This window comes from Streptomyces sp. NPDC052910, from assembly GCF_055585605.1.
In genome coordinates this window covers 339,806-383,588 of the sequence record NZ_JBVJJR010000007.1, presented here as the reverse complement: position 1 = coordinate 383,588, position 43,783 = coordinate 339,806, and the positions used below count along the sequence as shown (strand labels likewise).

The following is a 43,783-nucleotide window of genomic DNA, read 5'->3' as shown; positions in this document are numbered from 1 at the left end:
TTGTACTCACCCGAGAGACTCTCTCAGGCTTTCCTCCGGGCGCTTCCCTTCGGTGTTTCCAACCTTACCAGATCCGTTTTCCGTTCCGTTTCCGGCCCGGATTCGAAATCCGATCCCCGTTGGAGGGGGGTTCCCGCCGTGGTGCGACTATTTGTTACTGCCGCGCCTTCCGGCGTGATCACTACTTTACCGGATTTCCCCCGCGGCTCCTAATCGGAGCCCCGGGCTCGAATGAAACCGAATTCCGGCATGCCGAAATCGATCCCGTTCAAGGGCCGTGCAGTAGAGGATCCCGCCGAGTGGCGTGAAGCGCCGCCCCGGCCTCCTCGCGGACGCCGTGGCAACTCGAAGAACTCTACACGAGGTTCGGCAGTGCTCGCGCCCACCCCCCGGCCCTCACTTCGCGCCCCCTACTTCCTGCCCCTCGCGGCCCGCTTCGTCGTGGCGCGCCGCACCCGCTCCTCGTACTCCCGCCGGCGCAGCTTCTCCCCGGGAGCCTCCTGGAGCGCACGGAGGGACCAGGCCAGGAAGACGCCAACGAAGCCGATCAGCATCAGGGTCTGCCCTGACGAAGCCGATGAGAGAGACGAGGGGGACGCGGAAGAGGAAGAGGAGGAAGAGGAAGGGGAAGAGGAACCCCCGGCCCGTCCGTCTCCCCCTTCCCCACGTGACCCCTGCGGCCCCCGCGCCCCTTGCGACCCCTGCGGCGCCCGCCCGGTGAACCCCTCCCACGTGCGCCGGAAGGCCAGGGCCGTACAGACCGCCACCCCCACGATGACGATCACGTTCACCAGGCCGCCCACCTTGGCGATGGCGAGCCCCTGGTAGCCGAGGCGGAGCAGCAGAGCACCCGCCACGGCCGCGGCCAAGCCGCCGACGGCGACGGCGGCGCGGCGCCACGCGTACCCACCGTCGTGCTCGAGCCAGGTCGTGCCGAAGAACCGGATCGGCTCGGGCTCGACAAGGCCGGCGGGCGTGGTTGTCCGGTTCTGTGGGCTCATGCGCCGATTATTGCCCCGAGGCGTCGTCTCTCCGTGCCGGATGCCCGGGAGAGAGGTGTGAGGGAACGTCGCCGTCCGTCCCGCCCCCACCCGTTAGAGACGATCAATATCGATCGCTACGCGCACCGAACCGTCACGAAGTCGCTGCTTCCGGTTTTCACATAGGCGTCGGATACATACTGACCGGGCGCGATGTTGTCCCAGATGTTTGTCGTTCCGCAGGGGCCCGAGACGGTTTCGCCGCGGGTCTGGCAGCGGATGGCGACGCGGGTGTCCGGCGAGAGGATCTTGACCAGCCGGCTGCTGGTGCTGGGGCCGCTGCGCACGTTCACCTGGTAACCAGGGGCCAGCGGGTAGAAGACGGCGTCGGTCACGGCCTGGACGGATGCCACGGACGGCGCGGGCGGTACGTCGGTGACGGCGGTTCCGCCTTCGGTCGTGCTTCGGATCTGATCCTCGACGATCTCGTCGCTGGCCATGTTGCGCCCTCCCCTGTTTCGAAATGACCGTCAAGAAACTGTTGTTGACGGGCCGATGGCATGCGCAGGCTAGCAAGGTCGGGCACGTCCTCCCGGGCATCAGGTGCCCCATCGATTAGGCTCCGCAAGCCGCCTATGCGGCCGACATGACACGGGGGTGGGGAATGCCGCCGCTGCGCGATACCGGGAACGGCCCGGAAGCGGAGGATCCGGAGTATGCGGGCCGCTACCGCCTGGAGGGTCGGCTCGGCGCGGGCGGCATGGGGGTCGTCCACCTGGCGCACTCACCCTCGGGGCTGCGGCTCGCCGTGAAGGTCGTGCACGCCGAGTACGCGGCGGACCCCGAGTTCAGAGCGCGGTTCCGGCAGGAGGTGGCGGCGGCCCGCCGGGTCAGCGGCGCGTTCACCGCCCCGGTCGTGGACGCGGACCCGGACTGCGAGCGGCCGTGGATGGCGACGCTGTGCATCGCCGGGCCGACCCTCGCCGCGTACATCAAGCGGAACGGCCCGCTGCCGCCGGACGAGGTGCGCCGGCTGGCGGCCGGCCTCACGGAGGCGCTGCGCGACATCCACCGGGCCGGGGTGGTCCACCGCGATCTGAAGCCGAGCAACGTACTGCTCTCCGAGGACGGGCCGAAGGTCATCGACTTCGGCATCTCCCGGCCGTACGACAGCGAGTTGCGGACGGAGACGGGGAAGCTCGTCGGCACCCCGCCGTTCATGGCGCCCGAGCAGTTCCAGCGGCCGCGCGAAGTGGGGCCCGCCGCGGACGTGTTCGCGCTGGCGTCCGTCCTCGTCCACGCGGCGACCGGGCGCGGGCCGTTCGCGTCCGACAGCCCGTACCTGGTGGCGTACCAGGTGGTGCACGACGAGCCGGAGCTGGAGGGGGTGCCGGAGGACCTCGTCCCGCTGCTCAGGGACTGTCTGGCGAAGGATCCCGGGCTGCGGCCGACACCGGACGTCATCATGTCCCGGCTGCCGGCGCCCGCGCCGGACGCGCGGCCCGCTCCCCCGTGGCTGCCGGAGGCCGCGCCCCGGCTGCCGGACGTCTCGTACAAGCCGCCGCCCCGGCCGCCCCGCCGGGCCCTGCGTCCGCCCCGGGCGGAGGCCCGTCCCGCGCGCGCCGACACTCCCGTCACCCATCCCGCGCGGCTCCCGGCCCAGGGAGCGGGCCGGGGCGGGGGCGAGGTGGCGCAAGCGGACCCGGCGGGCCGGTCACGGTGGCGGCGCGTCACCTGGTTCGCGGTGGGGGCGCTGGCGACCGTCGCGCTGGGCGTGGGCGCCGGATGGGCCGTACGGCAGGCCGACACCGAGGACGAGCCGCTGCAGACCCGCGCCTCCTCCGCGAGCACCGTCTGGCAGCCGTGGCAGGTGTCGCTGCCGGGGAAGCCTCCCGGGCGGCGCGGCGAGGCCCGTCCGGCCTTCTGTGACCACGCCGAGGGCGCGCTGTACTGCTCCGCCCCCGGCCTCCTCGCCGTGCGCATCGACAGTTACGACGGCAAGGTGGCGTGGCGGCGCGAGGAGGGCGCCCGGCGGCCGGACACGGCGCCGGCGGCGCCCGTCGTCGCCGGCGGTCTGGTGCACGTCCTGTCCGCCGACGGCCGTCGGCTGCTCGCCCTCGACGCCGCCTCGGGGGCGCAGCGCTGGGCGGGGGACGTGACGCGGTTCCCGGGGCGGGTCTACTTCGCGGGGGACACCGTCCTGCTGGTCGCCGAGGACGGCACGGTCACGGCGCTGGACGCGCGGACGCACAAGGAGCGGTGGCGGCACGGTGTCCCTGGTTTCCGCACTCCGGTCTTCTCCTCCTACGGCACCGGCCCTGCCTACGCCGTCGCACCGTGGGACGACGGGCGGTCCACGCGGATCGTCGCCGTGGACCCCCTCACCGGCAAGACGCTGTGGCAGTGGACGGCGACCGGCAGCCTGTCGGTCGTCGGCGCGCGGTGGGACGGCGGGCTCTGCCTGACCGCCGCCGACACGGACAACAGGGTCTCAGCGGTGGTGCGGTACGACCCGGCGGCACGGCGGGAGCGCCGGGTGCTGCTGAGCGCGCCGGTGATCGCGGCGAGCGCGGTGGCGCGGCGGGACGCCGTCTACATCCTGTCGAACGACGGCGGGCTGACCTCGGTGGACACCGAACGGGGCGTCCAGTTGTGGCGGACGGAGACGTCGGTGGCCAACGCGTCGGCGCTGGTGGCCGACCACCGCAGGGTGTACTTCTCGGCGGCGGACGGCCGTCTGTTAGCGGTGGACGCACTCGGGGGCGAGCTGCTGGGCCAGACGAAACCGCGGCTGGCGCGGGCCGGGCAGGGCTTCCCGGGCGTGCTGCCGCCGCCCGTGGCGGCGCGCGGGAAGGTGTACGGCTCCGCGCCCGACGGGACGGTGTTCGCGCTGAACGGGCGGGAGCCGGAGCACTGGCGTTGAACGGGAGCACCTGCGCCGACGGGGGCACCGGCGTCGACCGGAGCGCCGGCGTCGAGGGGCCGCCGCCGGGCGGGGCGGCCCGCGGCGGCCGGCCGGGCGTACGGCGTCCGTGGGCCGGCCGGTCTCGGCGGCCGGTCGCCTCGCGGTACCGGCAGTCGCGCGGTACCGGCAGTCGCGGCGAGGTGCGTCCGGTGGGGCCGGTCCGGTCGGACGCGCTTCCGTGCGGAGTGTGGCCCCGGTGCCGTCAGTCGCGGTCGACGTGCTCCCGCAAGACCGCCCGGTCGGTCGCGTCGATGTCGTACGTGGTCTTGTTCCAGTCGTTCGGGGTCACGACATCCACCTTCCAGATCAGCTTCTTGCTTCCTCCGGTCTTCTCGTCGCTCGTCTCGAGTTCGAGCGTGGTGACCGTCCCCTTTTTCCGGTCGGTGGCCGTCGCGGCGGCGTCCTGCGGGAGGACGCGAGCCGACGTGAGGTGGTCGGCGCGTTCCCGTTTGTCGTCGCCGTCCCGGTCGGTGTCGGCGGACGACTTCTCGACCTTTCCGGTGACGGCGTCGACGACGACGGAATGGGCCGTTCCGTCGTCCGTGGCGACCTCGACGTGCCATTCGGGCCCGCCGTCCGGGGCGCGCTTGAGTTCGGCGGCGACGAGCCTGCTGCCCGCGACACCGCCCGTCGCGGTGCGGGCGGCCTGTTCCCAGCCGGTCCTGGCGGCCGGGATCAGCGCCTTGCGCTCGGCCTGGTCGGTGGTGAGCGGCCGCTCGGGGGCGGGGGACGGGCCCGTCACCGACGGCGCGCGGGAGCCGGACGGCGAGGCGCCGGCCGACGAGGAGGCGGCCCCGCCGTCGTCGTCCCCGCACCCGGCGAGGAGCGCCCCGGCCGTCGCCGCGCCGCAGACGGCCAGCAGCGCGGCGCGCAGGCGGGGCGGGTGGGATCGGGGGCGGCGGCAGGGGGCGTCGTCCGTTCGGTCCTGGTTGAGTCCACTCGGTGCCATGGGGGGACGTGTTGCCCGGCCGCCGCCCTCCATGTCCCGCCACCCGGAAGGATCACCCGGGTGCGCGCCGCGCAGGGCGGTCAGCCCAGCTTGGCGATGTCCCGCACCGCGCCCTTGTCCGCGCTGGTCGCCATGGCCGCGTAGGCACGCAGCGCCTGCGAGACCTTGCGCTCCCGGTTCCGGGGCGCGTAGACGCCGCCGAGGGCGGCACGGCGGGACGCCAGTTCCTCGTCCGGCACGACGAGTTCGATGCTCCGGGACGGGATGTCGATGCGGATGCGGTCGCCGTCCTCGACGAGCGCGATGGTGCCGCCGGACGCCGCCTCGGGCGAGGCGTGGCCGATGCTCAGGCCCGAGGTGCCGCCGGAGAAGCGGCCGTCGGTGATCAGCGCGCACTTGGCGCCCAGGCCGCGGCCCTTGAGGAACGAGGTGGGGTAGAGCATCTCCTGCATGCCCGGACCGCCCTTGGGGCCCTCGTAGCGGACGACGACCACGTCGCCCTCCTTGACGCGCTTGGTGAGGATGGCGTCCACCGCCTCCTCCTGGGACTCGACGACGACCGCCGGTCCCTCGAACGTCCAGATCGACTCGTCGACACCGGCGGTCTTCACGACGCAGCCGTCCTCGGCGAGGTTGCCGTAGAGCACGGCGAGGCCGCCGTCGGCGGAGTAGGCGTGGGCGGTGTCGCGGATGCAGCCGTTGGCGGCGTCGAGGTCGAGCGTCTCCCAGCGCTCGGACTGCGAGAACGCCTCGGCCGAGCGGACGCAGCCGGGGGCGGCGTGGAACATCTCGACGGCCTCGGGCGCGGGTGAACCGCCGCGCACGTCCCAGCGCTTGAGCCACTCGGCGAGCGAGTCGGCGTGCACGCTGTGCACGTCCTCGTGCAGGTGGCCCGCGCGGTGGAGCTCGCCGAGGATGGCGGGGATGCCGCCGGCCCGGTGCACGTCCTCCATGTGGTACGAGCCGTTGGGCGCGACCTTGCAGACGCAGGGGACGCGGCGGGAGACGGCGTCGATGTGGGTCATGCCGAAGTCGAGCCCGGCCTCCTGGGCGGCGGCCAGCAGGTGGAGGACGGTGTTGGTGGAGCCGCCCATGGCGACGTCGAGGGCCATCGCGTTCTCGAAGGCGGCGAGGGAGGCGACCGAGCGCGGCAGGACCGTCGCGTCGTCCTGCTCGTACCAGCGGCGGGTGATCTCGACGACCGTGCGGCCCGCGGCCTCGTAGAGCTCCTTGCGGGCGGTGTGCGTGGCGAGCACCGAGCCGTTGCCGGGAAGGCCCAGGCCCAGCGCCTCGACCAGGCAGTTCATGGAGTTGGCGGTGAACATGCCGGAACAGGAGCCGCAGGTGGGGCAGGCGGCTTCCTCGATGCGGGCCAGGTCCTCGTCCGAGACGGACTCGGAGACGGCCTCGGACATCGCGCTGATCAGGTCGAGGTTGGTACGGACCGTGCCGTCGACGAGCGTCGTCTTGCCGGCCTCCATAGGGCCGCCGGAGACGAAGACGGTGGGGATGTTCAGGCGGAGGGCGGCCATCAGCATGCCCGGCGTGATCTTGTCGCAGTTGGAGATGCAGATCAGCGCGTCCGCGCAGTGCGCCTCGGTCATGTACTCGACCGAGTCGGCGATCAGGTCGCGGGAGGGGAGGGAGTACAGCATGCCGCCGTGGCCCATGGCGATGCCGTCGTCCACGGCGATGGTGTTGAACTCGCGCGGCACGCCGCCCGCTGCCTTGATCGCCTCGGAGACGATCCGGCCGACCGGCTGGAGGTGGGTGTGGCCCGGCACGAACTCCGTGAAGCTGTTCGCCACCGCGATGATCGGCTTGCCGAAGTCCTCGCGCGCTACACCCGCGGCGCGCAGAAGGGCTCGGGCGCCCGCCATGTTGCGGCCGTGGGTGACGGTACGGGACCTCAGCTCGGGCATGTTCGCTCCGCTCGTCGTGGTGTGGGTTCGAGGGTACGTGGGGGATCCGTGATCCGGACACGGTTTCCGGGATGTGAGATGCACCCCGGTGCGGGCGCACCACTCAGCCCGTCCGGCGTTTGAGGACAACCGCGCGGAGCGCGGTTTCGGGGGTGCGGGGGCTTGCCCCCGCAAAAAACGGCGAAATGAACGGCGAAATGGGGGTGCCCCCTCCGGGGAAGGGACCGGGGCCTACCCCCCCTCCAAATGCCGCTGCACCGCCGGCGCCACCATCCGCACCACCGCGTCGAAGTCCGCCGACGCCAACGGCTCCACCTTGATCACATGCCGCAGCATCACCACCCCCACCAGATGCGCCGCCGCGATCTCGGAACGCAACCGGGCGTCCGGGATGCCCAGCCCCCCGGCGATGCGCAGCATCAGCCGTCGCGTGACGAGGTCGCGGAAGACCGACGCCGCCGTCTCGTTGACGACGGCCGAGCGGAGGATGGCCAGCACCGGCTCGCGGGTGACGGGGTTCTCCCAGACGCCGAGGATGAAGCGGGTGATGCGCTCGCCCGCGTGCTCCCGGTCGCCCTCCAGCAGCACATCCGGGGCGGGCAGCGCGGGCGCGAAGGCGACCTCCACGGCCGCCGCGAACACCTTTTCCTTGGGGCCGAAGTAGTGGTGGACGAGGGCGGGGTCGACGTCCGCGCCCTTGGCGATGGCGCGGATGGACGCCTTGTCGTAGCCGCGTTCGGCGAACTCCGCGCGGGCGGCGGCGACGATGCGTTCGCGGGCGCCGGGGCCGTTCCCGGCCTCGGCTCTGGGCGGGCGACCACGCCGCCGGGGCGGGGACGGCGGCTCCACGGAGGTCACGGCCGGGCCGCGCCCGTCGGCGAGGCGAGGTGCAGCCGGGTGAAGGCCAGTGCCTCCGCCAGGTCCGCCTCGCGCTCGGCGGTCGACATGGCCCGCCGGGTGTTGACCTCGACGACGATGTGGCCGTCGAACCCGCTGACCGCCAGCCGCTCCAGCAGCTCGGCGCAGGGCTGCTTGCCGCGCCCGGGGACCAGGTGCTCGTCCTTGTTGGAGCCGTTGCCGTCGGCGAGGTGGACGTGCGCGAGCCGGTCGCCCATTCGGGCGATCATGTCGAGCGCCTCCGTGCGGGCCGTCGCCGTGTGCGAGAGGTCGACGGTGAAGTGCCGGTAGTCGTCCTTGGTGACGTCCCAGTCGGGCGCGTAGGCGAGGAGCTCTCGGTCCCGGTAGCGCCAGGGGTACATGTTCTCCACGGCGAAGCGGACGTCCGTCTCGTCGGCCATCCGCCAGACGCCGCGCACGAACTCCCGGGCGTAGGACCGCTGCCAGCGGAACGGCGGGTGGACGACGACCGTGCTCGCGCCGAGCCGTTCGGCCGCCGACTTCGCCCGCTGGAGCTTGACCCAGGGGTCGGTGGACCAGACGCGCTGGGTGATCAGCAGGCAGGGCGCGTGGACGGCGAGGATGGGCATCCGGTGGTAGTCGGAGAGTCTGCGCAGGGCGTCGATGTCCTGGCTGACCGGGTCGGTCCAGACCATGACCTCGACGCCGTCGTAGCCCAGACGGGCGGCGATCTCGAAGGCCGTCGCCGTGGACTCCGGGTAGACCGAGGCCGTGGACAGGGCGACCTTCGCATCCGGGATGCGCACCACTGGCTCTGTCACGAAGGACAGCGTACGACCGCCCGTCACACGGCGGGCAGGTGGTCCAGCCTCCGCAGGATGACGCCCTCCCGCAGCGCCCACGGACACAGCTCGACCTCGTCCACCCCGAACAGGTCCAGCGCGGCCTCCGCGACCAGCGCCCCGGCGGGAAGCTGCGGGGCCCGGCCCGCCGAGACGCCGGGCAGCGCGGCCCGCTGTTCGGGGGTCATCGCGGCCAGCCGGGGGACCCACTCCTCCAGCGCCTTGCGGGTGAGGGTGCGCTGGGCGAGCAGGCCGGCGCCGGAGCCCGGGGCGCCGGCGATGCGGGCGAGCTGCTTGAAGGTCTTGGAGGTGGCGACCACGTGGTCGGGGGTGCCCAGCCGGGCGAACTCGCCGACCGTCCGGGCGATCTCCGCGCGGACGTGCCGGCGCAGCGCCCGGACGTCCTCGGGGTCGGGCACCGGCCCGGGCAGCCGGGCGGAGGTGAGGCGGCCGGCGCCGAGCGGGAGGGAGACGGCGGCGTCGGGGTCCTCGTCCTGCCCGAAGGCGATCTCCAGGGAGCCGCCGCCGATGTCGAGGACCAGCAGCTTGCCGGACGACCAGCCGAACCAGCGGCGGACGGCGAGGAAGGTGAGCCGCGCCTCCTCCTCGCCGGAGAGCACCGACAGCCGGACGCCGGTCTCCTCCTGGACACGGGCGAGGACGGCGTCCGCGTTGGGCGCCTCGCGGACGGCGGAGGTGGCGAACGGCAGGACTTCCTCGACGCCCTTGTCCTCGGCCGCCCGGAGCGCGTCCCTGACGACGTCCACGAGACGCTCGACACCGGCGTCGGTGACGGCCCCGGAGCCGTCGAGCAGTTCCGCGAGGCGCAGCTCGGCCTTGTGGGAGTGGGCGGGCAGCGGGCGGGCGCCGGGGTGCGCGTCCACCACCAGCAGGTGGACCGTGTTCGATCCCACGTCCAGGACACCGAGTCTCATGTCGTGCACGCTACTGGGACCGGTGGGGACACATAGGCTTGAGGTGTGGCAAAGACGAAGAAGGCGAAGGCCCCCGCGCAGCAGGCTCCCCGGCAGCGGAACGTGCCCGACGAGGTCGGGCTCGACTTCGCCCGTGCCTGGGTCGAGTTCCCGGACCCGGCCGACGACGAACAGGTCTTCCGCTGCGACCTGACCTGGCTCACCTCCCGGTGGACCTGCGTCTTCGGCAGCGGCTGCCAGGGCATCAAGGCGGGCCGGGCGGACGACGGCTGCTGCACGCTGGGCGCCCACTTCTCCGACGAGGACGACGAGCGGCGGGTGGCCGGGCACGTGGCGCGGCTCACCCCCGACATCTGGCAGTTCCACGACGAGGGCACCTCGGCGGGCGGCTGGACGCAGCTCGACGAGGACGGCGAACGGCAGACGCGCCGGTGGAAGGGGTCCTGCATCTTCCAGAACCGCCCCGGCTTCGCGGGCGGCGTCGGCTGCGCCCTGCACATCCTGGCCCTGCGGGAGGACCGGGAACCGCTGGAGACCAAGCCGGACGTGTGCTGGCAGTTGCCCGTCCGCCGCACCTACGACTGGATCGACCGGCCCGACGACACCCAGGTCCTCCAGGTCACCATCGGCGAGTACGACCGGCGGGGCTGGGGCCCCGGCGGTCACGACCTCCACTGGTGGTGCACCTCCGCGCGCTCGGCGCACGGCGCCGGTGAGCCGGTGTACGTCACCTACCGTGCCGAGCTGGTGGAGCTGATGGGGAAGAAGGGGTACGCGCGGCTGGTGGAGCTGTGCGAGGAGCGGATGGCCTCGCTGCTGCCGATGGCTCCGCATCCGGCGGACCCGGTGGGTTAGCCGGCCGGGCCGGCAGCCCCGCCCTCGCGCACCCGCGCCCCGGCCGCCCCACCGGCCGCCGCAACGGATCCCGCTCCGGCGGGCCCGGTGGGTCAGCCGGCCGGGCCGGCAGCCCCCTCCTCGCGCATCCGCGCCCCGGCCGGCCGTCCCACCGGCCATCGCACCGGATCCTGCCGCGCCGAGTCCCGTCGCACCGGGTCCCGTCTCGCCGAGCCCCGTCGCACCAAATCCCGCCTCACCGAGTCCCCTCTCACCGGATCCCGTCCCGCCGGAGCCGGCCCGGACCGTCGACCGGCACCGTGGCGGGGCCCGGGGCCAGTCGGACCTGGGTCCGCCAGGGATCGGCCGGTTCCCGGTCGGGATCGGTGGCGACCGTGAAGGTCAGGGAGCGGCCGGGGAGCAGCACGCCGCCCGTCCGGCCCAGCCGCAGCCAGGCCGCGCCGGGTGTGGCCGCCCAGTGCACCTCGCCGCCGACGGCCGTGACCGTGACGAGCGTGTCCGGGCCGTTCGGCTGGGCCGCGACGGTCAGCCGTCCGAATTCCGCCCACGGGTCGGACGGGGTGGCCGGGGCGGCTCGGACACGCGAGGGCGGGGAGAAGGCTGCGGGCGGCGGCCCGGGCGGCGGGGAGGCAGGCGCGGACGGGGCCGAGGTCAGGGGCCGGGGCTCGGCGCCGCGGGAGGCGGGTGAGGGAGCGGCGGGAGACGAGCCGTCCGTGTCGCCGGAGGTCGTGGGGACGCCGGAGGTATCGGCAGCCGGGTGGGGGACGGCAGCAGCCGGAGCGGCGTTCCCGGCGCTCCCACCGTGTCCCGCGTCGGGGGCGGCAGCGTGGCCGGGGGCGGGAGTGAGGCGGCCGAAGCCGCGGACGTAGCCGACGGCCCGGGCTCCCCCGAAGTCCCCGGAGCCTCTTGCCCCTCTCGCGTCACCGACGCGACCGGTGGCGCCGGTACGGCCGGCGTCATCCGCGTCATTGACGTCACCCGCGTCACCCGCGCCCCTCGTGCCGCCGGCGCCACCGGTCTCGCCCAGACGCTCCACCCGGTCCCCGTCGCCGGGGTCGGCAGGCGGAGCGGGGTCGGGGGCAGGGGCGGGGGCGCGTGGGGAGCGCGCGTCGTCGTCGGGGGGCGTCTCGCCGGCCGTGACGGCGCCCTCCCCGGAGGACGGGCCGTCCTGGCCGCCCGTCGGCGACTCCCGGTAGGCGGCCCACAGCACCAGCGCGGGCGCGGCGGCGACCGTCGCCACGACGGTGGTGGTGACGGCGCGGTGGCGCAGCCAGGTGCGCCGGCCCGGCCGGTCCGCGGGCGGCAGCGGATAGCCCTCGCGGTCGTAGCGCGGACCGCTCGGGCGGGTGGCGCGGGCGTGCCGCAGGGCGGCCTGGAGAGCGGCGAGGGGGGCTTCGAGGAGGGGGAGTTCCGCGCGGGAGGCGGCGGTGCCCGGCCAGGGAGCGCCCGCGGTCACCCGTTCCGCCGTACGCCGGCAGTCGGCGCACTCGTCCACGTGCCGGACCAGCTCGCCGCGGACGGCGGGACCGAGCAGCGCGCCGGCGTACCCGCCGGCGGTGAAGCGGACGACGACCGGGCAGCGGCCGGCGGCGGCGACCGCGAGCGCGGTGCGGGTGCGTTCGACCTCGCAGGCGGCACCGGCGAGCAGGGCCCGGGCCGCGTCGGGCTGGAGCCCCAGCACGGTGGCCACGTCGCGGGCCGGCAGACCGTGCCGCACGGACAGTTCCAGCGCCTCGCGCTGTAGTGCGTCCGTCCCCGCCGCCTCCGGCCAGGGCGGCAGCCCGGGCCCGGCGAGGTGCCGGAGGACCGGGCGGGTGCCGGGTCCCACCCGTCCGGGCCCGCCCGTCGCCGCCGCCGATTCGCCCGGCCGCGCCGACTCCACCGGTCCGCCCGGCCTGCCCGTCCCGCCCGGCTCGGAAGGATCGAAGGGGCCCGCGAGCCCCGCCGCGCCCGCCGGTCCCGCCGGATCCGCGGAGTTCCCGGACCCCGCCGGCCCGGCGACCAGGCGTCGTCTGCAAGCCCAGCGGGTCAGGGCGTACAGCCAGGTCCGGATCGGGCCGGACGGGGCTCGGTCGGCGCGGCGCTCCGCCAGGGCCAGGGCCTCGGCGAGGGCGCAGGTGGCCATGTCGGGCTCGCCGAGGAGGAACAGGCAGTACGTGTAGAGGCCGTCGAGGTGCGGGGCCGCCCGGGAGAGTCGGAGGTTCGGCACCGCCGACGGTGGCGGGCCGCCCGGCGCGGGCGTGACGACCGGGGGCCGCGGACCGCCCCCCGCGCGGTGGGGCGGCCGGGACCCGCCGGGGGCGTGCGGGGGCTGCTCATACCTGCTCGTCATCATTCCGGCGACCGTAGGGCGACCCGGATGGGCGCTTCGCGATGCTCAGCCGGGTTTACCCCGTACGGGGGAGCTCATCCTGAGAAAGGCCGCTGTAACGGTACGTTCCGGGCGACGTCACGGCGCGGAGCGCGCCGGGGTACGCCGGGGCGGACCGGGTGCGCGAGAACGGCGGAGCGCGCCGAGTGCGTGCTGCGAGAGCCGGTCCGGGCCGAGGCATGAACGCCCGGGGCGACCGGCACCGGCCATTGCCACGGCCTCCCGGGTCGGTACGGACTTCCGGAACGGCGCCGAACGTCAGGACGGCGCCGCGGGTCAGGGCACCGCGAGCGCCCCGGCCAGCACGGGACGAGCGGGGGGACGACCCGCCTGACCACCCGACTCCGCCGCGGCCCGGCGGTGGTGATGCCGGCGGGCGGTCGCCCCGGCCCCGGGGGCGGAACAGGCGGCCGACCGGCCCGCACACCCCGGCGGACGGAGCGGCGGGGCGACCCGCCCGCCTCGGTGAAAACCCCCGGAATCCAGTCCGCCCGCCTCCGCCCGCGGGTTGCGGAACCTCCCTCACTCCCGTGCCGGAGGGCGAAGCGCCGGAGCGTTGTCAGTGGTTGCCGCTACGGTGACTCACATGGCTGCCCGTACCTCCCGCTCGTCCGCCAAGGACCGGCCCTCTTATCGCTGCACCGAGTGCGGCTGGACCACCGCGAAGTGGCTCGGCCGCTGTCCGGAGTGCCAGGCGTGGGGGACGGTCGAGGAGTACGGCGCGCCCGCCGTGCGGACGACCGCGCCCGGGCGGGTCACATCCGCCGCGCTGCCCATCGGCCAGGTGGACGGCCGGCAGGCCACCGCGCGCGGCACGGGCGTCCCGGAGCTCGACCGGGTGCTGGGCGGCGGGCTGGTGCCGGGGGCGGTGGTGCTGCTGGCGGGCGAGCCGGGCGTCGGCAAGTCCACGCTGCTGCTGGACGTCGCGGCGAAGGCGGCGTCCGACGAGCACCGGACGCTGTACGTGACGGGCGAGGAGTCGGCGAGCCAGGTGCGGCTGCGGGCGGACCGGATCGGCGCGCTGTCGGAGCACCTGTACCTGACCGCCGAGACGGACCTGTCGGCCGTCCTCGCCCATCTGGACTCGGTCAAGCCCTCGCTGCTGATCCTGGACTCGGTGCAGACCGTCGCCTCCCCGGAGATCGACGGCGCCCCCGGCGGCATGGCCCAGGTGCGGGAGGTGGCCGGTGCCCTCATCCGCGCCTCGAAGGAGCGCGGGATGTCAACGCTGCTCGTCGGCCATGTGACGAAGGACGGCGCGATCGCCGGCCCCCGGCTGCTGGAGCACCTAGTGGACGTCGTGCTGCATTTCGAGGGCGACCGGCACGCCCGGCTGCGCCTGGTCCGGGGCGTGAAGAACCGCTACGGGGCGACGGACGAGGTCGGCTGCTTCGAGCTGCACGACGAGGGCATCATCGGCCTGGCCGACCCGAGCGGGCTGTTCCTGACCCGCCGGGCGGAGCCGGTGCCGGGCACCTGTCTGACGGTCACCCTGGAGGGCCGCCGTCCGCTGGTGGCCGAGGTGCAGGCGCTCACGGTGGACTCCCAGATCCCCTCGCCCCGGCGCACCACCTCGGGCCTGGAGACCTCCCGGGTCTCGATGATGCTGGCGGTGCTCGAACAGCGGGGCCGCATCAGCGCCCTCGGCAAGCGGGACATCTACAGCGCGACCGTCGGCGGCGTGAAGCTCTCCGAGCCGGCCGCCGACCTGGCCGTCGCCCTGGCCCTGGCCAGTGCCGCGAGCGACACCCCGCTGCCGAAGAACCTGGTGGCCATCGGCGAGGTGGGGCTCGCGGGCGAGGTCAGGCGGGTCACGGGCGTCCAGCGCCGGCTCGCGGAGGCGCACCGGCTCGGTTTCACGCACGCCCTGGTGCCGTCCGACCCGGGCAAGGTGCCCGCCGGGATGCGGGTGCTCGAGGTCGCCGACATAGCCGATGCGCTGCGGGTACTCCCGCGCGGGCGGCGCCGGTCCGCCGGGGGTGACGGCGGGGCCGCCGGCGGCGGGGAGGCTCCGGCGCGAGCCCGGCCGGAGGACGCCCCTCTTCAATCGGCTCGGCGCCAGTAGACTTTCCCCTGGTCCCGCCCTCCCCCAGCACGCGACCGGAAACGGGGGCGCGGGGGCGGTCCGCGGCCACCGTTGACCATGCGACCGGAGGAGTGCAGTGGCAGCCAACGACCGGGCATCGGGCCCCGGCAGGGCCGGGGGCGGCTCCGGTGGCTCCCATGCCGACGGGCTGATGCGCGCCTCGCTGAGCGCCGTCGCGCCCGGCACGGCCCTGCGCGACGGCCTTGAGCGCGTTCTTCGCGGCAATACGGGCGGGCTCATCGTCCTCGGCATGGACAAGACCGTCGACTCGATGTGCACCGGCGGTTTCGTCCTCGATGTGGAGTTCTCCGCGACCAGGCTCCGCGAGCTGTGCAAGCTCGACGGGGCGCTGATCCTCGACAAGGACATCACCAAGATCGTCCGGGCGGGCGTGCAGCTCGTGCCGGACGCGTCGATCCCGACGGAGGAGACCGGCACCCGGCACCGCACGGCGCAGCGGGTCTCCATCCAGTGCGGCTTCCCCGTCGTCTCCGTGAGCCAGTCCATGCGGCTGATCGCGCTGTACGTGGACGGGGAGCGGCGCGTGCTGGAGGAGTCCGGCGCGATCCTGTCCCGCGCCAACCAGGCGCTGGCCACCCTGGAGCGGTACAAGCTCCGCCTGGACGAGGTGGCCGGCACGCTCTCCGCCCTGGAGATCGAGGACCTGGTCACCGTCCGGGACGTCACGGCCGTCTCGCAGCGCCTGGAGATGGTGCGGCGCATCGCCACGGAGATCGCGGAGTACGTCGTCGAGCTGGGCACCGACGGCCGGCTGCTCTCCCTCCAGCTCGACGAGCTGATCGCGGGCGTGGAGCCGGAGCGCGACCTGGTGGTCCGGGACTACGTCCCCGAGCCCACCGCCAAGCGCACCCGCACGGTTCCGGAGGCACTGACCGAGCTCGACGCGCTCAGCCACACCGAGCTCCTCGAACTGCCCATCGTCGCCCGGGCCCTGGGTTACAGCGGCTCGCCGGAGACGCTGGACTCGGCGGTCTCGCCCCGGGGCTACCGCCTGCTCGCCAAGGTGCCGCGACTGCCCGGTGCGATCATCGAGCGGCTGGTGGAGCACTTCGGCGGGCTGCAGAAGCTGCTGGCCGCGAGCGTGGACGACCTCCAGGCCGTGGAGGGCGTCGGCGAGGCCCGCGCCCGCTCGGTCCGGGAAGGGCTGTCCCGCCTGGCCGAGTCGTCGATCCTCGAGCGGTACGTGTAGCGGTACGGGCAAGCCGCCGGCGCCCACGACGGCCGGCGGCGTACGGGACTTACGCGAAGAGGGGCCCCTCGGGGCCCCTCTTTTCCGTGCCCGCGCGCCCGCGGCCGCGGGCCGGTACGCTCCCGCGACCGGATGCACGGCCCCTGTTCAGACGGTGCTCAGCCCTTGTCCAGGACGGCCAGGCACTCAGCCCCCGCCCAGGACCGCCAGGCGCCGCCCAGGACCACCGGGCGCTCAGCCCTTGTCCAGGACGAACTGCCCGCGGTCGACGACGCCGCCGATCTTCACCTCGACCCGGTAGGTGCCCGCCACCGCCACCGGGCCGGCCGTCGGGGGGGCGCACTGCGGGGCGCTGCGCTTGCGGTCCCACTCCAGGGTGCGCTTGGTCTCGCCCGAGCCGGGCACCTCCACCAGCACCTCGCCGCGCCCGCGCGGGCAGTCGTCGGACGCCCACACGTGCTGGGTCCCGGCCGGGTCGGTGATCTTGAGAAGGGCGGTCGGTGAACCGATGTCGACCTTGCAGGCGCCACTGCCCGTGTTCTTGAGCACGATCTCGAACTTCGGGCGCTCGCCCGGCCCGTAGGAGCCCTTGACGCTGCGCACCGTCACGCGGAACGTAGCTGACGTACAGTCAGGCACCGGCGAGCCCTTGGCCAGCACCTTGGCGTCACCGGCCCCCAGCACGCCCGCGGCCGGCCCCGCGCCGGGCCCGCTGCCCGTACCACCGGCGCCGCCGGAACCACTGCCGCCGCCGGCGGAGCCGCCGCCGCTCCCCGAACCGCCGCCCGTGCCCCCGGTTCCGCCGCCGCTGCCCCCGCCGACCGTCCCCAGACCGCCGACGCTGCCGCCGCCCGAACCGGATCCCGAGCCGCCGCTGCCGCCGCCGCTCCCCGATCCGCCGGCGCCGTTCGACTCGTCACGGCCGCCGGGCCGTTGGCTGTAGTGCGGCCCCGACGGCGTCGGGCCGGGCGTGATCGTGGCACCGCCGGAGTCGCCACCGCCCTTGGACGCACCGTTCTTTCCGTCGGACGGCCCGTCCTCACCACCGAGTGTGAGCAGCCACACCACGAGCAGGACGAGGAGGCCGAGCACGGCAAGCGCAACTCCCCTCCGTCGCCAGTAGATGGAGGAGGGAAGCGGCCCGATCGGATTGCGCAGTGATCCCACGCGAAAACTCTACGAGAGATCCGGCCGGGCTCCACCCCGTACCCGCCGTATGAGTGCCTACTTTTCTCATCATCCGACCGGCTGGGCGCATCTTCATCTCGTTTGGCACAGCAAATCTCACGCCTCTTCAGCAACGGGCGTCCTACCGGCGCCACTCCGTCCGGTGCCCGAATCCCCGTCCGTTGTCGACGAGTCGGAGCCACTCGGGACGCAGCTCCCACAGCTCGGTCCGCTCCATGGCCTGCCGCAGCCGCTCCGAACGCTCCACGTAGGGAAAGCGGGTGCGGTACGCGTCCCAGGCCGCCGCGCGGTCCGCGCCGTCGAGGAGGCGGCAGGTGCCACGGCCCTGGATGCCGGTGAGGGCGGTCCACTCCTGATCGTCACGTTGCGCGGTGAAGGCGACGCGGGCGTTCCCGGACGCGAGGGCGCGGCCGTGGCGCGTGGTGGTGGAGGTGACGAAGAAGAGGGAAATTCCTTCGTCGTGTCCTTCGTCGTGCGCTCCGGCATCCGAAATCGGCACGGACGAAGGGTGGTTGCCCACCGCGTAGAACACCGCGCACGCCTGTGGTCCCTCCTCGTCGCCGTAGGCGAGGGTGAGCGTGGTGTGCGCGTCGAGGGCCGCGCGGATCTCCGGCGGCGGGCCCGCGACCGGGCCGTTGGGGGTCTCCGTCATGAGCCCATTCCACCTCCGGCGCGAAGCACGGGCGAACCCGGGGCCCGTCCCCCGCCGTCGGGGACGGCCCCTGCGACCTCCTCCCCGCGACCGCCCGGTCACGAACGGTGACAGATGAAGCGGCGGCTCCCGCTCGCCGTCGTCTCCACGACCGCGCTGGGGCAGCCCTCCGGGCAGAGCGGGGCGGCGGCGGCCGTATTGCGGTAGCGCTCCGGCGGGTGTTTGCAGGCGGAGCAGTACCAGCCCGGCGCGAGCCCGGGGACGGGCGTCATGTCCCACCACAGCGGGTTCGCGCACGCGCGGCAGCGGACCAGGGGCGGGGCTTCGCGGCGGCCTTCCACGGCTCCATGGTGGGCGGGAGGCCGGGCCGGCGGACACCCCGGCGTCAGGGATCACCCGTACGAGACCCCGCGCCCGCGCACGGGAGCCCACCGCGCGCCGTACGCGCACCCCGCCCGCGCCGCCGAGCCCCTGAAGTCGGCGTTTTCCCGCCCCGCGCGGGCCCGTGCCAGGATCGGTGGCGCCATGACTACGACGCCCTCCCTGCCCACCCCGTCCTCGGCTCCCACGCCGCCCGCCCCGTCCGCGTCGGCCCCCGGCCCGCGCGCCGGCGCCGACGCCGGCTCCGGTGCCGGCTCCGCCCTGCACCTCCCGGTGATCGCCTGGTTCGAGACCCACGCCCGGGACCTGCCCTGGCGCCGCCCGGAGGCCGGCCCCTGGGGCGTGATGGTCAGCGAGTTCATGCTCCAGCAGACCCCCGTCAGCCGCGTCCTGCCGGTGTACGAGGAGTGGCTCGCCCGCTGGCCGCGCCCCGCCGACCTGGCCGCCGAGCCGCCGGGCGAGGCCGTCCGCGCCTGGGGCCGGCTCGGCTACCCGCGCCGGGCGCTGCGGTTGCACGCCGCGGCGACGGCGATCACCGAACGGCACGGCGGCGAGGTGCCGGACGACCACGCCGCGCTGCTGGCGCTGCCGGGCGTCGGCGAGTACACGGCCGCCGCCGTGGCGTCCTTCGCCTACGGGCGGCGCCACGCCGTCCTGGACACCAATGTGCGCCGGGTCCTCGCCCGGGCCGTCACCGGCGTCCAGTACCCCCCGAACGCCACGACGGCCGCCGAGCGCCGGCTGGCCCAGGAGCTGCTGCCCGGCGAGGAGGCGGTGGCCGCCCGCTGGGCGGCGGCCTCCATGGAACTGGGCGCGCTGGTGTGCACGGCCCGCACGCCGGTCTGCGGGCGCTGCCCGATCGCCGCCCGCTGCGCCTGGCGCGCCGCCGGCTCGCCCGAGCACGACGGGCCGCCGCGCCGCGGCCAGACCTACGCGGGCACCGACCGCCAGGTTCGCGGCAAGTTGCTGGCGGTGCTGCGGGAGGCGGTGGCCCCCGTGCCGCAGGAGGCGCTGGACGCCGTCTGGGACGAGCCCGTGCAACGGGCCCGGGCGCTGGACGGCCTGGTGGCGGACGGGCTCGTGGAGCCGCTGGCGGGTGGGACGTACCGGCTGCCGCTGACGTAGCGGAGCCTCCCGGCGCCGCGTCCGCTCCCCCTCCGAATCGGACAGAGCTGCCCTTACCCCCCACCTGTTACACAACCTATGGATAGCTGTGCACCAGCCGCAGTGCTGCTGCACATCGCGTCGCAACAGCCGCTCCGTAGCGTCCTCTCTCGTGCTGGAGGACCGTCCGGCGCAGACCGGCAGGCACGGGGACGCAAGCGGAATGGAGGCTGCGAGTATGGCCAGCAGCGGCAAGGTTCTGGACTTCGAGGAATACGTTCGCAACCGTCAGGACGCTCTCCTGCGCAGTGCGCGACGGCTCGTCCCGGACCCCATCGACGCTCAGGACCTGCTCCAGACCGCCCTGGTCCGCACCTACGGCCGCTGGGACGGCATAGCCGACAAGTCGCTGGCCGACGCCTACCTGCGCCGTGTCATGATCAACACGCGGACGGAGTGGTGGCGCGCCCGTAAGCTCGACGAGGTGCCCACCGAGCAGCTTCCCGACGCCAGCGTCGAGGACGGGACCGAGCAGCACGCCGACCGCGCGCTGCTGATGGACGTCCTCGGTGTCCTGGCGCCCAAGCAGCGCAGTGTCGTCGTCCTGCGACACTGGGAGCAGATGAGCACCGAGGAGACGGCGGAGGCGCTCGGCATGTCGACCGGCACGGTCAAGAGCACCCTGCACCGGGCGCTGGCGAGGCTGCGTCAGGAGCTGGAGAACCGGGACCTGGACTTCCACGCCCTCGATCGTCACGAGCGGGGGCAGGAACGGTGCGCGGCCTGAGAAAGGCGATCGGCGAGGAGGCGGGCCGGACCGATCCGGCCACGCGACCCGCCCGCCCGGCACTGATCGCCGGCGGGACGGTCACGGCGTTCGCCGCGGTCGCCGGGCTGCTGCTCGCCGGCTGCAACACCAGCAGCGAGGGCGTCCGCAAGGAGGGCCCCGCCCAGCCGCAGTCCGCGGCGAAGGCGGAGAAGAGCACCGCGTCGCCGTCCGCGCCCCCCGCCCGGCGGAAGATCGACGCCGCCGCCCTGATCAAGTCGGATCCGAAGATCAGCGACGCGGTCAAGAAGAACTTCAAGCCGTGCGTGAAGAACCAGTACCCGGTCGACGTGATCTACGGACAGCTCACCGGCGGCTCCCGTGACGACGTCGTCGTCAACATCCTGACCTGCGGTGACGCCATCGGCATCGGTTCGTATGTGTACCGTGCGAAGGGAGACTCGTACGAGAATGTGTTCTCGTCCGAGCAGTCGCCCGTCTACGCCGACATCGACCGCGGGGACCTGCTGATCACCTCGCAGATCTACGGGTCGGGCGACCCGGTGGCCGACCCCTCGGGCGAGGACGAGGTGACGTACCACTGGTCGGACGGCAGGTTCCGGGAGACCGGACGTACGCACACCGACTTCAGCAAGGTCGGCGGTACGGGCAAGAGCGAGAATTCGGGCTAGGAGGGCTGGGAGCGGCGTGGCCGATACGCATGTGCTGTTCGTCGAGGACGACGATGTGATCCGCGAAGCGACACAACTGGCCCTCGAACGGGACGGCTTCGTCGTCACCGCCGTCCCCGACGGGCTCCAGGGCCTGGAGCGCTTCCGGGAACGGCGGCCGGACATCGCCCTGCTCGACGTGATGGTCCCCGGCCTGGACGGCGTCAGCCTCTGCCGGCGCATCCGCGACGAGTCCACCGTTCCGGTGATCATGCTGTCCGCGCGCGCCGACTCCATCGACGTCGTCCTCGGCCTGGAGGCCGGCGCGGACGACTACGTGACCAAGCCCTTCGACGGCGCCGTGCTGGTCGCCCGGATCCGCGCGGTGCTGCGCCGCTTCGGGCACGCCAGCGGCGCGGCGGGGGCCGGTGGCGCGGACGAGCACGGCGGCATCGTGGGCGGCGGCCTGCTGCGCTTCGGCGACCTGGAGGTCGACACGGAGGGCATGGAGGTCCGCAAGGGCGGCGCGCCCGTCGCCCTGACGCCGACGGAGATGCGGCTGCTGCTGGAGTTCTCGTCGGCGCCGGGCACCGTGCTGTCCCGGGACCGGCTGCTGGAGCGCGTCTGGGACTACGGCTGGGGCGGCGACACGCGCGTGGTGGACGTCCATGTGCAGCGGCTGCGGGGCAAGATCGGTCAGGACCGGATCGAGACGGTCCGCGGTTTCGGCTACAAACTCAGAGGCTGAACTTTCGTGACCCGCCCCCACCAGGTCGCACTCCTCCCCATGGACGCGGTCTCCGAGGAGCCCCCCGCGCCATGGTGAACTTCACCCTCCGCAGCGGTCTGCGCTGGAAGGTCAGCCTCGCCATCGCCGGTGTCGGCGCGCTGATCGCGGTCGCGCTCAGCCTGGTCGTGCACAACGCCGCCCGCGCTTCCATGATCAACAGCAGCCGCGACGTGATGGACCAGCGCATCCAGTTGGCCGAGCGCTACTACCGGACCAGTCAGGGCCGCACCACGCTGCACGCCAAGGTGGACGACCCGGCGCTGCCCGAGCAGTTGCGGGAGGCCGCCGCCCTCGGGCAGCGCGCCACCTTCGTCCAGGACACCGGCGGCTCCGCCCCGCAGGTCTGGGCGTCGGTCCCGCTGGCCAACGGCAAGATCCTCTCCATGCACCAGCCGTTCCAGGACCGGCTGAAGATCCTCGACGAGATGGACCGGGCCCTGATCATCGGCTCGGTCTCGGTCGTCCTCGGCGGCTGCGCGCTGGGCATCCTCATCGGCGGCCAGCTCTCCCGCCGGCTGCGCAAGGCGTCCGCCGCCGCCCGCAAGCTCGCCGACGGCGACCGCGACGTCCGGGTGCGGGAGGCCATCGGCGGCCGGGTGCGCGACGAGACGGACGACCTCGCCCGCGCCGTGGACGGCATGGCACAGGCCCTCCAGGACCGGCTGGAGGCCGAACGGCGGGTGACCGCCGACATCGCCCACGAACTGCGCACCCCCGTCACCGGCCTGCTGACCGCCGCCGAACTGCTGCCCCCGGGCCGCCCGACCGAGCTGGTCAGGGACCGCGCCCAGGCCATGCGGACCCTCGTCGAGGACGTGCTGGAGGTGGCCCGGCTGGACGGGTTCGCCGAGCGGGCCGAGATGCAGGAGATCGAGCTCGGCGAGTTCGTCGTCCGCCGGGTGCGCACCTTCTCCCCCGACGCCCGGGTCACCGTCGTCCGGCACGCCTACGTCAACACCGACCCCCGGCGGCTGGAGCGCATCCTCGGCAACCTGCTCGCCAACGCGGCCAAGCACGGCCGGGGCCCTGTCGAGGTCACCGTGGAGGGCCGGGTGCTGCGCGTCCGCGACCACGGGCCGGGCTTCCCCGAGGACCTGCTGCGCGAGGGGCCCAGCCGTTTCCGCACCGGCAGCGAGGACCGGGCCGGCAAGGGGCACGGCCTCGGTCTGACGATCGCGGCCGGCCAGGCCCGGGTGCTGGGCGCCCGCCTCACCTTCCGCAACGCGGACCCGGACGCGGAGGGCGGCGGAGGGGCCATCGCGGTGCTGTGGCTGCCCGAGTCGTCGCCGACGAGCACGGGCACCTTCCCGATCATCCGGGTGCCGGACTGAGCCTCCGTTCGTCCGGGGACGTCACCGGGGGTACGGGCCGCCCCGCCCGTGATCGCCATTACAGTTGCGGGCTGAACCAAAGGCGCCCGGACGGCCGGGCGCTCGCACCACAGGGGGAACGATGGGCATCAAAGGACGGCTCGGGAACGTCGGCGGGGCGCTGAGCCAGGCGGCGAACGCCGGGAAGGCCGTCGCCGAGCGCGCGGCGACGGCCGGACGCGAAGCGGCCGGCCGCTCCGCCACGGCGGGCCGGACGGCGGCGGACGCGGGCCGGGACCGGCTGTCCGCCGGCGGCGACTGGGTGACGGAGGCCCTCGAACGCCTCGGCGCCCCGGACGCCCCGGCCACCCGGCCCTGGGAGGTGTCCCTGGGCGCGCTGATCGCCGGCCACCCGCTGGTCCCGGGCGCGCTCGCGAAGCCGCTGAAGCTGCTCGACCGGTTCGGCGCGGTGCGCGTGGGCCCCGACTCCGTCGGTTTCGACGGTGACGACATCCCCTGGGACAAGGTCGTCGAGATCCGCATGACCGGCGGCTACCGCTCGCTGACGAAGGACGTCATCGACAGCGCCTTCGACGGCGTCCGGCGCGTCCTGATCGCCGTCCCGGGCCGTGACTGGATCCTGGACCGGGTCGCGGAGGCCCTCACCTCGCTCCTCTTCCGCCGCCTGCGCGGCGCGGACGAGACGGGGACGGTCCAGGACGTGCTCGTCCCCGGCGAGATCGTCTACCGGGGTGGCGCGTTCGGCCGGAAGAAGAGCTGCGAGGCGAGTCTCTACCCGCTCGCGTTCCTGCTCGCCAGCCCCGTGGTGGTGCACGGGCTGCTCACCACCGCCGAGGCCCGCGGCGTCACGATCGTCCGTCCCGAGGGCGGGCTGGACGTCGTCGAGCTGGCGGTCCTGCGGGAGCTGGAGGCCCGGGCGGGCGACGGCCCGGCCAAGACCCTCACGCCGGCCGGCCCCTGAGGACGCCGGAGGGCGGGGAACCCGCGTGGGGTTCCCCGCCCTTCATGGTGTCCGGCCGGCGGTCAGAGCTTCTCGCCGTGGCCGCCCAGGAAGCCGAGCGGCTCGACCGAGGAGCCGTAGTTCGGGGTCGTACGGATCTCGAAGTGCAGGTGCGGACCGGACGAGTTGCCGGTCGAGCCCGACAGGCCGATCTGCTGGCCGGCGGTCACGCTCTGGCCGACCTGGACGGCGACGGACGACAGGTGCGCGTACTGGGAGTACGTGTTGTCGTCGTGCTTGATCACGATGGCGTTGCCGTACGCGGCGCCGTCACCGCCACCATTGGCGCCGGCCTTGACGACGACGCCCTTGTGGACGGACTTCACGGCGGTGCCGCTGGGCACGACCAGGTCCTGACCACTGTGCTTGTTGGCCCACATGCTGCCGTCCTTGCCGAACGGCTGGCCGATCACATAGCCGTCCACCGGCTTCACCCAGGCCTCGGCCAGGTTGCGGACCTGGGACCGGTCGGCCCGCGCCTTGTCGGCGGCACGCTTGGCCTTCTCGGCCTCGGCGGCCTTCGCGGCACGCTCCTTGTCGGCGACCTTCTTCTGCGTCTCGGCCTGCGCCTTCAGCGACTCGCCGAAGGCGGTCGCGGAGTCGGCGGACAGCACGGAAACCCCATGGGCGACGGGCTCCGCGGCAAGCGCCACGCCCGCACCCAGTGCCAGCGACGCGCCCAGGCCGACGGCCAGAGTGGTGGCGGTGCGGCGGGTACGGAAAACGGTGCGCTTCGACATAAAGAAAAACCTCCAGGCAGGGATCGATCCCGGCTGCGGACCGGGATCGCCCTACCTTGATAACCGCCGCTTCCGAACCGCTCCAAGTGGCCTTTCTACGGCCTCGCCTAGTAATGACACGCGAGGCCGCCCGCACCCCTCTCCCCGGAATTCCGGGTGCGCTTCCCGTGATTCCGGAGCCGCCTTTCCTGCTAAAGCGGGTAGTAATCCGGATATGGCCTGTGTGCCTTGTCACCGCGCCGGGACCTCCGGCTCGCCCGTTCCGGGACCAAAGACCCCCGCCCGCCGCTACGCTCCCCGTCAACACCCGCACACGCACCGCGACGACCAGGGGGCCCACGACATGACCGACGCATCGCCCTTCGAAGGCATCGAGCTCGCCGAGGCCGTCGAGGCCATCCGCACCGGCCTGACCAGCGCCGCCGCCACCGGCGAGGGCAAGGACCTGGGCTTCGAGGTCGGTGACATCACCATGGAGTTCGGCATCGAGATGCGCCGCGAGGTGAAGGGCTCCGGCAAGGTCCGCGCCTGGGTCGTCGACGCGGGCGCCGACGCCACCCGGGGCTCCTCCCGCACCCACAAGGTCACCTTCACCCTCACCCCGAAGGACATGCGCACCGGCACCGGCTGGAAGGTCGGCAACCAGCGGCCCGGCGGGGTGTCGAACTTCGGGACGGTGGAGCCGGGGCAGTGAGCCCGGAGGACCGTGTCGTCGCGGTCCTCGCGGCGGACCAGGGCAGCGGTGTCCTGCTCACCCCCGAGCTGGTCCTCACCAGCGCCCACGTCATCGGCGTGGAGCGCACCGCCGAGGCGATCGCCTTCGGAGGCGCGGCACCGGCCGTCTGTGACGTCCTCTGGCAGGGCTCGCCCGACCGCTGCGACGCGGCCCTGCTGCGGGCCCGCACCCCACTCGTCGCCCCGGACGCGCTGCCATCGCTGCGCTGGGGCGTCCTCTCCACCCGCGAGCCGGTCCCCGGCTGCCAGGCCCTCGGCTTCCCGGACGTCGCCCGCTTCGGCGCCGACGACCTGGACGTCGCCCAGATACCCGGAACGCTCACCCCGGGCTCGGCACGCCTCCGCGGCCGGTCCGTCCTGCGCACCACCCACCACCCGCCGGTCCCCCGCCGCCCCGGCACCTCGCCCTGGGCCGGCCTGTCCGGCGGCCCGGTGTACGCCGGCCCGCTGCTGGTGGGCGTGGTGGCCGAGGACCCGCACGGCTGGCAGCACTCCGCGATCGAGGCCGTTCCCCTCTTCCGCATCCTCGGCGATCCGGACTTCGCGGCGGCCCTCTCCGGCCACTGGCCCGACGCGCCCGCCCCCATCCCGTTGCACCACCCGCGCGTGGACGACTTCGCGTACGAGGCGCGGTACGCGGCGGCGGTCCGGGCCCGCTACAGCCGGCTGGAGGTCTTCGGCCTCGACGACCTGGGCGAACACGAGAAACGCTGGGACCTGGACACGGCCTACCTGAGCCTCCAGGCGGAGCCCGCCCCCGGCCGCGACCGGCTCCCCCAGGAGCCCCGCCGCGTCGAGGACCTGCTGGCCGTCCACCCGCGCGCGGTCCTCCGCGGCGAGGCGGGCGCCGGCAAGACGACGCTGGTGTGGTGGCTGGCCGCGCACGCCGCCTGCCAGACCCTCCCGAGGAAGCTCGCCGCCCTGAACGGCCTGGTCCCCTTCGTCGTCCCGATGCGCCGCCTGGCCGCGCTGGGCATCACCGCCCCCAAGCCGGCCCAGGTGCCCACGATCGCCGGCCTGATGGAGGACGACCCGCCCGACGGCTGGGCGGGCCGCGTCCTCGACTCGGGCCGGGTCCTGCTGCTCGTCGACGGCCTGGACGAACTCCCTCGCGAGTCCCGCGCCGAGGCCCGCCAGTGGCTCGACGAGTTCCTCCGTCGCTACCCGCAGACCCGCTGCCTCGCGACCGTCCGCCCGCGCGCTGTGGAGGACGGCTGGCTGGAGTGGCAGGGCTTCGAGGAGCTCCGGCTGCTGCCGATGAGCGACGCGGACATCCAGGAGTTCGTCACCGCCTGGCACGACGCGGCCCGCCTGGACAAACACGGCGAGGAACGCGCCCGCCTCGACGAACTGGAACGCAACCTCGCCTTGGAGTTCCAGCGCAACGAGGTCCTCGGCGACCTCGCCCGGACCCCCCTCCTCTGCGCCGTCATCTGCGCCCTCCACCGCCGCCGCAGCGGCCTCCTTCCCCACACCCGCTGGGCCCTCTACCGCTCGGCCCTCGCCATGCTCCTCGGCAACCGCGACGCCCGCCGGGGCATCGACGCCCCGGAGGGCATCGAGCTGGAGGCCGAGGACGCCCAGCAGCTCCTCCAGCACATCGCCATCTGGCTCGTCCGCAACAGGCAGACGGAACTCACCCGCGAACAGGGCGTCCGCCAGATCGCATTGGCCATGCGCAGCCTGCGACAACTGCGGACGTACACGACCGACGCCCTGATGGACCACTTGCTGAACCGCAGCGGCCTCCTCCAGGAAAGGTCACCGGATTCCGTCCAGTTCATTCACCGGACGTTTCAGGACTTCCTCGCGGCCAAGGAATTCCAGGATTCCGACTGCCTGAAGGAATTGCTCGACCACGCCGCGGAGGAACAGTGGCAGGACGTCATCCGGCTGGTCATCGGACACTGCAACCGCCGTGAGACCGAAGCGGTGATCTCGGGCCTCGTGGCCGCCGGCGACGCCGCCGGGGAACGGGAGACGCGGTTCGCGCTGCGAACCCTCGCCGTGGAGTGCGCGATGAGCGCGGCGGCGCTCGACGACCGCCGGCACGACGAGGTGTGGGAAAGGCTGAGAGCGATGGGCGCTCCACGCACCGATCCGGAAGTCGCCCAGCTTGCCTCGCTGGGCCCGGGTGCCCTGGCCGTGATTCCCGGGCCGGAAGGTCTGCGCTCAGCGGATGCCGTCGGATATGTAAAGGTCCTGGTGCAGCTCGGCGACGCCGGGCTTTCCCACCTGGCGCGCTACGGTCGGCTCGACGCCCGGGAGGTCCGCGCGGCAGTCATCGCGGCGTGGCCCTACCTGAACACGCGACAGTTCGCGGAACAGGTCCTCGCGGGCATGCGTCTCGACGACATGGGCGTGCACATCTTCCGCCGTTCCCAGCTCGTGCACCTGCCGCGCCTCGGTCGCGTCGGCAGCCTGTTCATCTCCGGGGATCACGAGACGGAAAGTCTCCGGGCGGCTCTGCACGGGTGCACCATGCGACAGCTCTCGCTCATCCGCAACAGCTCACTCGCCGACCTCGGCCTGCTGCGTGACCATCCGGAAATCGAAGAGCTGTCGATCCGGCGCTGCCCCATGGTGAAAGATCTGTCAGCGCTGGCCGAGCTGAATCTGACGTTGCTGGAGTTGGGCGACCACCGTTTGAGCTATACGGCGTTGACCGTGCTCCCGAGTCTCGCCGACCTCCGCATCCTATTTCTCGACCACTTTGCCGACGGCGACGGTCGGTTCCCGGACCTGCCACCCGGCCTTGAGTATCTGACAGTGGGCTCGTCCGACGCACTACGGCTCGGCAGCCTTGCGCCCTTGCCGAACTTAAAAGGTTTGTACCTCTACGCGGAACTGGCAGGGTCGCACGCACTCCAGCATCTGCGTGGACGGCCGCACCTGACGGAACTGGGACTGCGGGCGAAGGTCCTCGGCGATCTGGACGAGAGAGACCGCTTGCCTGGCATCCGGCGACTCGCCCTGGAAGTGGACAGAACCGTCCTGATGCACGATCCGCGTCGCCGCTTCCCAGGGCTGCGGGAGGTCCTCATCATGGACGAGCGGGACGACGCCGAGCAGGCTCTCGATCTCACGCTCCTGCGAGGCGAACCGGCCCTCGAAATCGAGGTTCAAAATTTCAAAAGGCGTCCGACCGTCCTCGACCGCCACCTCTTCGGCGACCGCCTGACCATCAACGGCCAGCCCGCCGTCTGAAAGCAGCCGGCCCCGGTCCCGCATCCGCGGTCCCGGGGCCGACAGCCCTACTCGGTAAGCGCTACCGAAGCGTCGCTCACGCGTCCTTCGACAGGTTCGGACCGGCGCCGCCGGCCGCCTGCTCCACCGGCGGGGTGTCCGGCAGGGCCGACTTCTCCTCGCCGCGGAAGGTGAACTTCTTCTCCTCGCCCTCACCCTCGGTGCCGACGACCACGATGTGGCCGGGCCGGAGCTCACCGAAGAGGATCTTCTCGGAGAGGATGTCCTCGATTTCGCGCTGGATCGTCCGGCGCAGCGGACGGGCGCCCAGGATCGGGTCGTAGCCGCGCTTCGCGAGCAACTGCTTCGCGTCGCCGCTCAGCTCGATGCCCATGTCGCGGTCGCGCAGCCGCTCGTCGACCTTGGCGATCATCAGGTCGACGATCTGGATGATGTCTTCCTGCGAGAGCTGGTGGAAGACCACCGTGTCGTCGACACGGTTGAGGAACTCGGGCCGGAAGTGCTGCTTGAGCTCCTCGTTGACCTTGGCCTTCATCCGCTCGTAGCCGGTCTTGACGTCGCCCTGGGCGGCGAAGCCCAGGTTGAAGCCCTTGGAGATGTCCCGGGTGCCGAGGTTGGTCGTCATGATGATGACCGTGTTCTTGAAGTCCACGACCCGGCCCTGGGAGTCGGTCAGGCGACCGTCCTCCAGGATCTGCAGCAGCGAGTTGAAGATGTCCGGGTGGGCCTTCTCGACCTCGTCGAAGAGGACCACCGAGAACGGCTTGCGCCGCACCTTCTCGGTGAGCTGGCCGCCCTCTTCGTAACCCACGTAGCCGGGGGGCGAACCGAAGAGACGCGAGACCGTGTGCTTCTCGCTGAACTCCGACATGTCGAGGGAGATCAGCGCGTCCTCGTCGCCGAAGAGGAACTCGGCGAGCGTCTTGGACAGCTCGGTCTTACCGACACCGGAGGGGCCGGCGAAGATGAACGATCCGCCCGGACGCTTCGGGTCCTTCAGACCCGCACGCGTGCGCCGGATGGCCTGAGAGAGCGCCTTGATGGCGTCCTTCTGGCCGATGACGCGCTTGTGGAGCTCGTCCTCCATGCGGAGCAGACGCGAGGACTCCTCCTCGGTCAGCTTGAAGACCGGGATGCCGGTGGCGGTGGCCAGGACCTCGGCGATCAGCTCGCCGTCGACCTCGGCGACGACGTCCATGTCGCCGGCCTTCCACTCCTTCTCCCGCTTGGCCTTGGCGGCCAGGAGCTGCTTCTCCTTGTCGCGCAGGGAAGCGGCCTTCTCGAAGTCCTGCGAGTCGATCGCGGACTCCTTCTCCCGGCGCACGTCGGCGATCTTCTCGTCGAACTCGCGGAGGTCCGGCGGCGCGGTCATCCGGCGGATGCGCATCCGGGAACCGGCCTCGTCGATCAGGTCGATCGCCTTGTCCGGCAGGAAGCGGTCGGAGATGTAGCGGTCGGCCAGGGTGGCGGCCTGGACCAGGGCCTCGTCGGTGATGGAGACGCGGTGGTGCGCCTCGTACCGGTCGCGGAGGCCCTTGAGGATCTCGATGGTGTGCGGCAGCGACGGCTCGGCGACCTGGATGGGCTGGAAGCGGCGCTCCAGCGCGGCGTCCTTCTCCAGGTGCTTGCGGTACTCGTCGAGCGTGGTGGCACCGATGGTCTGGAGCTCACCGCGGGCCAGCATCGGCTTGAGGATCGAGGCGGCGTCGATCGCGCCCTCGGCGGCACCCGCGCCGACGAGCGTGTGGAGCTCGTCGATGAACAGGATGATGTCGCCGCGGGTGCGGATCTCCTTGAGGACCTTCTTCAGGCGCTCCTCGAAGTCACCGCGGTAGCGGGAGCCGGCGACCAGGGCGCCGAGGTCCAGGGTGTAGAGGTGCTTGTCCTTGAGGGTCTCGGGCACCTCGCCCTTGACGATGGCCTGGGCCAGTCCCTCGACGACGGCGGTCTTGCCGACGCCGGGCTCGCCGATGAGGACGGGGTTGTTCTTGGTACGGCGGGACAGCACCTGCATGACCCGCTCGATCTCCTTCTCGCGCCCGATGACCGGGTCGAGCTTGGACTCGCGGGCGGCCTGCGTGAGGTTGCGGCCGAACTGGTCCAGGACGAGCGAGGTCGAGGGGGTGCCCTCGGCCGGGCCGCCGGCGGTGGCCGCCTCCTTGCCCTGGTAGCCGGAGAGCAACTGGATGACCTGCTGCCGCACCCGGTTCAGATCGGCGCCCAGCTTCACGAGGACCTGGGCGGCGACGCCCTCGCCCTCGCGGATCAGGCCGAGCAGGATGTGCTCCGTACCGATGTAGTTGTGGCCGAGCTGAAGGGCCTCGCGGAGCGACAGCTCCAGCACCTTCTTGGCACGGGGGGTGAAGGGGATGTGCCCGGACGGGGCCTGCTGGCCCTGGCCGATGATCTCCTCCACCTGCTGGCGGACCGCCTCGAGCGAAATCCCGAGGCTCTCCAGGGCCTTAGCGGCGACACCCTCACCCTCGTGGATCAGGCCCAGGAGGATGTGCTCGGTGCCGATGTAGTTGTGGTTGAGCATCCGGGCTTCTTCCTGAGCCAGGACGACAACCCGCCGCGCACGGTCGGTGAACCTCTCGAACATCGTTAATCGCTCCTCAGAGCGGTCAGGCAGTAAGGGGTCGGTCCCCTCCCTGTCCTTCCGCATGCTAGTCCCGCGGGACGGGACAGCTCATTCCAACTGCCGACATCCGTCCGGATCACCCCCGCGCTGACGGGGAAACCTGCTGCCGAACAGCCGACAACTCCTCCAACCCGATGGTGGGAGACGATGTTCCCGCAGGCCAGGCATATACGCTCACCGCCACTACGCCGATGGCGAACGCACCCCTGGTCCCGCCGGACCGGCCGCACCCCCGGATCGTGCCGGCGGAACCGTCACGAGCCGTGCGGTACCGCCTCTCCCCATGGTGGGAGTCCTACCCCCAGGGGCGCACGCTCCATGCGGCGTGGGCCGGCGTACTCCGCTACGGGCGAACACCCTCGCGCTACCGGGAGCGCTTGTGCGCCCCGCTCCTCTTGTACGGAGCGTGCCCGATTACGGACACTGCGTAACCCGGAGGGCCCGGCTCAGTTGCACCGGTCATGGGCTCCGTTCCGCCACGAGTTCCGCCACGAGTTCCGCCGCGTGTTCCGCCACACGTCCTACCGCGCGTTCCGCCGCGGGACCCGCCACCCGTCCAGTCGGCCGCTCCCGCGCCCGGCGCGCTTCCCGGCCCCCGTCTCCCCCGGGACGTGGAGCCACGGCTCTCCGACGGGCCCGAGGCCCGGCGGCGACGCTGGTACGAGCACGCGCTCGGCTGGCCCACGACCGACGGCGAGCCGCTCGGGCTGCCGACCGGGGTGCGCTTCGACGCGCTGGGGCTGCCCGCCGACGCGGGCGTCGCGGTCCTGGCGCGGGTGCGCCCCACCGGCCCGGTGGCGCTCGACCGGCGGACCGGGACGGTGTGGTTCCTGACCGCCGTGGGCAGCTCGGACGAGCTGCCGGAGCTGCTGCGCTGGCTGGAGTGGGACGGCATCGCCCTGGACCTCACGGCGCTGGGCTCCGGCGGCCGGATCCCCGCACCGCTGCCCGTGGGCATCCGCTCCCGCGGTAACGGGACCACCCGGGCGAACCGGACGAGCCGGGAGAACCGCGAAGGCCGCGGGCCCCGGGAGACCCGGGAGACCACGGAGGCCCGGGAATCCCCGGACGAGGGCTTTTCCGATCCGCGGGAGGCCGTGTGGTTGCGGCCTCCCCGGCCTGGTCGCGAGGTGGAGCCGACACTTCCGGTGACCGGCCTCGGGGGCGGCAGGCTCGCCCCCGATTACGTACGGCTGGTGAGTGCGGCGGCCACGGAGTGCCACCGGACTCGGCTGCTGCGCGCCGGACGGTCGCGCAGGGGGCCGACGGGGGATCAGCCGTTGGCCTTCTCGTACGCCTCACGGATGTCGGCGGGGACACGGCCCCGGTCGTTGACGTTGTAACCGTTCTCCTTGGCCCACGCGCGGATCTTCGCGGTGTCCTGGCTCGCCCCTGCGGAGGCGGTGCGGCCACCACGGCTGCGGCCGGCCGAGCGACCGCCGGTACGACGGCCGTTCTTGGCGTACGGCTCGAGCAGCCCGCGCAGCTTGTCGGCGTTGGCGGTGGTGAGGTCGATCTCGTACGTCTTGCCGTCCAGAGCGAACGTGACCGTCTCGTCCGCCTCGCCGCCGTCGAGGTCGTCGACAAGAAGGACCTGAACCTTCTGCGCCACGGGGGGATTCCTTTCATCAGCAGAAAAGGGATTACGGAGGAATAGCAAACCGCCTTTCCCGGAAAAACACAAACCCCCGGGGAAGGTTCAGTCGCCCTTCCCCGCGGGAACGGCGGCTTCCAGGGCGGCCCGATAGGGGCGCGATTCGGACATAGGGACCGGCGGTCACAGATGCAGAAGCATCCGGCTGTTGCCAAGGGTGTTCGGCTTCACCCGTTCGAGACCCAGGAACTCGGCAACACCCTCGTCATAGGAGCGCAGCAGCTCGCTGTAGACATCACCGTCCACCGGGGTCTCACCGATCTCGACGAAGCCGTGCTTGGCGAAGAACTCGACTTCGAAGGTGAGGCAGAAAATGCGCCGCACCCCCAGCCAGCGCGCCGTCTGCAGCAGCTTGTCGAGTACCGCGTGGCCGACCCCGCCGCCCTTGACCGTGGGGTCGACGGCCAGCGTGCGGACCTCGGCGAGGTCTTCCCACATCACATGCAGTGCGCCGCATCCGATGACCGTACCGTCTTCGTCGCGTTCCGCGACCCAGAACTCCTGGATGTCCTCGTAAAGGGTCACCGTCGCTTTGTCGAGCAGGATGCGGTGACGGGCGTACGTGTTGATGAGCCGGCGCACGGCGGGCACATCGGAGGTCCGGGCCCTGCGGACGGTGAGGACTTTTGCCGGGGCGGGCCGGGCGGAAGCCGGTTCGGAAGCTGCGGGCATAAGCGGACGCTATCGCCCCGGCGAGGGCTCGTCCTCCCCGGGCCGGCCGAGTTGGACGACGCGGATCGCGTCCCGGAGGGCTTCCCGTTGTTCGGCCGACATCATGCCGAAGAAGGCGACGAGAGCGGCCGCGGGGTTGTCACTGACGGACCAGGCTTCGTTCATCAGTGCGGCCGAGTAGGCGGCCCGGTTGGACACCGCCTCATATCGATAGGCCCGGCCCTCGGCTTCCCGGCGCAGCCAGCCCTTCTGATACAGGTTGTCCATTACGGTCATGACGGTGGTGTAGGCGATCGACCGTTCCTGCTGAAGGTCTTCGAGGACTTCTCGAACAGTGACCGGCCGGTTCCACTCCCACACGCGCGTCATGACGGCGTCTTCCAGATCACCGAGGCGTCGAACCACACGCGAATAATAGTGGGAGATGTCTCGAATGCCGGTTTATCGGGCCGAGGCGCGAAGACGACCGGAAGCCGAGGCGCGAAGAGACCGGAAAAAGGGCGCGCGGCCCGGGAAATACTCCTCCGGGCCGCGCGCCCTCCGTGCCACCGGGTTTCCGGTGTGGGTCAGGCTCCCGCGGTCTTCGCCTCCGGGGAACCGCCGGCGGCCTCGGCGCGGGCCATGGCGTCGACGATGGCGTCTTCCTTGGCCTTGTTCGCACCGCCCTGGCTCTTGACGATCGTCACGACCAGCGAGATGAAGGCGATCGCCATCACCACGGGCGGGACGAGCGCGGCGACATAGTCCATGGCCGTCGGCTCCTTCTGGGTCGGAGGGTCTGGAGGGGGGTCCGGAACGTCCTGCGAGGCCTGCGGCACCCGGACGGGTCCCGCGGGCGGGCGCTCCGCGCCCCGTCCAGATTACGCGCGCGCCGGCGACGCCCCTCCGTGGACCTCCGTTCCGCACCCGAAGCCCAGGTGAACGGCGTGAACGGCGCTCCCGGCGGGCGGAGTGGGTTTGCGGCGCGGCGGGAACACCTCGCCGGGGGTCGGGATGGGACGGCCGGGCCGCGGGGACTTGGGCGCCGGCGCGGGCGGCGCCTTCGGCCGGTCGGCCCCGGGGACCGGGCCGGGCCGGGCGACGGGCCGGGCGCCCGGCTTGGGCGCTTCCGGGCCGGCCGCGGCGGGGAGGGCGTCGTGCGCGCCCCCGCGCGGCCGGGCGGACGGAAAGGCGCTCGTGAGGACGCCCGGGAAGGCGTTCGCGGGGGCGCCGCGCGGGCCGGGGGCCGCGCAGTCGGCGAGCCGGGTCCGCACGGCGGCCTCCGCGAGCCGTTCGCAGCGCTGGAGGAGGGACCGGCGGCGGCCGGTCTCGGCGGCACCGGCCGGGGCGGCGCACAGGGCGCGCAGGGCGGCCAGGTCCTCCGCCCCGGGGCGGTGGCCGGCCGCCAGGGCGTCCTGGAGGCGTTCCACGTAGCCGGGCGCGGTGCCGGGCAGGGCGGCGCGATAGCGGGCGAGGTCCGCGCGGAGGAAGGCGCGCAGCCTGCCGCCTTCCCTGGCCGCTTCGTCCACGGCCTGCGCGAGCCGGAGGCAGCTCTGCTTCTCGGCGTTCTCGGTGCGGGGCTGGAGGGCGATGGCGAGGGCACGTCGGAGCACGCGCAGCTCGTCGGCGCTGAACGCCATGCCGCCGTGGGATCCATAGGGCGTAGGCATGGGCCGACTTTAAGTGCTAAACGGACAATTTTCGCTGAGCGCGGCCCCTGCGGCGTGGCTCGAACACGCCCCCGTTTCCCGCCCGGACGGGCCGCTCCCGCCCCGTGCCCCGACCGGCCGCCCTACGCCCGCGCCACGTTCCGCTCGTACACCAGCCGCAGGCCGATCAGCGTCAGCCACGGCTCGTGCTCGTCGATCACCGTGGCCTCGGCGAGCACCAGCGGCGCCAGGCCGCCGGTGGCGATGACGGTGACGTCGTCGGGGTCGTCCGCGAGCTCCCGCGCCATCCGGTTGACGACGCCGTCCACCTGGCCGGCGAAGCCGTGGATGATCCCGGACTGCATCGCCTCGACGGTGTTCTTGCCGATCACGCTGCGCGGCCGGGCCAGTTCGATCTTGCGGAGCTGGGCGCCCTTGACGCCCAGCGCCTCCACGGAGATCTCGATGCCCGGCGCGATCACCCCGCCCACGTACTCGCCGCGCGCGCTCACCGCGTCGAAGGTGGTGGCCGTGCCGAAGTCGACGACGATGGCGGGGCCGTCGTAGAGCTCGACGGCGGCGACCGCGTTGATGATGCGGTCCGCGCCGACCTCCTTGGGGTTGTCCATGAGGATCGGCACGCCGGTCTTCACGCCCGGCTCGACGAGGACGGCCGGGACGTCGCCGTAGTAGCGGCGGGTCACCTCGCGCATCTCGTGCAGCACCGAGGGGACGGTGGAGCAGATGGCGATGCCCTCGATGCCGTCGCCCAGGTCGTCGCCGAGCAGCGGGTGGCGGCCCATGAGGCCCTGGAAGAGGACGGCGAGCTCGTCGGCGGTGCGCCGGGGGTCGGTGGAGATCCGCCAATGCTCGACGATCTCCTCGCCGTCGAAGAGGCCGAGGACGGTCTGGGTGTTGCCGACGTCGATGGTGAGCAGCATCAGGCGGCACCCCCCTGCTCCCGGGCGTCCCGCTCCCGCAGGTCCAGGCCGATGTCGAGGATCGGCGAGGAGTGCGTGAGCGAGCCGACGGCCAGGTAGTCCACGCCGGTGGCGGCGTACTCGCGGGCGTTGGCCAGGGTGAGCCGGCCGGAGGACTCCAGCCGGGCGCGGCCGGCGACCAGGGCGACGGCCTCGCGGGTGCGCTCGACGGTGAAGTTGTCGAGCATGATCAGGTCGGCGCCCTCGGCGAGGACCGGCGGGATCTGCTCCAGGTGGTCGACCTCGACCTCGATCGGCAGCTCCGGGAACCGCTCGCGGACCGCCCGGAACGCCTCCGCGACACCGCCCGCCGCGATCACGTGGTTGTCCTTGACCAGCGCGGCGTCGGAGAGCGACATCCGGTGGTTGACGCCGCCGCCGCAGCGGACCGCGTACTTCTCCAGGGCGCGCAGGCCGGGCGTGGTCTTCCGGGTGTCGCGGACGACCGCGCCGGTGCCCTCCAGGGCGTCGGCCCAGGCGCGGGTCGCGGTGGCGATGCCGGAGAGGCGGCAGAGCAGGTTGAGCATGCTGCGCTCGGCGGTGAGCAGGTCGCGGGTGCGGGTGGTGACGGACAGCAGGCGCTGCCCGGCCTCGACCCGGTCGCCGTCCTCGACGTGCCGCTCGACCTCGAAGTCGTCGGTGCAGACGACGGAGAGGATCGCCTCGGCGACCCGCAGCCCGGCCACCGTGCCGGCCTCGCGGGCGGTGAAGTCGCCGGTGGCGACGGCGTCCTCGGGGATGGTGGCCACGGAGGTGACGTCCACGTCGCCGTCCAGGTCCTCCTCGACCGCCATGTGCGCGATCTCCTCGACCAGCAGCGGGTCCAGCCCGGCGTCCGCGAGCAGCGCCGCGAGGCCGCTGTCGAGCCCGCACTCGTAGGCGGAGCCGCCCTCGCCGCAGGCGCAGTCGCCACCGCAGCCCGGTTCGTCGGTCAGGGTGGTGAGCCGGTACTGGAGGTCGTCGGGCGTGGTCACGCGGTGCTCCTCGGTGCGGAAGGCTTGAAAGGAGGGGAAGGAGGGGAAACCGGGGGGAAGGCGGTCGTCTCCGTGGTGGAGACGGCCAGCGTACGGTCCGGGCGGAGGGTGACGAGGAGGTGGCGGCGCCACCGCTCGTCGTCGCGGTCGGGGCGGTCCTCGCGCCAGTGGCTGCCGCGGGTCTCCTCGCGGCGGAGGGCGGCGGCGACCAGGACGCGGGCGACGAGCAGGAGGTTGGTGGCCTCCCAGGCCTCGGTACCGGGCTCGGCGCTCTTGCCGTCGGTGTGCGTGGCGCGGCGGACGGCGTCGAGCCGGTCGGCCGCCTCGGCGAGGCTGTCGGCGGAGCGCAGGACCCCGGCGCCCCGGGTCATGATCCGCTGGATCGTGTGACGGTCGTCGGGCGCGACGAGCGGTTCGCCGGGGCCGTCCGCCGGGACGGGCTCGCCGGGCACGGTCGCGTCGGCGGCCACGGCCGCCGCGATGCGCTCGGCGAAGACCAGGCCCTCCAGCAGCGAGTTGGAGGCCAGCCGGTTCGCGCCGTGCACGCCGGTGCAGGCGACCTCGCCGCACGCGTACAGACCGGGCACGGTCGTCCGGCCGTGCAGGTCGGTGCGGACGCCGCCGGACGCGTAGTGCGCGGCCGGGGCGACCGGGATCGGCTCGGTCACCGGGTCGATGCCGTGCGCGCGGCAGGCGGCCAGGATGGTGGGGAAGCGCTCGGCCCACATCGTGGCGCCGAAGTGCCGGCCGTCCAGGTACATGTGATCGGCACCGGTCTCGTGCATCCGGCGCATGATCCCCTTGGTGACGACGTCACGCGGGGCGAGTTCGGCGAGCTCGTGCTGCCCCAGCATGAAGCGGACACCGCCGGCGTCGACCAGGTGGGCGCCCTCGCCGCGGACCGCCTCGGAGACCAGCGGCTGCTGGCCCTCGGCGTCCGGACCGAGCCAGAGCACGGTGGGGTGGAACTGGACGAACTCCAGGTCGGAGACCTCGGCGCCGGCGCGCAGCGCCAGGGCGACGCCGTCGCCGGTGGAGACGGCGGGGTTGGTGGTCGCGGCGAACACCTGGCCCATGCCGCCGGTGGCGAGGACGACGGCCCGGGCCCGGACGGCGCCGACGCCGTCGTGCTGGCCCTCGCCCATGACGTGCAGGGAGACGCCGGCGGCCCGGCCGGTGGCGTCCTTGAGGAGGTCGAGGACGAGGGCGTGCTCGATGATGCGGATGTCCGCCGCCCGGACGGCCGCGACCAGGGCGCGCGATATCTCCGCGCCCGTCGCGTCGCCGCCCGCGTGCGCGATGCGGCTGCGGTGGTGGCCGCCCTCGCGGGTCAGCAGGACCTCGCCGGTGGCGGGGTCGGTGTCGAACCGGGCGCCGGTGGCGATCAGCCGGCGGAGGGCGTCCGGGCCCTCGGTGACGAGTACGCGGACGGCCTCCTCGTCGCAGAGGCCGACACCGGCGACGAGCGTGTCGTCGAGGTGCTGCGCGGGGGTGTCGCCCTCACCGAGGGCGGCCGCGACGCCGCCCTGGGCCCAGCGGGTGGAACCGGCGTCGAGGCGCGCTTTGGTGACGACCACGACCCGCGCGCCGGCGGCCGCGCCGCGCAGCGCGACGGTGAGGCCGGCGACGCCCGACCCGATGACGACGATGTCCGCGTCGACGGACCAGCCGGGCCGCGGAGCCGCGAGTCGTATGCCGGTCATGTCCGTTCCCCCAGGGTGAAGTCCAGCACGATGTTGTCGATGAGACGGGTGGTGCCGACCTTGGCGGCGACCGCGAGGACCGCCTCGCCCGTGAACCCGGCGGACACCTCGGTGAAGTCGGCCGGGTCGACCAGGGCCAGGTAGTCGAGGACGACCGGGGGCTCCAGGGACGCCGCGCCGTCCAGGACCGCGCGCGCGGCCTCGCGGACGGCGGACGGGCCGCGGCCCGCCGCGTCGGCCCCGGCGAACAGGGCGCGCGAGAGCTCCAGGGCACAGGCCCGGTCGGCGGCCGAGAGGTAGCGGTTGCGGCTGGAGAGCGCCAGGCCGTCTGCCTCCCGGACGGTCGGCACGGCGACGATCTCCACCGGGAAGTTGAGGTCCCGGACCATCCGCCGGATCAGCGCCAGTTGCTGGGCGTCCTTCTGCCCGAACAGGGCGACGTCCGGCCCGCTGAGGTGCAGCAGCTTGGCGACGACCGTCAGGACACCGTCGAAGTGGCCGGGGCGGTGGGCGCCTTCGAGGCGTTCGCCCATGGGCCCGGCGGTGACCCGCACCTGGGGCTCCCCGCCCGGATAGACCTCGGCGACGGAGGGGGCGAACACGGCGTCCGCGCCCGCCTCCGCGGCGAGCGCCACGTCGGCGTCGAGGGTCCGCGGATAGCGGTCCAGGTCCTCGTTCGGGCCGAACTGAAGCGGGTTGACGAAGACCGTGACGACGACCTGGCCGTCCGGCCCGGCGAGCCGGCGGGCCTCGCGGACCAGGGTGGCGTGGCCCTCGTGGAGGGCGCCCATGGTCATCACGACGGCGCGGCGGGCCACGGGGTCACGCGGGAGGGCCCGGAGCTCGGCGGTGTCGCGTACGAGCCGGATGGTCCCCATGGTCACCGTTCTCCTCCGTTCGTCCCGCCGGCCTCGTTCGCGAGCACGCCGAGCAGGTCCTCCGCGAGCTCCGGCTTGAGCAGGCCGTGCGCGAGGGCGCGGTCCGCGGTCGTCCGGGCCATCGCCAGGTACCCGGCGACGGCCTGCGGCGCGTGCCGGCGCAGCTCCGCGACGTGGGCGGCGACGGTGCCCGCGTCACCGCGCGCCACCGGACCGGTCAGCGCGGCGTCACCGCTGCGCAGCGCGTTGTCCAGGGCGGCGCCGAGCAGCGGGCCGAGCATCCGGGAGGGGTTGCCGACGCCCGCCGCGCCCAGCAGTTCCATGGCCTGGGCCACCAGGGTGACCAGGTGGTTCGCACCGATGGCCAAGGCCGCGTGGTAGAGCGGCCGGGCGGCCTCGTCGATCCACTCGGGCTCGCCGCCCATCTCGATCACCAGGGCCTCGGCGGCGAGCCGCAGCTCCTCGGGCGCGGTGACGCCGAACGGGCAGCCGGCCAGCCGCTGGACGTCCACCGGGGTGCCGGTGAACGTCATGGCGGGATGCAGGGCGAGCGGCAGGGCTCCGGCCCTGGTGGCGGGGTCGAGCACGGCGGCGCCGTGCCGTCCGGAGGTGTGCGCGAGCAACTGCCCGGGGCGGACGGCCCCGGTCTCGGCCAGCCCGGCGACGAGCCCCGGAAGGACGTCGTCCGGCACGGTGAGCAGGACCAGTTCGGCCCGCGCCAGCACCTCGGCGGGCGGGACGACGGGGACGCCCGGCAGGATTTCCGCCGCGCGCCGCAGCGAGGCGTCGGAGACGCCCGAGACGGCGACGGGCCGGTGCCCGGCGAGCCGGAGCGACGCGGCGAGGGCCGGGCCCACGCGGCCCGCGCCGACGACGCCGACCGTGAGGCGGGCGGGCCGGTCCTGCGGGCTCGGCCGGTCGGGGGTTGGTTGTGCGTTCACGCGGCGGGGTGCCTTCCGTTCCAGTCCGCGGGGGTACCGGACGATTCCGCTGTCATGCTACGCGCTCCCGATCGGTCGCGAGGAGGACGGCGGCGGGCCTGCGAGAAGGCCGTTCGGGACCGCCGAGGAGGGCGGCCCGGCCACCCGCCGGGGCTGCGCAGGGACGCTCCGGGCCGGCGACAGGACACCGGCGGCCGCGTCCGTCCCCGCCCGCCCGCGCCGGCGGGCTCAGCACCCCGCCGGCACCCGCCGTGCCGGCGTCTCGGCGGGCCGGCGCCGCACCGTCCAGCCCCGTCTCCTCCGCTGTACCCGCCCGTCCAGTACGGCCCTGAACTCCCGCCACAACCGGATCTGCCGGACGGTCCGTATCTCGTCGGTGCCCGGTACGGGCGGGGCCGGGTCCCCCTGCCGGGCGGCGCGGTAGCTGTCGAACATATGCTGCTGTGTCGCGTCCATACCCCCAGCGTGCGCCGCCGTCCCCGCTGCCCGCCCGTCGATTGACGCGGACCGTCAAACGATCACGCCCGGTCCGGGGAGCACCCCAGAATGAGTGTCATGAGCCTGATGATCGACGTCACGGGCCTGCCGCCCGAGCGTGTCGTCTTCGCCGCGTCGCCCCTCACCGAGCTGGGCCACGCCCTGCACGCCCTGCGGGAGCCCAAGCACCACCCCGGCCTGCACGGCTGGGTGACGGCCACCACGGCCGGGATGAAGCCGGACCTCGCGGACCGGCTCTGCGAGGCGGACTTCCTGTGGACGACGGTGATCTCCGACGTCTTCGACGCCTTCGCGGCCCTCCCGGACACCGCCGGCCGGCCGGGCGCCACCCTCAGGGACGACCTCGACCTGCTCGACCGGCTCGACGACGAGCAGTACGTCTCCGCCGCGCTGGAGCTCACCTGCTCCAACTACTACGCTCCCGGCTCGGCGTCGCCCCTGCGCGACGCGGCCGCCCGCGACCGCGCGCTGGAGCGCGCGGCGGCCCGCGGCCCGCGCCAACTGGAGTTCGCGCGCCGCATGCTGAAGGACCCGCACGACGTCAGGATCTGGCTCCGCCGCCTGTTCGAGGACTGCGAGGAGGCGTTCTTCGGGGACGTCTGGCGCCGGGTGAGTCACCAGCTCGCGAGCGACGTCCGGCACAAGACCGAGCTCCTGCGCCACAAGGGCCTGCGCGAGGCGCTGGCCGAGGTGTCGCCCGCCGTCACGCTGGAAGAGGACGCCGCGGGCACCCGCATCCGGGTGGACAAGCTGACGTCCGGCCGCACCACCGCCCTCGACCCGGAGACGGGCCCCGGCGTCACCCTCGCCCCGTCCGCCCTCGGCTGGCCCCACCTGCTGGTGCTGTACGCGCCCGGCTGGCGGCCGGTGATCCACTATCCGATCGGCTCCCCCGAGGCGGCGGGACCCGCTTCCCTGGAGCTGATCGAACGCCGGCTGGAGGCCCTGGCCCACCCGATGCGGCTGCGGATGTGCCGGTGGCTGGCGCGCAGCGCCTGCACCACCGGCGAACTGGCCGCCGAGCACCACATCAGCGCGCCGGAGGCGTCGCGGCACATCAAGGTGCTGAAGAAGGCGGGTCTGATCACGACCCGGCGGCGGGGGCGATACGTCCTGCACCAACTGGACCTGACGGTGGTGGCGCGGCTGGGAAGCGACTTCCTGGAGGGCGTCCTGCGGTAGGGCCTTCCGGGAGCCGGGCGCCTCAGTACCCGACCCGGAAGGTCCGCCCCGTGAGCCGTCCCTCGATCGACCGCACGTACGCCCGCGCCACCCGCTCCGCCGGCACGGTCTCCATCCCGGGGAACGCGCTCTCGTACGCGTCCGCGGACTCCGCGACGACGCCCGGGCTCACGGCGTTCACCCGCTGCGGCGCCAGCTCGACCGCCGCCGTGCGGACGAAGGCGTCGACGGCGCCGTTCGCCGCCGCGGCGGCCGCGCCCGCGGGGATCGGGTCGTGCGTGAGCACGCCGGTGACCAGCGTGAACGAGCCGTCGGGGGCGATGTGCCGGGTGCCCTGGCGGACCAGTTCGAGCTGGCTGAGGGCCTTGGTCCGGAGCGTGGCGGCGAGGTCGTCGTACGTCAGCCCGCCGAGCGGTGCGAAGACCGCGTCACCGGCGGCCACGGCGACCGCGTCCAGTCCGTCCACCCGCTCGTAGAGCCGGGCGACGTCGGCGGGGTCGGAGACGTCGGCGCGGACGTCGCCGCCGGTGCGGCCGACGGTCACGACCTGGTGGCCGCGCCCGGTCAGGACGGTGTGGACGGCGCGGCCGATGGTGCCGGAGGCGCCGACGAGGAGGATCTTCACGGGAGGCTCTCTTCCTTGGGGTCACGAGATGCGGACTGACTGCCGAAAACGACCGTACGGAGCCCGTCGCACGCCCGGAAATGCCGTCTGCGCAGGCACTATGCTCCCGACGCATGGATGTGGAACTGCGTCATCTCCGCGCCCTCGTCACCATCGCCGACGAGGGCACCGTCACGGCCGCGGCCGCCCGGCTGCACCTGACGCAGCCGGCCCTGTCCCGCACGCTCGCCCGGCTGGAGAGCCGCGTCGGCGTACCTCTGGTCGACCGCTCCGCGCGCCGGCTCGCCCTCACCCCGGCGGGGCGCACGCTGTACGAACACGGGCGGGCGATCCTCGCCCACGTCGACGCCGCCCTCGCCGACACCGCCGCCGTCTCCCGCCCGTTGCGCCTGGGGTACTCCTGCGCGGTGCTCGGCCGGTCCACCGTCCCGCTGGTGCGGTCCTGGCGGCGCGACCACCCGCACGTCCCGCTGGAGCTGCGCCGCCGGGACGAGGGCACCGCCGGGCTGGCCACCGGCGAGACCGACGCCGCCGTCATCCGCGCCGACCCCGGTGACCCGCGGCTGCGCGTCATCCCCCTCTACACGGAGGACCGCTTCGCCGCCCTGCCCGATAACCACCCGCTGGCCGCGCGGCCGGAGGTCACCCTCGCCGAGCTCTCCGGCGAGACGCTGACCCTGTGGCGGGAGGACAGCACCTCGGGGCCGGCCCTGTGGGGCCGGGAACGGCGGCCGTCGACCGGGGCCGCGGTGCAGGACGTCGACGAGTGGCTGAACGTCATCGCCGTCGGCGACAGCATCGGCGTCGCCGCCGCGGGCACCGCCGAGAGCCACGCCCACCCCGGGGTGCGCTTCGTCCGGATCGCCGAC

40 protein-coding genes (1 of these 40 only partly in view) are annotated in these 43,783 nt (G+C 73.4%); 15 read left to right on the top strand and 25 right to left on the bottom strand.

Features of this window, described 5'->3' with window-relative positions; all coding sequences use genetic code 11:
• Positions 1-410: 410 nt before the first annotated feature.
• Positions 411-1,001, bottom strand: coding sequence for an EamA/RhaT family transporter (locus tag ACZ6X9_RS25720; RefSeq protein ID WP_469780353.1), 591 nt, complete (start codon positions 999-1,001; stop codon positions 411-413).
• A gap of 116 nt (positions 1,002-1,117) precedes the next feature.
• A complete protein-coding gene (locus tag ACZ6X9_RS25715) occupies positions 1,118-1,480 on the bottom strand; it encodes an SH3 domain-containing protein (RefSeq protein ID WP_469780352.1) in 363 nt (120 codons plus the stop codon).
• A 164-nt stretch (positions 1,481-1,644) separates the two neighbouring features.
• Here ACZ6X9_RS25715 and ACZ6X9_RS25710 point away from each other — a divergent pair, with 164 nt between their 5' ends.
• A complete protein-coding gene (locus tag ACZ6X9_RS25710) occupies positions 1,645-3,903 on the top strand; it encodes a serine/threonine-protein kinase (protein ID WP_469780370.1) in 2,259 nt (752 codons plus the stop codon).
• A 244-nt stretch (positions 3,904-4,147) separates the two neighbouring features.
• Here ACZ6X9_RS25710 and ACZ6X9_RS25705 read toward each other — a convergent pair whose 3' ends face one another.
• The 5 genes from ACZ6X9_RS25705 to ACZ6X9_RS25685 all read right to left on the bottom strand — a co-directional run bounded on the left by ACZ6X9_RS25705 (position 4,148) and on the right by ACZ6X9_RS25685 (position 9,451).
• Complete coding sequence (locus ACZ6X9_RS25705) at positions 4,148-4,894, bottom strand: PepSY domain-containing protein (RefSeq protein ID WP_469780351.1); 747 nt, start codon at positions 4,892-4,894, stop codon at positions 4,148-4,150.
• A gap of 80 nt (positions 4,895-4,974) precedes the next feature.
• Positions 4,975-6,816, bottom strand: a complete 1,842-nt coding sequence (ilvD, locus tag ACZ6X9_RS25700) for a dihydroxy-acid dehydratase (RefSeq protein WP_469780350.1) — start codon at positions 6,814-6,816, stop codon at positions 4,975-4,977.
• A gap of 231 nt (positions 6,817-7,047) precedes the next feature.
• Positions 7,048-7,674 carry a TetR/AcrR family transcriptional regulator gene (locus ACZ6X9_RS25695; RefSeq protein ID WP_469780349.1) on the bottom strand — a complete coding sequence of 209 codons (627 nt, stop codon included), beginning with the start codon at positions 7,672-7,674 and terminating at the stop codon, positions 7,048-7,050.
• Positions 7,671-8,483, bottom strand: coding sequence for a sugar phosphate isomerase/epimerase family protein (locus ACZ6X9_RS25690; protein WP_469780369.1), 813 nt, complete (start codon positions 8,481-8,483; stop codon positions 7,671-7,673). Before ACZ6X9_RS25690 ends, ACZ6X9_RS25695 begins: the two co-directional genes overlap by 4 nt.
• A gap of 35 nt (positions 8,484-8,518) precedes the next feature.
• Positions 8,519-9,451: a Ppx/GppA family phosphatase gene (locus tag ACZ6X9_RS25685; RefSeq protein ID WP_469780348.1), complete on the bottom strand. Its 933-nt coding sequence runs from the start codon at positions 9,449-9,451 to the stop codon at positions 8,519-8,521.
• A gap of 45 nt (positions 9,452-9,496) precedes the next feature.
• Between ACZ6X9_RS25685 and ACZ6X9_RS25680 the strand changes: the two genes are divergently transcribed.
• Complete coding sequence (locus tag ACZ6X9_RS25680; protein WP_469780347.1) at positions 9,497-10,306, top strand: DUF3109 family protein; 810 nt, start codon at positions 9,497-9,499, stop codon at positions 10,304-10,306.
• Positions 10,307-10,556: 250 nt separating this feature from the next.
• Here ACZ6X9_RS25680 and ACZ6X9_RS25675 read toward each other — a convergent pair whose 3' ends face one another.
• Complete coding sequence (locus ACZ6X9_RS25675; RefSeq protein ID WP_469780346.1) at positions 10,557-12,515, bottom strand: hypothetical protein; 1,959 nt, start codon at positions 12,513-12,515, stop codon at positions 10,557-10,559.
• A gap of 748 nt (positions 12,516-13,263) precedes the next feature.
• Between ACZ6X9_RS25675 and radA the strand changes: the two genes are divergently transcribed.
• Complete coding sequence (gene radA, locus ACZ6X9_RS25670; protein ID WP_469780345.1) at positions 13,264-14,742, top strand: DNA repair protein RadA; 1,479 nt, start codon at positions 13,264-13,266, stop codon at positions 14,740-14,742.
• A 97-nt stretch (positions 14,743-14,839) separates the two neighbouring features.
• Positions 14,840-15,973, top strand: a complete 1,134-nt coding sequence (gene disA, locus ACZ6X9_RS25665) for a DNA integrity scanning diadenylate cyclase DisA (protein ID WP_469780344.1) — start codon at positions 14,840-14,842, stop codon at positions 15,971-15,973.
• A 234-nt stretch (positions 15,974-16,207) separates the two neighbouring features.
• On the opposite strand, the gene ACZ6X9_RS25660 is transcribed toward disA, so the two are convergent.
• From ACZ6X9_RS25660 to ACZ6X9_RS25650, 3 genes are all read right to left on the bottom strand, one after another.
• The gene (locus ACZ6X9_RS25660) at positions 16,208-17,065 is read right to left on the bottom strand and encodes a hypothetical protein (protein ID WP_469780343.1); all 858 of its coding nucleotides are present in this window, start codon (positions 17,063-17,065) and stop codon (positions 16,208-16,210) included.
• 217 nt (positions 17,066-17,282) lie between these two features.
• On the bottom strand, positions 17,283-17,813 hold the full coding sequence (locus ACZ6X9_RS25655) for a pyridoxamine 5'-phosphate oxidase (RefSeq protein ID WP_469780342.1): 531 nt from the start codon (positions 17,811-17,813) through the stop codon (positions 17,283-17,285).
• A 98-nt stretch (positions 17,814-17,911) separates the two neighbouring features.
• Positions 17,912-18,154 (bottom strand): hypothetical protein, encoded by a 243-nt coding sequence (locus ACZ6X9_RS25650; protein WP_469780341.1) that lies wholly within the window; start codon positions 18,152-18,154, stop codon positions 17,912-17,914.
• Between the two features lie 184 nt (positions 18,155-18,338).
• Between ACZ6X9_RS25650 and ACZ6X9_RS25645 the strand changes: the two genes are divergently transcribed.
• From ACZ6X9_RS25645 to ACZ6X9_RS25620, 6 genes are all read left to right on the top strand, one after another.
• Positions 18,339-19,319 carry an HhH-GPD family protein gene (locus tag ACZ6X9_RS25645; protein ID WP_469780340.1) on the top strand — a complete coding sequence of 327 codons (981 nt, stop codon included), beginning with the start codon at positions 18,339-18,341 and terminating at the stop codon, positions 19,317-19,319.
• 217 nt (positions 19,320-19,536) lie between these two features.
• Positions 19,537-20,085, top strand: a complete 549-nt coding sequence (locus ACZ6X9_RS25640; protein WP_004949546.1) for a SigE family RNA polymerase sigma factor — start codon at positions 19,537-19,539, stop codon at positions 20,083-20,085.
• The gene (locus ACZ6X9_RS25635) at positions 20,073-20,756 is read left to right on the top strand and encodes a hypothetical protein (RefSeq protein ID WP_469780339.1); all 684 of its coding nucleotides are present in this window, start codon (positions 20,073-20,075) and stop codon (positions 20,754-20,756) included. The genes ACZ6X9_RS25640 and ACZ6X9_RS25635 overlap by 13 nt, the downstream gene beginning before the upstream one ends.
• A 16-nt stretch (positions 20,757-20,772) precedes the next feature.
• Complete coding sequence (gene cseB, locus ACZ6X9_RS25630) at positions 20,773-21,483, top strand: two-component system response regulator CseB (protein WP_469780338.1); 711 nt, start codon at positions 20,773-20,775, stop codon at positions 21,481-21,483.
• A gap of 71 nt (positions 21,484-21,554) precedes the next feature.
• Complete coding sequence (gene cseC / locus ACZ6X9_RS25625; protein WP_469780337.1) at positions 21,555-22,856, top strand: two-component system sensor histidine kinase CseC; 1,302 nt, start codon at positions 21,555-21,557, stop codon at positions 22,854-22,856.
• A 121-nt stretch (positions 22,857-22,977) separates the two neighbouring features.
• A complete protein-coding gene (locus ACZ6X9_RS25620) occupies positions 22,978-23,817 on the top strand; it encodes a hypothetical protein (protein WP_469780336.1) in 840 nt (279 codons plus the stop codon).
• Positions 23,818-23,879: 62 nt separating this feature from the next.
• Here the strand turns inward: ACZ6X9_RS25620 and ACZ6X9_RS25615 are convergent, their stop codons facing one another.
• The gene (locus tag ACZ6X9_RS25615; RefSeq protein ID WP_469780335.1) at positions 23,880-24,596 is read right to left on the bottom strand and encodes a M23 family metallopeptidase; all 717 of its coding nucleotides are present in this window, start codon (positions 24,594-24,596) and stop codon (positions 23,880-23,882) included.
• A gap of 343 nt (positions 24,597-24,939) precedes the next feature.
• On the opposite strand from ACZ6X9_RS25615, the gene ACZ6X9_RS25610 reads away from it, so the two are divergent.
• Positions 24,940-25,290: a trypco2 family protein gene (locus ACZ6X9_RS25610; protein ID WP_469780334.1), complete on the top strand. Its 351-nt coding sequence runs from the start codon at positions 24,940-24,942 to the stop codon at positions 25,288-25,290.
• Entirely contained in the window at positions 25,287-28,538 is a 3,252-nt protein-coding gene (locus ACZ6X9_RS25605; RefSeq protein WP_469780333.1) for an NACHT domain-containing protein, read from the top strand. The genes ACZ6X9_RS25610 and ACZ6X9_RS25605 overlap by 4 nt, the downstream gene beginning before the upstream one ends.
• Before the next feature lie 76 nt (positions 28,539-28,614).
• Here ACZ6X9_RS25605 and ACZ6X9_RS25600 read toward each other — a convergent pair whose 3' ends face one another.
• Positions 28,615-31,140 carry an ATP-dependent Clp protease ATP-binding subunit gene (locus ACZ6X9_RS25600; protein ID WP_004949520.1) on the bottom strand — a complete coding sequence of 842 codons (2,526 nt, stop codon included), beginning with the start codon at positions 31,138-31,140 and terminating at the stop codon, positions 28,615-28,617.
• 650 nt (positions 31,141-31,790) lie between these two features.
• Here ACZ6X9_RS25600 and ACZ6X9_RS25595 point away from each other — a divergent pair.
• Positions 31,791-32,522 (top strand): SCO3374 family protein, encoded by a 732-nt coding sequence (locus tag ACZ6X9_RS25595; RefSeq protein WP_469780332.1) that lies wholly within the window; start codon positions 31,791-31,793, stop codon positions 32,520-32,522.
• On the opposite strand, the gene ACZ6X9_RS25590 is transcribed toward ACZ6X9_RS25595, so the two are convergent.
• The 11 genes from ACZ6X9_RS25590 to ACZ6X9_RS25540 form a co-directional block, all read right to left on the bottom strand.
• Entirely contained in the window at positions 32,453-32,791 is a 339-nt protein-coding gene (locus ACZ6X9_RS25590) for a histone-like nucleoid-structuring protein Lsr2 (protein ID WP_469780331.1), read from the bottom strand. The two genes, ACZ6X9_RS25595 and ACZ6X9_RS25590, sit on opposite strands and share 70 nt — an antisense overlap.
• Before the next feature lie 165 nt (positions 32,792-32,956).
• Positions 32,957-33,505, bottom strand: coding sequence for an amino-acid N-acetyltransferase (locus tag ACZ6X9_RS25585; RefSeq protein ID WP_469780330.1), 549 nt, complete (start codon positions 33,503-33,505; stop codon positions 32,957-32,959).
• A gap of 9 nt (positions 33,506-33,514) precedes the next feature.
• On the bottom strand, positions 33,515-33,910 hold the full coding sequence (locus tag ACZ6X9_RS25580; protein WP_436779934.1) for a BlaI/MecI/CopY family transcriptional regulator: 396 nt from the start codon (positions 33,908-33,910) through the stop codon (positions 33,515-33,517).
• A 161-nt stretch (positions 33,911-34,071) separates the two neighbouring features.
• The gene (locus ACZ6X9_RS25575) at positions 34,072-34,254 is read right to left on the bottom strand and encodes a hypothetical protein (RefSeq protein WP_469780329.1); all 183 of its coding nucleotides are present in this window, start codon (positions 34,252-34,254) and stop codon (positions 34,072-34,074) included.
• 111 nt (positions 34,255-34,365) lie between these two features.
• Positions 34,366-35,154 carry a hypothetical protein gene (locus ACZ6X9_RS25570; RefSeq protein ID WP_469780328.1) on the bottom strand — a complete coding sequence of 263 codons (789 nt, stop codon included), beginning with the start codon at positions 35,152-35,154 and terminating at the stop codon, positions 34,366-34,368.
• A 122-nt stretch (positions 35,155-35,276) separates the two neighbouring features.
• Entirely contained in the window at positions 35,277-36,074 is a 798-nt protein-coding gene (locus tag ACZ6X9_RS25565; protein ID WP_436779937.1) for a type III pantothenate kinase, read from the bottom strand.
• Positions 36,074-37,087 (bottom strand): carboxylating nicotinate-nucleotide diphosphorylase, encoded by a 1,014-nt coding sequence (nadC, locus tag ACZ6X9_RS25560; protein ID WP_469780327.1) that lies wholly within the window; start codon positions 37,085-37,087, stop codon positions 36,074-36,076. The genes ACZ6X9_RS25565 and nadC overlap by 1 nt, the downstream gene beginning before the upstream one ends.
• On the bottom strand, positions 37,084-38,790 hold the full coding sequence (locus ACZ6X9_RS25555; protein ID WP_469780326.1) for an L-aspartate oxidase: 1,707 nt from the start codon (positions 38,788-38,790) through the stop codon (positions 37,084-37,086). The genes nadC and ACZ6X9_RS25555 overlap by 4 nt, the downstream gene beginning before the upstream one ends.
• Positions 38,787-39,668, bottom strand: coding sequence for a pantoate--beta-alanine ligase (panC, locus tag ACZ6X9_RS25550; RefSeq protein WP_469780325.1), 882 nt, complete (start codon positions 39,666-39,668; stop codon positions 38,787-38,789). The genes ACZ6X9_RS25555 and panC overlap by 4 nt, the downstream gene beginning before the upstream one ends.
• A 2-nt stretch (positions 39,669-39,670) precedes the next feature.
• Complete coding sequence (locus tag ACZ6X9_RS25545) at positions 39,671-40,609, bottom strand: Rossmann-like and DUF2520 domain-containing protein (RefSeq protein ID WP_469780324.1); 939 nt, start codon at positions 40,607-40,609, stop codon at positions 39,671-39,673.
• A 228-nt stretch (positions 40,610-40,837) separates the two neighbouring features.
• Positions 40,838-41,065 (bottom strand): hypothetical protein, encoded by a 228-nt coding sequence (locus tag ACZ6X9_RS25540; RefSeq protein ID WP_469780323.1) that lies wholly within the window; start codon positions 41,063-41,065, stop codon positions 40,838-40,840.
• A 99-nt stretch (positions 41,066-41,164) separates the two neighbouring features.
• Between ACZ6X9_RS25540 and ACZ6X9_RS25535 the strand changes: the two genes are divergently transcribed.
• The gene (locus tag ACZ6X9_RS25535; RefSeq protein ID WP_469780322.1) at positions 41,165-42,289 is read left to right on the top strand and encodes a DUF5937 family protein; all 1,125 of its coding nucleotides are present in this window, start codon (positions 41,165-41,167) and stop codon (positions 42,287-42,289) included.
• A 22-nt stretch (positions 42,290-42,311) separates the two neighbouring features.
• Here ACZ6X9_RS25535 and ACZ6X9_RS25530 read toward each other — a convergent pair whose 3' ends face one another.
• Positions 42,312-42,914: a short chain dehydrogenase gene (locus ACZ6X9_RS25530; RefSeq protein WP_469780321.1), complete on the bottom strand. Its 603-nt coding sequence runs from the start codon at positions 42,912-42,914 to the stop codon at positions 42,312-42,314.
• 113 nt (positions 42,915-43,027) lie between these two features.
• Between ACZ6X9_RS25530 and ACZ6X9_RS25525 the strand changes: the two genes are divergently transcribed.
• On the top strand, positions 43,028-43,783 hold the 5' portion of the coding sequence (locus ACZ6X9_RS25525) for a LysR family transcriptional regulator (RefSeq protein ID WP_469780320.1). It continues 108 nt past the right edge of the window; 756 of the gene's 864 nt are visible here — the first part of the coding sequence; it begins with the start codon at positions 43,028-43,030; the stop codon falls past the right edge of the window.

What these genes read in the sequence shown, in the direction of transcription:
- ACZ6X9_RS25720 (WP_469780353.1), bottom strand. Translation starts at nt 1,001, where the DNA reads ATGAGCCCACAGAACCGGACAACCACGCCCGCCGGCCTTGTCGAGCCC.
- ACZ6X9_RS25715 (WP_469780352.1), bottom strand. Translation starts at nt 1,480, where the DNA reads ATGGCCAGCGACGAGATCGTCGAGGATCAGATCCGAAGCACGACCGAA.
- ACZ6X9_RS25710 (WP_469780370.1), top strand. Translation starts at nt 1,645, where the DNA reads ATGCCGCCGCTGCGCGATACCGGGAACGGCCCGGAAGCGGAGGATCCG.
- ACZ6X9_RS25705 (WP_469780351.1), bottom strand. Translation starts at nt 4,894, where the DNA reads ATGGCACCGAGTGGACTCAACCAGGACCGAACGGACGACGCCCCCTGC.
- ilvD (WP_469780350.1), bottom strand. Translation starts at nt 6,816, where the DNA reads ATGCCCGAGCTGAGGTCCCGTACCGTCACCCACGGCCGCAACATGGCG.
- ACZ6X9_RS25685 (WP_469780348.1), bottom strand. Translation starts at nt 9,451, where the DNA reads ATGAGACTCGGTGTCCTGGACGTGGGATCGAACACGGTCCACCTGCTG.
- radA (WP_469780345.1), top strand. Translation starts at nt 13,264, where the DNA reads ATGGCTGCCCGTACCTCCCGCTCGTCCGCCAAGGACCGGCCCTCTTAT.
- ACZ6X9_RS25655 (WP_469780342.1), bottom strand. Translation starts at nt 17,813, where the DNA reads ATGACGGAGACCCCCAACGGCCCGGTCGCGGGCCCGCCGCCGGAGATC.
- ACZ6X9_RS25645 (WP_469780340.1), top strand. Translation starts at nt 18,339, where the DNA reads ATGACTACGACGCCCTCCCTGCCCACCCCGTCCTCGGCTCCCACGCCG.
- ACZ6X9_RS25640 (WP_004949546.1), top strand. Translation starts at nt 19,537, where the DNA reads ATGGCCAGCAGCGGCAAGGTTCTGGACTTCGAGGAATACGTTCGCAAC.
- cseC (WP_469780337.1), top strand. Translation starts at nt 21,555, where the DNA reads ATGGTGAACTTCACCCTCCGCAGCGGTCTGCGCTGGAAGGTCAGCCTC.
- ACZ6X9_RS25620 (WP_469780336.1), top strand. Translation starts at nt 22,978, where the DNA reads ATGGGCATCAAAGGACGGCTCGGGAACGTCGGCGGGGCGCTGAGCCAG.
- ACZ6X9_RS25615 (WP_469780335.1), bottom strand. Translation starts at nt 24,596, where the DNA reads ATGTCGAAGCGCACCGTTTTCCGTACCCGCCGCACCGCCACCACTCTG.
- ACZ6X9_RS25610 (WP_469780334.1), top strand. Translation starts at nt 24,940, where the DNA reads ATGACCGACGCATCGCCCTTCGAAGGCATCGAGCTCGCCGAGGCCGTC.
- ACZ6X9_RS25600 (WP_004949520.1), bottom strand. Translation starts at nt 31,140, where the DNA reads ATGTTCGAGAGGTTCACCGACCGTGCGCGGCGGGTTGTCGTCCTGGCT.
- ACZ6X9_RS25585 (WP_469780330.1), bottom strand. Translation starts at nt 33,505, where the DNA reads ATGCCCGCAGCTTCCGAACCGGCTTCCGCCCGGCCCGCCCCGGCAAAA.
- ACZ6X9_RS25575 (WP_469780329.1), bottom strand. Translation starts at nt 34,254, where the DNA reads ATGGACTATGTCGCCGCGCTCGTCCCGCCCGTGGTGATGGCGATCGCC.
- ACZ6X9_RS25570 (WP_469780328.1), bottom strand. Translation starts at nt 35,154, where the DNA reads ATGCCTACGCCCTATGGATCCCACGGCGGCATGGCGTTCAGCGCCGAC.
- ACZ6X9_RS25565 (WP_436779937.1), bottom strand. Translation starts at nt 36,074, where the DNA reads ATGCTGCTCACCATCGACGTCGGCAACACCCAGACCGTCCTCGGCCTC.
- ACZ6X9_RS25555 (WP_469780326.1), bottom strand. Translation starts at nt 38,790, where the DNA reads ATGACCGGCATACGACTCGCGGCTCCGCGGCCCGGCTGGTCCGTCGAC.
- panC (WP_469780325.1), bottom strand. Translation starts at nt 39,668, where the DNA reads ATGGGGACCATCCGGCTCGTACGCGACACCGCCGAGCTCCGGGCCCTC.
- ACZ6X9_RS25540 (WP_469780323.1), bottom strand. Translation starts at nt 41,065, where the DNA reads ATGGACGCGACACAGCAGCATATGTTCGACAGCTACCGCGCCGCCCGG.
- ACZ6X9_RS25535 (WP_469780322.1), top strand. Translation starts at nt 41,165, where the DNA reads ATGAGCCTGATGATCGACGTCACGGGCCTGCCGCCCGAGCGTGTCGTC.